This is a genomic window from Marinobacter manganoxydans MnI7-9 (assembly GCF_000235625.1).
GTDB lineage: Bacteria > Pseudomonadota > Gammaproteobacteria > Pseudomonadales > Oleiphilaceae > Marinobacter > Marinobacter manganoxydans.
Map to the genome: position 1 here is coordinate 170,766 of NZ_AGTR01000085.1, position 57,301 is coordinate 228,066.

Sequence of the window (57,301 nt, forward strand, 5' to 3'; positions counted from 1 at the left end):
GAATCCCCCGAAGATGCGTTTGGAGCCTGATTTACGTCAGGCTCCCGCATTCCCCTTCAGAATTCAGTGAGCAGTGTGCAGCAGGAGAAACCAGGCTGCCGCTGTAAGCTGACAGACCAGGACGACTGAGGTGAGGACGAGTCTCAGGCGAAGATACCAGGCTGGCCAATAGACCTTCATCCAGCGGGCGTCCACCAGATAGAGGGCGAGATAGGCACTGGTATACAACACAATCTGGCCACTGACAGGCAGAAGTAGCCCTATCCCTGCGGCCACAAAGAAGACCTGGCTGAGTAGCATAGTCATCAGTGGAGACAACGGGTAGCAGCAGTTGTCCAGCTGCATGGCAATGGGCCAATAGACGCCAGCCATAAACGCCAGAATGCCTGCGCTGTACAGATAGAAGTAGCCGAGAAGCGCCACACTGTATTGCGGCATGAAAAACAGCCCCGCCAAGAGGCCGATAAACGGGATCAACCCCGCGATGCCAACAAGGATGGCTAGTCTCGCTACAGCAATCACGGTTTCTGCCTCTGCACCCGGATTCGCATCGGTTCAACGTCGGTCGGTTCCATTCCCACCATTTCGTGGTAAGCGGAGGGGTGGACCACCTGGGTCTCCCGAATGTCGAACGACGCCAGGGTGTCCTGGATCTGCCAGGCACCCCGGAAAAGGCTGGTGGTTCCGTTCTTTTCCGAGAGGAGCAGGGTCTGGTTGTCCATACTCAGGCGGGCCATGTAGTGCTGGCCCTCAAGCGAGAGGATCTCAAGCAGGTCGATAACCGGACTCTGCAGGCTTCTGAGTTGGTCAAGAGTGATTCGCACAGTAAAGCTCCGCGGTTTCAAACACTCCAGAACTTACGACCCCCCAGCCTATTGAGATCATTGGCTTAGTAAATAGCATTCCCGGTGTTGTGGGCACTGAACCAGATGATCATTCACCATGCCGGTCGCCTGCATGAAGGCGTACACAATGGTTGGGCCGACAAAGGTGAAACCGGACCGCTTCAGAGCTTTCGACATGGCCTCGGATTCTGCGGTTGTGGTCGGCACTTCGGAGAAGGCGCGCCAATGGTTCTGGATTGGTTTATCGCCAACAAACGACCAGAGAAAATCACTGAAACCGATACCTTGTTCTCGCAGATCCAGATAGCCCCGGGCATTCTTGATGATCGATCTGACCTTTAACCGGTTGCGGATGATGCCCGGGTCTGACAGCAGTTCCTCGACCTTTGCCTCATCGTAACGGACGATCTTTTCCGGATTGAAGTCATCGTAAGCGGCTCGGTAATTGTGCTGTTTTCGCAAGATGGTGATCCAGCTCAGGCCGGCCTGTTGGCCGTCCAGGCAGAGTTTTTCGAAAAGGGCGAGATCGTCGTACTCCGGGCGGCCCCAGACGGTGTCGTGATAGTGCACGTAAAGCGGATCATTTCCACACCAGGGGCAGCGTTCAGCGGTCTCCATACAATAGCCTGTGTTATTTGTGTCTGGTTCGGGTTACGGGCTTTTTCGACGAATCGTGCGTTGGAACAGTGGCTCCCAGTAGGCCTCCATCGGCTCGGCATCCACCAGGGCGAAGTCCCGTGGCGGCGGCTCAAGTAGGGTGATTTCCGGCCATAGGGGCCGGCTTCCACGGTACACCACGGTCAACAGATAGCCTTCAATATAGCAACAGGCCGCCTGCCAGTCCTGCTCGGGCTGGTCGCCGTAGATCTCGAAATTCTTCCGCACCTCAAGCGTTTGCAGGTTGCCGGCAATGCCCCTGCCCGTGGCTTTCAGCCATGCTTCCTTCAGGGTCCAGACCTTGAGGAAGGTGTTGGAGTCGTCTTCGCGGAACAGCCACTCCTGCTCGACGGGGGAGAACCAGCGTTTTACTACTTTCTGCCATTGAGCATGGCGCTGGCAGGGTTCAAGATCCAGTCCAATGGGGGAGCCTGATAGAGTGGCGCAGGCAGACAGGCCCTGGCTGTGGCTGAGGGACAGTCGCCAGCCCTCGGGCGTGCCGGACGCATTAGGGCGCCCGGATACCGGGCAGCAGAGGTCCGGTGCCATCTGCGCTGACTTGCCGATGGCCTGACGAATCAGCCAGCGGCTGGAAAGGTATTCTCGTTCCCGGGGACCGCTGAACTTGCTCGCTGTCTGGCGTTCGTAGTCAGTCAGCCAGTGCGGGTGCGCAATTTCGGGCCCGTCGGTCTGGTGACACAGCCAGACCGACGGTCGGGATTCAGGGTTGAAGTCGCTGGATGAGCCAGCCATCGCCTTTCCTCACATATTCAAAACGGTCGTGAAGCCGGCTGGGCCTGCCCTGCCAGAATTCGATACGCTCCGGCACGATGCGATAGCCGCCCCAGAAGCTGGGAAGAGGCACTTCGCCCTCGCTGAACTTCCGCTTGATTTCGGCAACCTTCTGTTCGAGTAGGCCCCTGGACGTAATGGCCTTGCTCTGTTCGGAAACCCAGGCGCCGATCTGGCTGCCCCTGGGGCGCGATGCGAAGTACCGCAGGGATTCGGCCTTGCTGACTTTCTCAACGGCACCCTGGATCCTTACTTGTCGGTTCAATCCGATCCAGGGGAACAAAAGCGCCGCCTGCGGATTTTCCTCCATCTCCTTCGCTTTGCGACTGCCGTAGTTGGTGTAGAACACAAAGCCATGGTCGTCGAAGTACTTCAGCAATACCGTGCGTAGATCTGGCATGCCGTCCTGCCCCGTGGTCGCCAGCGACATGGCGTTGGGTTCCAGAATGCCTGCTTCCCGGGCATCCTCAAACCAGTTCTGGAACTGCTGCACCGGATTATTGTCCAGTGCATCGCGATCCAGCCCCTCGCTCTCGAAATCACGACGCATATCGCCGATGTCCATAACCTGTCCTCTTGCCTGCGCGTAAAACGCCCCGGGAGAAATACGAGCCAGAAGCATATCGGGTTCAGGGTTCACTGTCAGCGCTGCTTATGTCTGAAACGGTTACATAAACCCAACAATAAAGTGAGACCTGTATCACAGCTGGCCCGTATCTCCTTCGACGCCGATGCGGGTCTGGTTTGGGCAAACTGCCTGGCTGGCCCGCGCGCACACACAAAACAAAGGTTTGCACAAATGATGTCCGAATATGATCTGCCCCTGGTTGTCGCCTCCTTTCTGGTTGCTGTATTGGCAGCTTATGCGGCTCTGTTTTTTGGTGCCAGACTCGTTAATGCGGAGTCTGGCGAACGTCGGAAATGGCTACTGGCCGGCGCCCTGCTGATGGGCACCGGAGTCTGGACGATGCATTTCGTCGGAATGCGGGCTATGCCGATGGGTGTTCCCATGTCGTTTGATGTGATGATGACGTTGGTTTCCTGGCTCGCAGCCGTGCTCGCTTCCGGTGTGGCTCTGCACATCATCGGGCGCAAACAATTGGGAGTCCCTCTGTTCGTCAGTGCGACCCTGTCCATGGCCAGCGGTATCGTAGTGATGCACTACCTGGGCATGTATGCCATGCGCATGTCAGCGCCGCCAACGTTTAACACCGTATTTTTGCTGATTTCGATCGCGATTGCCGTTGTGGCTTCGGGAGCTGCGCTTGCCCTCTGCCGGAAACTGCAGGGCATGGACGGATCCGGCACCCTGGCGGTACAGTTCGTGGCCGCCCTGGTGATGGCCGCTGCAATCTGTGGGATGCATTACACGGGCATGATGGCGATGACCTTTCCGGAGGGCGCCGTGCCTGCAGCTGACAACGGCCTGCGGGGGAACTGGATGGGAATACCCCTGGCAGTCTTCTGCATTGCGATGCTGGCCGTGGCCCTGGTTGTGACCGTTCTGGATGTAAAACATCAGCGGGCACTTGAGGCATTCAAGGCGGAAGAGGATAAACGGGTGGCAGAGCTTGCCTTTACCGATGCCGTTACCGGCCTGCCCAACCGGTCAGCGCTGGAACAACGCCTGCTGGATATCCTTGCCCGGGACAACGACCGCGGCAACCCGTTTGCCTTGATTTACCTCGACATCGCCAACTTCCGTGAACTGTCCACCGGAATGGGTGATGAGTCGTTGAACGCGGTCGTCAGGGAAATCAGCGAGGCATTGCGTGATCAGATGTCGGATCAGGTGTTTCTCGCCCGATACTCGGCCAGCGCCTTCTTTGCCCTGGTGCCAGATCATGAAGATAGCCAGCATGCCTTCATGTACAAGCGGTTGCGGCAGATTGATCAGCGTATCGGCACGCCTTCAATGCCGGTTACCTGGCGCGCCGGCCAGGCGGCCTATCCGAAAACCGGCAATTCGACCCGCAAGTTGGTGCGGGCTGCCATGGTACCCAGAGACCTCAATGAGATCGGCGAATTTGCGAACATGGCCGCCGACCCGGAGTTAGTGATGCCGGGTCATAACCGTCACAGCTGACAAACAGCCTCTGGGACGACTATCCTTGTGAACAGGCAGGTGGGCAAGATTGCCCCGGGAATCCGCCGTTTAGAAGGAGATGTCCGTGGCCCAGAGCCGTAAACGCAGTCATATGCCCAGGAATCTGTTGATCGGATTCCTGGTGCTTTTCATCCTCTATGCCCTGGCCGGTTTCCTGCTACTTCCCTGGTGGCTGGAGCGTCTGGTACCCGAGCAGCTGGACCAGCGTATGGGCTGGCAGGCAGAAATCACTGATATCCGAACCAACCCGTTCACCCTTCGAGTCGAGGCGCTGGGTCTGTCGGCCAACGATCCCCAGGGTGAGCAGGTGGTTGCCTTTGACCGGCTCATGTTGGACATGAACTTTTTCCAGCTGGTTCGGGGTATTGCCGGGTTTGAAGCCATCCAGCTGGATGAGCCCTATGTTCGGGTGGATCTGCTGGAGGACTACAGCGTCAATTTTGCGAGAGACTGGCAGGCGGCCAACCCGGGACCTGCAGAACCAGCGCCTGAAGCGTCGCAATCGGATGACGCGGCGGCGCCACCCCGGCTGTACTTCGGGAAAATTGAACTCAACGGCGGCGAAATGTTGTTCCGGGATTTTACCCAGGCGGACATGGCCGAGTTCCGGATTACCCCGATGGATCTTACCCTGAGTGATCTGGCCACCTGGCGTCGCGAGGGGCAGGACAGCGATTACTCCCTGCTGGCGGCGCTGGGCAGTCAGACCATCGAGTGGCAGGGTGATCTGAGCGTCGCCCCGTTCTACTCGAACGGCACGCTCAAGGTGTCATCGGTGGGCTATGAAACCCTGGCTCATTTCCTGGCTCCTTTCTTTCCCTATGATCTGCGTGGTGGCAGCGTCACCCTGAGCTCCGACTATGAAATCCAGGCCGGCGACGGCTTTTTCCTGGAGACGGCCAACGGTCAGCTGCAACTCGAGAATCTGGCCGTCGCTCTGGATGAACAGAGTGAGCAGGCGAGATTGACCAACGCTGAGCTTTCTGTGGATGCTGTCGGGTTCGACTTGAATGGCCGCGAAATCCGTATCGGCCAGGTCTCTCTGGACAAGCTCGATGTGGCCGTGGCCAGGAGCGCAAACGGAGAGATTGACTGGTTGGCGCCGCTGGCCACCAACAACGGTGAGACGGAGGGCGGCGGCGAAGCGTCTACCGGCGGCCAGCCATTCCGCTGGTCAGTGGCGGGCGTCGCGCTCTCCGGTGGGCGTATTCTCTGGCAGGACAGTCAACCGGCGACAGCGACTGAAATTGCCGTAGAGCAGCTTTCCGCATCCATCGGGCCACTGAGCCATCTACTTGAAGAACCGGTCTCTTACGAAATAACCGGAAGCCTGGCCAGTGGCGGCCAACTGTCACTGAACGGCCAGCTGACACCTGCACCGTTTACCCTGGAAGCCGCCATCTCCGGAAACGGCATCGCTCTGGCCGCCTTTGAGCCCTACGTTCAGGAAGGCGCCAACCTCGCCATTACCAGCGGCACTCTGGGCGTTGACGGCAACCTTGATCTGGATGGGCAGCAGGAGCCTCTCACGGGCACCTTCAGCGGCACCGCGGAAGTGGCCGGTCTGGATCTGAAGCTGCCCGACAGTTCTGGTTCGCTGGTTTCCTGGCAAACTCTGCGCCTGGCACCTATTGAATACAACGTGTATCCGGCACGCCTGGAAATAGGAACGGTGACCCTGGCCCAGCCGGTCATCAACGTTGTCCGCAATACCGACAATATCCACAACGTCGAGCGGATCGCCAAAGCGCCAGCGGCCGGTGGTCAGCAGGAGGCGACCGCAGATGCTCAGCAGGGGGAGGATTCCGAGCCGGGGTTCATTTTCCGTATTGGCCAGCTGATGCTGGAAAATGGCGAGCTGGCGTATACCGACCGCACGTTGGCGCCGGCGTTTACCACCTGGTTTGATGAGCTGAACGGCAGCGTGACAGGCCTCAGCAACATTTCCCCACAACAGGGCAAGGTCTCTATCCGGGGCCGGGTCGGCGGCGTGGCGGACCTGGACTTTGAAGGCACCATTGGCACCCTTGGTACCGAGGATGTCAGCGATCTGAAACTGAATATGCAGGAATTGTCCCTGCCTGCGCTTTCGCCTTACTTTGGTCGTTACCTGGGTTATGGCGTGGACAGTGGCAAGCTGAACCTGAATCTTGATTATGAAATTGCCGGATCCAGGATCGATGCGTCCAATCTGGTGGTGATGGATCGTCTCGAGCTGGGTTCGGCCATCGCCAGTGATCAGGCCGTTAATGCGCCGGTAAAACTCGGCCTCGCGCTGCTTCGGGACAGTAAGGGAGTGATTGAAGTCGACTTGCCCATCAGCGGCGACCTGTCTGACCCGGACTTCAGCGTCGGAAAAGTTGTGATGCGGGCGTTCGTGAACCTTCTGGCCAAGGCAGCGGCCTCACCGTTCAGTATGCTCGGCTCGATTGCCGAGCTCGCCGGCCTGAGCGGGGAGGAGCTCGGGAAGGTGAGGTTTATCCCCGGCAGTATCCAACTGGCCGAAGGCGAGGCGGAAAAGCTGGCCGCTCTGGCAGACGCGCTGCTGGACCGGCCGGACCTGTTGCTGAACATACGTGGCAACGTTGAGTCCCAGGCAGATGGCCTTGCCCTGTTGCGTGATGAACTGACTGCAAGTGGTGAGCAGGACCTGTCGGAGGAGGCATGGCAGGAGGCCCGGGAAGCCTACCTGGCCGGTGAGCGGTCACTTGCGCCGGAGGCATTGAGAAATCTGGCATCCTCGCGAGGCCAAAGCTTGCGTAACATCATGCAGCAAACCCACGGAGTCCCTGCCGATCAATTGTTCCTTCTGAGTCCGGCCCGCAATGCGGAAGTGGGTGATGAGGGCAACGTTATCGTGGCGTTCAACCTGGACGTGCGATGAAGTCAGGGTGCCTCGAAGCTGGTCAGAAAGCCCGCTGGCAACCGCAGGCCCCAGTTTTCAACGAGTTGCCGGTAGCGGCCGTCGTCCACCAGTGGCGCCAGTAGTCGAAGCATTTCGTCCGCACTCGGGGCGCCGCCCTTTCGGGCAATGATGCTGAGCTGGTAGCGTTGATCCGGCTCGTTCGAGATCAGCAATTTGTCCCGGTCTTGCGGGTGCTGGGCAAAATGTTTCTGCAGGTAAGAACGGCTGATGATGGCAACCTCGGCAACAGAAGGCCGGTCGGCCTTGATCAGATTCATGTTGCGCGTGTGGCTGTCGGAAAACTCGATATTGAATTTTTCTTCCAGCACGGAGTTGTCAGTTTCGTACCCGGTAAAACCATAGTAATAGCCGGAAATGGCCACAATAGATCGGTTGCGCAGGTCGTTAAAGAATGAGGAGTCTCTGCCGGGTTTCTTGAGAGCGACATAAAGTTCCTCGTCGGCCAGGATCGGGCGGGTAATGTCCACATCCTTCTCTGTCCAACCCCAGTCAGGGCTTTGAAAGAAGATGACGTCGTAGAGACCGGCATCGAAATCCAGGTGGCGGCGTTTGGGGGAGGTGTGGATGATATGGAATGAGACATCCGGGTGTATCTGCTCAAGCACCTCCAGCAGTCCCCCGAGGAAGCCCTCGACTTTGCCATCGGAATTGACACTGGCGATCGGGGGAAAATGGTAAACGCCCACAGTGATTTCGGTTTCGTTTGCCCGAACCGGCGCCGTTGCCAGCATAATAGCCGCAACAAGAATGGCCATTAATCTTCGAATATGGGCTTCAGCGGACACGATATCCCCGGTTATGTAACAATTGAATACGCATTCAGAATAGCACGGGGATTTTGTGCACCTGAAGCAAAAGATTATGAACTTATGCAAAACAGGTCTGTAAGTGATGGGTAACGTTGCCAGCCATTTTTTCGCCTATGTTTCCCGCCTGCGCTGGATCAAGCGCTGGGGGCTGATGCGAAATGCCATTGAGGAAAATGTGGCCACCCATTCCTGGGAGGTGGCGACCCTCGCCCACGCCCTTGCCATCATCCGCAACCGGCATTTTGGCGGCCAGGTGAACGCCGACCGCATTGCAGCGGCAGCGCTTTACCATGATGCGACGGAAGTAATTACCGGGGATATGCCAACACCGGTGAAATACCATTCGAAGGTGATGCGTGAGGCGTTCGGGGACATCGAGCACAAGGCCGAGGCCGAGCTGCTGGCGCTGTTACCGGAGGATTTGCGGGAGGCTTTTTCGCCCTACGTTCGGGAGTCTCAGCTACCGGCCGAAGACCGGGAATTGATCAAGGCCGCCGACAGGCTCTCGGCGTGGCTCAAGTGCCAGGCGGAGATCCGGGCCGGCAACAAGGAATTCGAGCCGGCCGCCCGGCAGATCCGCCAGCGGTTGGACGCAGACGGGCTGTCAGAGGTTGCCTATTTCCTGAAGGTGTTTGCCCCCAGTTACGAGCAACCCCTGGACAACCTGCTGGGGTGAAAGCTTTCAGGGCTTAACTGTTACCGGCCGAGCCAACCAGTCCGCCACGCAAGCCATCGCGCTGCAAGTGCTGGCGAACGGTGTCTTCGGGGCTGCCGGCCAGTTCCCGGAACATGCCCATGGAACCCAGCAGCGCTGAGGATTCATAGGGCACGAACACCCGCTCTCCCTCTTTCGCCATATTTGGCAGAACCTTGATATAGCTCTGGCCCAGCAGGTAGCCAATGACGGTCTGTTTGTTTTCCTCGGAGTCACCCATGGCACTGAGTACCAGACGGATGGACTCCTGCTCGCCCTGGGCGCGGAGAATGGCTGATTCCTTGTCGCCCTGGGCGTTGAGAATGGCAGACTCCCGCTGGCCCTGGGCCATGGCGATGGCCGCCGACTTTTCACCCTCGGCCTCGGTAACCGTGGCCCGGCGTTTCCGCTCCGCAGCCATCTGCAATCGCATGGCTTCTTCCACTTCTTCCGGCATGCTGATGTCCTGAACCTCCACCCGGGTGAGTTTTACACCCCACTTGGAAGCGGCCTCTTCCATCTCGGCCTGGATCGCGTTATTCACCTCGCTGCGGGATTCAAACAGCTTGTCCAGTTCCATCTTGCCGACCACCGAGCGCAGGGTGGTCTTGGCCAGCACTTCCACCGCCTGGCTCATGTTGGCCACTTCGTACACGGCCCGGCGCGGGTCGATGATCTGGTAGTAGAGGGCGCCGTTGATCTTCACCGTCACGTTGTCGGTGGTCACGACCGGCTGGCCCGGGAAGTCCATAACCGTTTCCCGGCGGTCAATCCGGACCTCATCGCTCATCACCGGATGATAATCCTCGCCCATGCGCACGTAGCGGATCATGGTGATCGGCCGTGGCCGCTCGATGAAGGGAATGATGATGTTCACACCGCTTTCGAGGATCCGGTTGAACGAACCGAGGCGCTCAATGACCATAACCTCGGATTGGCGCACGATGACCAGACCCTTGGCGATGATGAAGATGCCAATAGCGACCAGAATCAGGCTGATGATCAGCCCGGGTGAAAGATACTGTTCCATGCTTACTGTTCCTTGTGTGTGATCGTCTCAACAACGGCGGTCGTGCCGTCAAACTGTTTGAAAATGACGTCGGTTCCTTCCGGAAGGTCGGTTTCTCCGGTGTCAGTCACTCGCAGGCGATAGAAATCGCCATTGACCTTGATGCCTGTGGCTCCATCGAAATCCCGCTTCAGGGTCTGATAACGCCGGCCTTGCTCCACGCCGGTACCGGTTGTGCCATATGCCACACCTTTGGGTGAGAAGCGCGGACGGATCCAGCGAATGGCGACAGGTACCAGAATTCCCGAGAACAGCCCCATACCGGCCAGCTGCCATTCGAATGGTGCTCCCAGAAAGGCCAGCAAGGCGGTCAGCGCGGCCGCAATGCCCAGGGCCAGAAGTAACAGGACACCTGAGGCCAGTTCAGCCAGGCCCAGCACCAGCGCCAGGATCAGCCAGAAATGCGTAAGACTCCATTCCATACAGAAAATCCACAGATTCGGGGGAGGTAGAGGGCCGGTGTCGTGCACCGGCCAACGGCAAGGGATTGTACCGGAAACCGGGTGCCGCGTCAGAGGGTGGCCGGAATGCCATGTGGCCTGGTTCACTAAAGCCATATCCCGCAAGCAGGCAATTGTTAGAGTATCTGCTTTAATTGATGTGCCTACAATTAAGAGGTCTGTGACCATGAAGAATCTGAAGAACAAAGTTGCCGTTGTTACCGGTGCCGGTTCGGGTATCGGCCGCGCGCTCGCCAAATCGCTGGCGGACCGGGGCTGCCGACTGGCGCTGTCCGACGTCAATGAGTCAGGCCTGGCCGAAACCGCTGCAGCGCTAAGCGGCGCTGATGTAAAAACCTACCGGCTGGACGTGTCTGATCGCGATGCCATCTTTGCCCATGCGGAGGAGGTTGTGAAAGATTTCGGTCAGGTCAATCTGGTCATCAACAACGCGGGCGTTGCCCTGTCTGCCACGGTCCGTGAGATGACCGACGAAGACTTCAAATGGGTCATGGACATTGATTTCTGGGGGGTTGCTCACGGTACCCGGGCCTTCCTGCCCCATCTGATTGCCTCGGGCGATGGCCATGTGGTGAACGTTTCCAGTGTATTTGGCCTGATTGGAGTGCCCAAGCAGAGCGCCTACAACGCCGCCAAGTTTGCGGTGCGAGGATTCACCGAAGCCCTGCGCCAGGAAATGAAGCTGGAGAACCAGCCGGTGGCGGTGAGTTGTGTGCATCCTGGTGGTATCCGCACCAACATTGTCAATGCAGCGCGCATGGGCAAGTCCGAGAACAACGTCGCCCAGCGTAAAGGCTTCGATAAACTCGCCATGACCACGCCCGAGAAAGCCGCAGAAATCATTGTAAAAGGCATCCTCAAGAATGAGTCCCGCATATTGGTGGGCCCGGACGCCTGGGGTATTGATGCGATCAACCGCCTGCTGGGTTCTGCTTACCAGCCGCTGGTGGAGCGTTTCTCCCGCAAGAACCTCTATATCTGAAGACTCGATGCGTGCGGCGGGCCTGAAGCTTGGGCTCGCTGTACGTTTTACAAACAGTTTTTCGGGGCTATACTCGGAAGCTGATCCAAGGAAGAGTCAGCATGAATACGCCTCACCATTCTGACCTGGGGGCCACTCTGGAACAGAGCCGCTCGGGTCTGCGCGACAGCCATCGCCGCTCACTGATGCGGCTGCTTTTTCTGATCACCGGCTCGGCTCTGGTGATTTTTGCTTGCCTGCAGTTTCTCAATGGCTACCCATGGGTGGCGGTTGCTGAGCTGTTTGCCAGCACTTTGCTTTTTTTCGGCGTCTGGCGCCTGAAATCCACTCCTCATCTGCAGCAGTGGGTCTATGCCTATCTGGTGCCTTTGTTCGCGTTCTTCCTGGTGATCATGCTGTTACCGGAAGCCTCGGTGTCCGCTTTCGTCTGGGTGCTGATGATGCCGGTTCTCGCCTACCTGTTGCTTGGCAAGAAAGAAGGCATGATTCTCAGCGCACCCTTTATGCTCGTCGGGGGCGTTATCTATTACATTCACCTTGGCCAGGTCGGCAGCCCCCACGCGATGATCGATCTGCTCAACATGGTGTTGTGCGGTGCACTGATGCTGGCCTTCATTCACCTGTATGAGGTGCGCCGCGAAGAGTCCGAGCAGCGCCTGGTGGACATGGCCCAGACTGACGCACTGACCGGCCTCGCCAATCGCAGCAACTTCCAGGGTACGTTGAATCGCACCATTGCCGAGTGCGATCGCAGTGGAGCCGGTTTTGCGCTGGTGGTGATGGATATTGACCACTTCAAGGTCGTTAACGACACTCTGGGCCATGAGGCCGGAGACTTTGTTCTGAAAAACATCAGCCGATGCATGACCGAACGGCTGAGGAGCACCGATTTTGTCGGCCGCCTGGGTGGCGAGGAGTTCGGCCTGATTCTGAGAGATGTGAAGCCGGCGGATGCCTTTGTCCTGATGGACGAGCTGCGCCAGCGGATATCTGACCTTGAACTGCCCTACGGGGAAGCCCGCATCCGGGTGACTGCCTCCTTCGGGATAGCCCAGTGGCCAGACCATGGTCGCGAGGCCGAAAGCCTGTTCCGGGTTGCCGATCGGTGGCTCTACAGTGGCAAGCGAGCGGGGCGTAACTGTGTGGTCGGCGCCGGCCACAATCCCCGCCAGCTTGAGATTCTCACTGTCGAAGCGAGTTGATTACGTTATTCTTGTGGCAGACATCCTCCGGCAAGAATGACGTAACCCATGTGCGAATTACTGGCCATGAGCGCCAACACCCCCACTGACCTGTGTTTCAGCTTTACCGGCCTGACCCGTCGGGGTGGACAGACCGGCCCGCACAAGGACGGCTGGGGCGTCGCCTTTTACGAAGGCAAAGGCGTACGGGCCTTCCACGACGCCGATGCCAGCGCCAATTCCCGAATCGCCGCAGTGGTCCAGACTCATCCAATAAAAAGCGAAGTGGCCATCTGCCACATTCGCCAGGCCAACGTCGGCGACACCTGCCTGGCCAACACCCATCCCTTCATGCGCGAACTCTGGGGTCGCTACTGGGTGTTCGCCCACAATGGCCAGCTCTCCGGCTTCGGTTCGACTCCAGGGTTCTATGAGCCGGTCGGAACCACCGACAGCGAGGCGCTGTTCTGCGATATTCTTAACCACCTTCGAACGCACTGCGATCGCAATAACGGAACCGATGAAATCATCGACCGCCTGGTCCGGTTGTCCGTCGCCTACGCCAGCCAGGGCGTTTTCAACCTCCTACTGAGTAACGGTGATTGGCTGTTCACTTACTGCACCACCAAAATGGCCAGCATCACCCGGAGAGCCCCGTTTGGTCCTGCCCGTCTGAAAGACGCCGATGTAACGGTGGATTTCGAATCGGAAACGACGCCCAACGACATCGTCAGCGTGATCGTTACTGAACCTCTGACCACAGATGAAAAGTGGGATGTTTACCAGCCAGGTGAATGGCGGTTATGGAAGAAAGGTGAGGTCATTCGATCCGGAGTGGCCAAAGCGGGCAGCTGATCTCTGCCAGATCAAGCGGATGAGTGGGTGGGGAGGTCTTTGTGCAGGGAAAAAGATGTCTGAGCGCAGCGAGTTGTTTTTCCCGGAACAAAGACCTCCCCACCTGCTTGTCCGCGTAACTCCGAAGATTACTGCAGAGTCCGGCGATTACCCTTCTGATACTGCGGTGCAATATGCGCCTGGATTTCTTCCTTGAAACGGGCAATCAGATCGCTATTGTCGTGGTCCCAGGGGTGAAAACCCGGTTTGAAGTACTCAAGCCATGTGGGAATCAGACTTGAGAAGGTGCCGTTTACGCCCCAGAGGCGCCAGAGACCCGTAGCCGTGTCTACAAGAGAGAAGTTCTTGCGGTCGTTGAGCATCATCCGGCTGGTGAAATAGGTGCTCATCACGCCCAGTGCGGCGGTGCTGAACATAAGATAAAACGCACGCTCTGCATAAGTGCCGCCAGCTGCCTGGAAAACGTCGTAGGCAACCGCCTTGTGCTCGGTTTCTTCAATGGCGTGCCAGACCCACAGCGGGCGCATGGATTCATCCATGTCCTGGCGCACATCGTCACGCTCCAGCAGCATGTCGGCCATCATGGCGGTGAGGTGCTCGAGGGCACAGGTGATGGCCAGCTGGTGACGCTTGGGCAGCTTCTTGGCAATCCCCAGAACCACCTCCAGATGCTTTTCCAGTTCTTCCACCGGCATGTCCTGGTCACGAACGTGCTGGTTCATGGCGATGTGCTCCAGGGAGTGCATGGCCTCCTGGCCGATGAACCCGCGTATCTCCTCTTTTAGTTTGGGATCGGAGATCTGGTCCCGGAACGCTCTTACCGAATCCACGAAGAACTGCTCGCCCTGCGGAAACAGGACCGAGAGGGCATTCATGATGTGGCTGATGGTGTAGCTGTTATCGACCCAGTAACGGGGCACCTGCTCACCGAACTCAAACCCCATGCGCTGGGCTGTGATGGTGACGTTGTCCGGTGTGTTGGAGGCCCGGGTAACCGGCGCCGTTTTGTTTTCTGCGGTTTTGTTGCTCAGCATGTGTGTACTCCTCACTCTGGCTGATGTCATGGCTCCAGTGTGTGGCAGTCAAGGCCGGGTAGGAAGGCGCAAAGGGGACGTCAGTCGATCAGGATGGGACACTGGCGGGAAATTGATTGGCCAGGCTGACGGCGACCCGGGTGTGCCGGGCCCCACTGTTCCGGCGGGAGGCATCTGATAGAGTCAGTTCAAGTGCTTCAGCCAACTCAATAATAAGGAATGCCAATGAGCGCAACTGGTCCGGACAAAGAACGGCAGATGCTGGGATTGTTCCTGGTGCCGGGCGCTTACCTGCGGGTTCTGGCCGAGACAGTGCGCCAGCTGGGCTATAACGACCGGTTACTCTATGAAGGCCTGGAGTTCAGCCCGGACGATCTCAAGTCCAACGACAGTCGGGTGTTTGTCACCGATGCCATCATCATGGCCAAACGGGCCGTGAACCTGGCCGGCCAGGACGGTCTCAGCTTCACGCTGGCCCGGGAGTTGCGGCTGACAATCCACGGCACCCTGGGCTTCGCGGCCCTAACCAGTCCCACCTTTGCCGATGCCCTGGATTCGGTGCGCCGTTACCTGCATTTGCGGGTGCCGTTCCTTAGCATGAGCCAGTCCGAAGCGGGCGATCAGGTGCTGGTAAAGCTGTGCACCGAATTCGAAGTGCCCGGCCTCTATCCGTTTCTGGCGGAGACCGTCAGCGCCACTCTGATCCTGCTGACCGAACAGCTCCTGGATCGGGAGGACGCGGCAAAACACGGCTTTGCCCTGGAAGACGGCAAACTGCCGGGTGTCTCCGTTCGCCTGAGCGCTCCGGAGCCGCCCTGGTACCAGCGGTTTGCCGACCAGCTTCCGGTTCGGTTCGAGTACGGCCAGGCCGACGAAATGATGGTGTTCCCCCGGGAGCTTCTCGATGTGCGTATGCGCCTGGCCGATGCGGAAGCCTCCCGAATGGCCCGGGACCAATGCGAATTCGAGCTGCAGAAGGCGCTGAAGGAACAGGGCGATATCGTCCTGGCGATCCGCAACATGCTCCGAATGATGCCCGGGCCGTTGCCGTCACTGGAAGCCATGGCCGAACGCTTCTGCGTCTCGTCGCGCACCCTGAAACGCCGGCTGGCGGACCGGGATACCAGCTATCGGGAGATCCTCGAATCGGTGCTGAAAGACCGGGCGATCCAGTTGCTCCGGTATACCAACCAGTCGGTCAGCGAGATTGCCTACGAATTGGGCTATGCGGACCTCTCCAACTTCAGCCGGGCCTTCCGGAAGTGGACCGGGAAGTCGGCCAGAGAGTTTCGCGAGGGTGGTCCGGACCCTGCGCCGGAAGTTGGGCCCTGATGTTTGGCTTGGGCGGTTGGGTTTCTCTTGCCGCTGGGTTTGGAGCGTGGTCGCAGGGAGGGGCATAATTTTTTTGGGTAAAAACAACTCGCTTCGCTCAGACATCTTTTTCCCCAAAAAAATTATGCCCCACCCCACGCCCTGCTGACAGACGAGATTGCCGTGTTATTTTTTATTGCTCTGTCTTAATTTGCTTTTCGTTTCCTATGCCACAATTGTTTGACGGACGGGGGGAAGGAATATTTTCCCGACAGGAAAAAGATGTCTGAGCGAAGCGAGTTGTTTTTCCCGAGGGAAAATATTCCTTCCCCCCGGCCAGCCCCCAAATCAACCCGGCTAGGGCCATAATTGAAACCGGACACCAACCCAAAAGGATGAAAACGAACATGACCCAAAGGCCAGACACCCACAGCAAACTGATCGGCTACCTGCTCTGGATCTTCGGATTCCTGGGCTCCCATCGGTTTTACTACGGCAAACCCGTTACCGGCACCATCTGGTTCTTTACCCTGGGGCTGCTGTTCATCGGCTGGATCATCGACCTGTTCCTGATCCCGGCCATGGACCGGGAGGCGGATCTTCGGTTCCGGGAAGGTGAGGTCAGCTACAACATAAGCTGGATCCTGCTGACCTTCCTGGGGGTGTTCGGGATTCATCGGATGTACATGGGCAAGTGGATTACCGGCATCATCTACCTGTTTACCGGCGGCCTGTTCCTGATCGGCGTGCTGTATGACTTCTGGACCCTGAACAACCAGATTTCCATCCGGAACGAAGAACGCCGGTTCGGTTGATCGGTTTTGCCTAAAGGCCGGCGGCGGTTTCCAGTTCGACCAGGGCCTCTTCCAGATAGTCGAGCATCCGCTGCAGGCTGGGTAGCGTGCGGCGGCAGCCGATAAGGCCGAATTCCACCTGGTCGCCGTAGCTGGTCAGGGTCATGTTCAGGGCCAGGCGATCCATGGCGATGGAGACCGGGTACATGCCGTCCATCGTGGCGCCGTTCCAGTAGCAAGTCTCTCGCGGGCCGGGAACGTTGGAAATCACCACGTTGAAGGTCTGCCATTTCGGTGCCATGCCGGTGAGCAGATTGAACGCCGCCGGCGCCAGGGTCAGGGCGGTGTAGTTGATGATTTCTTCCGCAGACATGTCGGCGTAGCGGTCCTTGGCGGCTTTCACGTCCTCATGGATCTGCATCAGTCGTGTCACCGGGCTGGTGACATCGGTGTGCAGTGAGGCGAGGATAACGCCGACCTGGTTGCCGCCGGAGCTGTCATCCTTGCGCAGGGACACCGGCACCATGGCGATCAGCGGCTTTTCCGGCAGGGCGTCCTGGTTCATCAGGTAGCTGCGCAGCGCGGTGGCGCACATGGCCATCACCACATCATTGACCGTGGTTCCATAGGCCTTGCACACACCCTTTATCCGGCTCAGGCAGTAAGATTGCGCGGCGAAGCGTCGGGAACCGGTGATCTTCTGGTTCAGGATGCTGCGGGGTGCGTGAAAAATGGAGGAGTAGGCCGGGTCTTTGCGGGCGTCGTTGATGGTTCGCAGCAGTTCCCGGGCCACGGTGGGCACGGTGCCCAGTTGCTTGCCGGATTCACCCAGCAGATGGCCGACACTTCGCCACAGGGAAGGACCGCTATCATCCTTTTCACGGGATGGGCGGGGTGGCATGGCCCAGATCGGCGGCATGTCCCGCTCGCCGGTATCCTGGCACAGCATCTGGGTGACCATCCGCATGGCCGATACACCGTCCACCAGGGCATGGTGGACTTTGATATACACCGCAAACTGCCGTTCCCCCAGGCCTTCAATCAGATGAAACTCCCACAGGGGACGTTCCCGGTCCATCAGGTGGGAATGTTCTGCCGAAACAAAGGACAAGAGTTCCCTGACCCGCCCCGGTGTCGGCAGTGCCTCGAAGCGGAAGTGGTGTTCCAGGTCCAGGTGCTCGTCTTCCACCCAGACCGGCTGGCCGAAACGGTAATCCAGGCGCTGATTAAACGGCGGCGTCACCTTCGTGTACTGCCTGAGTCGGTCGGCCAGCTGTGCGACGTAATCATCCGGTGCGTCGTCGGGAAAAGAAAACAGCTGAAGACCGCCCACGTGCATGGGCTGCTGCCGCTTTTCCAGCCAGAGAAAAAGCTGATCCGTAGGGCTGAGAGGTTTCACAGGGCGTCCTTGTTATCGGTGTTGTGACAATAGTAGCGCAGATAGCTGGCAACGGGATTGACCCCGGTTCGCATTCTCCCCACCGGCCAGGCCAAATGCGGGCCAAGGTCCGGACAGGGTTTTTCTTCGTAAGCCATGAACTAAGGTTAGTAATTGCATCCATCGAAATGAATCTTGGAGAAAAGGACGTGGCTACCCCCATGAAGAGCCTGCAGGGTGTTGTTCTGTTTTTGTGCAGCCTGTTTCCGGTGCTCACCGCTGCCCAGGACCTGCCTGGTGTTCAGCTGGAAACCGTCTCTTCAGAAGATATCGTTCAGGAAGTGACCCTGAATGGTACGGTGAATGCCCTTCGGGTATCTGGCATGTCGGCGGCGGTTGCGGGCCTGCTGGACGAGGTTCGGGTGGAAACCGGTGATCGTGTTGACCGGGGCGATGTGTTGGTCGAGCTGGATGACGAATTGGTTACCTGGGAGTTGGCCGCGGCAAGAGCCGAGGCAGAAGAGGCCCGCAGTCGCCTGGAGGAAGCCCGGCGTCGCCTGCGTGAGGCCAGATCCGTTGGCGCAGGCCGCAATATCGCGGCCACCGAAGTCAGTGCACGGGAAAGTGAAGTGGCCGCCAGCGAAGCGACCCTGGCTCGCCTGGAAGCCGCCCGCCGCCAGGTGGAAGTCCGGGCCGGGCGCCACCGCGTGACCGCGCCCTTCGACGGTGTGGTCAGCCAGCGCTCCCGGGATCTCGGGGAATGGGTTACCCCCGGTGACCAGCTGCTGACTCTGGTGGATACCGACAACCTTCGTCTGGATTTCCAGGTACCCCAGTCCTTCTACAAACGCATCGACGACAACAGCCGGCTGCTGGTGCAGGATGACCAGGCACTGAGCAGCGCCACCATCGATGTTCTGGTACCGGTCAACGATCCCCAGTCCAGAACCTTTCTCCTCCGCGCCATCAAGCCCGAATCCGTGAAGCTGCTCCCGGGGATGTCGGTACAGGCGGTACTGCGGGTCACTACCGGTGAACGTGGCCTGACGGTTTCCCGCGATGCCATCAACCGGTATCCCGAAGGACGAACCACCGTGTGGATCGCCGAACCGGGGGATGAAGACACCTGGACCGTGAGCGAAAAGCGGGTGCGCCTTGGCACCGGCTTCGAGGGCCGGGTAGAGGTTACCAGTGGTCTTGAGTCGGACCAGCAGGTGGTGGTCCGTGGCAACGAGTCCCTGAGCGAGGGCATCAGCGTGCGCATTGCCGAACGGGAGAGCCGCTGATGTTCGCCGGCATTATCCGTCATGGCACCCTGGTTACCGTTACCGCCCTGATCGTTGCCATTCTTGGAACCGCCGCGGCGCTCCGGATTCCGGTCCAGATGATTCCGGACCTGGAAGTGCGCACCGTCACCGTTGAAACCAGCTGGCCGGGTGCGACGCCCCAGGACATTGAGAAGGACATACTGATTGAGCAGGAACGGTTCCTGCGCAATGTTCCTAACCTGAGCCGGATGACTTCCACCGCATCCAGCGGAGCGGCGGAGATCGAGCTGGAGTTCCCGTTCGGGGTGAATATCACCGAGACCCTTATCCAGATCAACAATGCCCTGAGCCAGGTCCCTGACTACCCGAGAAACGTCGATGAGCCGCGCATAGTGGCGGCATCTTTCTCATCCAATGCGTTCATGTATTTCCGTGTCGCTACCCTGGAGGGCAATCCCCGCGAGCTGGACATCGAGCTTATGCGCGATTTCATCGAGGATCGCGTCCGGCCAAGGATGGAGAGTGTGCCGGGGGTTTCCGAGGTTACCGTTGGCGGTGGTGCCGACCGGCAGATGCAGATCATTGTGGACGAATCCGCCCTGGCCCAGCGCGGCCTGAGCCTGGTGGATCTGCGCAACGCAATCGTGGCCCGTAACCAGGACATTTCCGGCGGCGAGATCGACTCTGGCAAGCGCCGGTATCTGTTGCGCACGGTCGGGCGCTTTGACGACGTTGAATCCCTGGAACAGCTGGTGGTACGCCGGCAGGGTGACAGCGTGGTGCGCCTTGGTGAGGTGGCCCGGGTTCAGCAGGGCCATTCCCGGATCCGGGAGCTGTCCTTTATCGACGGCCAGCGGGTGATTGGCCTGCAGGTGCGCCGTGAAAGCGGCTCCAACGTCATAGATATCAAACGCGCGATGATGGACGAAGTGGCCGCCATCAACCAGGAGGTGCTGGAGCCGGCGGGCATGAGGCTGGGCCTGACCGCAGACGATGCCCGTTACGTGGAAGCCTCGGTGGCCAATGTCTGGACCAACCTGGGGATTGGTGCCGCCTTCGCAACCCTGGTGATGTTCCTGTTTCTGAGATCCGGCCGGGCCACGTTTGCCGGGGTGGTGGGCATACCGCTGTGTGCCATAGCCGCGTTTATCGGGTTGCTGATCACCGGCCGCACCATCAACGTGATCTCTCTGGCCGGTATCGCCTTTGCCATCGGCATGACGGTGGACAACAGCATCGTGGTGCTGGAGAACATCGAGCGACACCGGCGTTTGGGGCTGGACCGTTTCGAATCGGCCCTCAAGGGCGTGCGTGAAGTCTGGCCGGCGGTGCTGGCGTCCACCACCACAACCATTCTGGTGTTCTTGCCGATCCTGTTTATCGAGGAAGAGGCGGGCCAGTTGTATTCCGACGTAGCCATTGCCATCTCTGCCGCCATTCTCGCCTCCATGTTGGTGGCAATCACCATCATACCCACCCTCTGCGCCCGGCTGGATTTCGGCCGCCGGGGCGTGACCACCGATGAATACGGCAACGAAACCTCGGGTCGCTGGAGCGGGGCCGCCATGGGGGCGGTGCGATGGCTGGTGAATGGCACGGTGCGCCGGCTTCTGGTGATGGCAGCCACCGTCGGCTTCAGCCTGTGGGTGATTTTTGTGCTGACCCCACCCGCCGAATACCTGCCGGAAGGCGAGGAGCCCAAGACCTTTGCCGCCATGTCGGCGCCGCCGGGTTACAACCTGCAGGAGATGGAAGCCATTGCCCGCCAGGTGGAAGACTACTTCCTGCCCCACGTGAACGCGGACGGCCAGGCCTACGCCGCGGGCGAAACCAGCGTGCCGCCCATGGCCTATCTCAACATGCAGGTAACGCCCACCAGGATCCGGATCATCGCCGAGACCCTGAATCCAAGGCACATCGAAGCCCTGATGGACGAGATCACCCGGTTCTATGAACAGTTCCCGGGCATGCGCGCCTTCGCGGCCAAGGGCTCCATCATTTCCAGCAACGACGGCGGCACCCGCAGCATCAACCTGGACATCTCCGGCCCGGACCTGGTGTCGGTCTACAGCGCCGCCAATGCCGCTTACCAGCGGGCCGAGGAGATCTTCGACAACCCCCGCATCCAGAGCCAGCCCTCCACGCTGTCCCTGGCGCAACCGCTGATCCAGATTATGCCCGACTGGGATCGCGCGGCTGAACTGGGTCTGGGAGCAGAAAGCATTGGCTTCACCGTAGCCTCTCTAACCGAGGGCAGCTACGTCGACGATTTCTTCCTGGACGACGAAAAGATCGATATCTACGTCTACGGCAGCGAGGGTCGCAACCCGTCACTGGACAGCCTGCCGGATGTCATGGTGCACACCCCCCAGGGTGCTACCCTGCCGCTCTCCAGCCTGGCTACCATCGAGGAAACCGTCGATACCAGCACGGTCCGCCGGGTGGACGGTCGCCGCACGGTGACTCTGAACGTGATTCCCCCGGACGATGTGCCGCTCGAAGCCGGCGTTGAGAGGGTACGCACGGAACTGTTGCAGTTCATGCGGGACAGCGGCGCATTGCCCGCGAATGTGAACGTGGATATTTCCGGCGCCAGCGATCAGCTTAATGCCACACGGGAGGCTCTGACCGGCAATTTCATCATTGCCATTGCCATTGTCTACCTGCTGCTGGTGGCCATCTTCGCGCACTGGGGATTCCCGCTGCTGATCATGACCGCAATACCGCTTGGCGTGGCCGGTGGCATTGTGGGCCTGGCCCTGATGAACCTGGTCGGTGGCCTGCTGCCCATGATCGGCCTCCAGCCTCTGAGGCAGCCCTTTGACATGATTACCATGCTGGGCTTCCTGATACTGATGGGAACCGTGGTGAACAACCCGATCCTGGTGGTGGACCAGGCCCGGCAGAACCTGCGCCAGAAAGGCGTTACCGTAGTACAGGCCGTCACCGCCGCCGTCCAGACCCGCCTGCGCCCCATCGCCATGACCACCCTGACCACCATCTGCGGCCTCTCGCCCCTGGTGTTCCTGCCCGGCGAAGGCACCGAGCTGTATCGGGGCGTGGGCGCCATCGTTCTGTTTGGCCTGCTTGGGGCAGCGATCGTAACCGTGACTTTTCTGCCGTCACTGACCATCTTTGTTCTTGGCTGGCGGGAGCGTTGGCGTCGCTCCAGAGAGGTTTAGCCTCGGAGTATCGCCGTCACGCGCCATGGGAAGTCTTTCTTCCGGGGAAAAGCAACTCGCTTCGCTCAGACATCTTTTCCCCTGCACAAAGACTTCCCATACCACGCGCCGGCTTTCGCCGGCATTGTTAAGGGCCTAGGCCGCGATGGATTCTCGCTGGTTGGCCCGTACTTCCAAGCGGATCTGGTTGCCGTCCAGCAGGACAGGGTAGGTTTTGACCCGCACGGTATCGTCTTCCAGACAGACACCCGTAAGCAGACTGAAATGTTGCTTGTACAACGGCGACGCCACCACCGGCTCCCCTTTCAGATCCCCGGTAATCCCCCGGGCCAGCACATTGGCGCCGCTGAACGGGTCCGTATGGCTGATGGCAAACAACGCCGGCAGCCGATGCGGCAGATAAAACACCGCCACCGGACCTTCTTCGGTCCATACCGCGATGCCAGATTCCGGCACCAGGTCGTCTACGGTGCAAACGGCTTCCCAACGAGTGCGTGGTTTCATTGTGTTTCTCCTATTCCTTGTGCGTTTATTTCAACTGTGCGTTACAAGCGATACCACGGAAGCTTGGTGAGCGAGGTGGTATGGGGGTGCTTTTCTGTCGGGAAAAAGATGTCTGAGCGAAGCGAGTTGTTTTTCCCAGAAGAAAAGCACCCCCATGGCGCCTTGCTCTTCACCAGAACCTAAAGGCTACGCAGACTCCAAAACAGGCCGACGCTGCCCCCGCTCAACCGTCCACTCCTGAACCGGATCGCACTGCGAAGGCGCATTAACAAACTCCCGGAACCGCTTCCGCTTCTCCGGATCCTCGACGGCCGTCTTCCACTCGCACTGGTAGGTCCCAACAATCCCCTCCATGTGCTCCTCCAGCTCAGCGCCGATCCCCAGACTGTCCTCAAGAACCACCTGCTTCAGGTACTCCAGGCCGCCCTCCAGATTTTCCATCCAGACACTGGTACGCTGCAGCCGGTCGGCCGTGCGCACATAGAACATCACCACCCGGTCAATGGTCCGGATCAGCTCCTCGTCAGACAGATCCGTGGCAAACAGATCGGCGTGGCGGGGCCGCATGCCACCGTTGCCGCAGACATACAGGTTCCAGCCGTTCTCCGTGGCAATCACACCAAAGTCCTTGCTCTGGGCTTCCGCGCATTCCCGGGTACAGCCCGAGACCGCCATCTTCACCTTGTGGGGCGCCCGCAGCCCTTTGTAGCGGTCCTCCAGGCGAATCGCCATGCCTACGCTGTCCTGAACGCCGTAGCGACACCAGGTATTGCCAACGCAGGACTTCACGGTACGCAGTGACTTGCCATAGGCATGGCCGGTCTCGAACCCGGCGGCAATCAGCTTTTCCCAGATATCCGGCAGTTGGCTCAGGGTGGCGCCGAACAGGTCCACGCGCTGGCCGCCGGTGATCTTGGTGTAAAGATCGTATTCCTTCGCCACCTCACCCAGCACAATCAACTTGTCCGGGGTGATCTCGCCGCCGGGAATGCGCGGCACGATCGAGTAGGTGCCGTTCTTCTGCATGTTGGCCATGAAGGTGTCGTTGGTGTCCTGAAGCGGCACGTGGTCGGTGGCCAGGATGTGCTCGTTCCAGCAGGTGGCGAGAATCGACGCCACCGCCGGTTTGCAGATGTCGCAGCCGTGCCCCTTGCCGTGCTGACTGATCAGGGTGCGGAAGGTGCGGATGCCGTTCACCTTCACCAAGTGGAACAGCTCCTGGCGACTGTACGGGAAGTGCTCGCACAGATCCTTGCTGACCTCCACGCCGCGTTTTTCCAGCTCGCTGTCCACTACGTTCTTGAGCAGGGCGGTGCAGCCGCCACAGCCGGTGCTGGCCTTGGTTTCGGCCTTGACGCTGCCAAGGTCCGAGCAGCCGGCATCAATGGCGCCGCAGATATCGCCCTTGGTGACGTTGTGGCAGGAGCAAATGGAGGCAGTTTCCGGCAGGGCATCCGGGCCCAGGGCCGGCGCTCCGCCCTGGCTCTCCGGCAGGATCAGCGTTTCCGGATTCTCCGGCAGGGTGATGCCATTGAGGGCATATTGCAGAAGGGTGTCGTAGTGGCTGTTGTCGCCCACCAGAATTGCGCCCAGCAGGGTCTTGCCATCCTCGCTGATCACCATTCGTCGATAGTGGCCGGCCCGCTCATCGTTGAAGCGGATGTTGCGGGCGCCCGGGGTCTGGGCATGGGCGTCGCCGATGGAACCCACGTCCACGCCCAGCAATTTGAGCTTGGTGCTCATGTCGGCGCCGGTGAAAGCAGTCTCCCGATCACCGTTCAGGGCGGAAGACAAAGTGCGGGCCATGGTGTAGCCGGGGGCCACTAGGCCGAATATCTTCTGTTCCCAGAGCGCGCACTCGCCAATGGCGTGCACATGGGGGTCCGAAGTGGTGCAGTGGTTGTCGATGGCGATGCCGCCGCGCTCGCCGATCTCCAGTCCACTGGCCCGGGCCAGGGCGTCCTGGGGCCGAATGCCTGCGGAGAAGACGATCAGGTCTGTCTCGAGGAAGGATTCGTCGCTGAAATTCATGCGCAGACGGGCATCCTCGCCCTCGGTAATCGCTGTGGTGGCCTTCTCGGTGTGCACCTGAACGCCAAGCTCCTCAATCTTGTGGCGCAGCAGGGCGCCGCCATCGGCATCCAGCTGAACCGGCATCAGCCGGGGTGCAAATTCCACAACGTGGGCTTCCAGTCCCAGGCTCTTGAGCGCATTGGCAGCTTCAAGACCCAGCAGGCCGCCGCCTACCACCACGCCTGTGCGGGCACCTTCCGAGCTGGCGTGAATGGCATCCAGGTCATCCAGGGTCCGGTAAACCAGGCAGTGCGGGCGGTCATTGCCCTTGATAGGGGGTACAAACGGATAGGAGCCGGTGGACAGCACCAGTTCGTCGTACCGGTAGCTGCCACGGGGCGTTTCCAGAGTGCGATTTTCCCGGTTGATGCCGGTTACCTGTTCGTTCAGGTGCAGTTGAATGCCCTGCTCGGTGTACCACTCCAGCGTGCCCATGGCGAGATCGGCATGGCTGGAGCCGCCGAAATACTCGGACAGGTGGACCCGGTCATAGGCCAGCTGTTTTTCCTCGCCGAACACGATGATCTCGAAATCGGCAGCGGCCGGGCTGGCGCAGAATTGTTCCAGGAAATGATGGCCGACCATGCCGTTGCCGACGACTATCAGGGTTTTCTTGCTCATGGGTCTGTCCTCTTTCCGGAGCGGCTCATGCCGCCGCCTCGCAGTAGTTCTTGCCGAATGCAATGAAGTCCCGGTAGCGGGAAATATCGTCCTGCTGCTGAATGCGCTGGCTGTACCAGGGGCCGTCCCGGGTGTCGCCCAGCAGTACGGCGCCGGTCAGGCGCTGATTGCGGATCAGCAGCCGGCAATAGTGATTCTGTTCGTGGTCCTGCCAGACCACGGATTCGGTGTCCCCGTCGGGGCTGATCTGTCCGCAGGAGAAAATCGGAACGCCGCTGATCTTCAGGCGGGTCGGTGTGTCCACCGGCCGATACTCGGCGTCTGGAGTGTTTCCGTTGAGCACGCCTGCAAGCACCTCGGCCTGCTGGTACCCGGGTTCCACCAGTCCGAAGGTGGTGTTTCCACGCTGACAACACTCACCCAGCGCAGAGATTGCCGGATCGCTGGTGCTTAGCTGCCCGTCCACGAGAATGCCGCGATCGCATTCCAGGCCGGCAGTCCGGGCAAGCTCGGTAGCAGGCGTGATACCGGTGGCGAATAGCACCAGATCCGTGCTGACGAGAGTTTCGTCATCCAGCTGGACGGCCCGGACCATGGAACGCCCGAGCAGGGCTTTGGGAGCCGTTCCGGTGCGAATATTTACGCCCCGCTCTTCCATGTGCTGTTGCAGGAGCTGACCCCCGATTCTGTCCAACTGACGGTTCAGAAGATGGCCGCTGCGGTGCAGCAGGGTGACGGCCATACCACGCTGGCGGAGACCTTCAGCGGCTTCCAGGCCAAGAAAGCCTCCGCCGACGACCACCGCCCGCCGATGGCGGCCAGCAGACTCAATCAGGGTCCTGGTGTCTTCCAGGTCCCGGAAGGTCATGACACCCGGAAGGTCTGCGCCCGGTAGCCCCGGTTTTGCGGGCCTCGATCCGGTGGCCAGCACCAGATGGGTGTAGGGCTGTACCCGACCGGATCCGGTGGTCACCGTCTGATCTTCCCGATTGATGGTGACTACCGGTTCTCCGTTGCAGACTTCAATACCGCTGTTCCGAAACCACTCGTCCTGCTGCAAGGCCAGCGAAGCTTCGTTTGTTTCACCGGCGAGCAGCAGCGAGAGTTGTATCCGGTTGTAGGCAGCGGATGCTTCGCCGTTGAACACGATGATGCGGGTAAACGGTCTGACTCGCCCACGGCAGAGAGCTTCCAGCAGGCGTTGCGAAACCATGCCGTGCCCGCAGATCACCAGTGTCGATTCAGTGTTTCCTGTCATTTCGCTCGAACCCGTACTTTTCGACCAAACAAAAAAAGCCGGAGCATCTATTCCCGAGGGGAAGTCGATGGTCCGGCGCCAATGCCAACAACAATGATCTGATGGTCCGGCCTGATCCTTGGCCGAGACGTTCGTCCTTACCAATTGCAAAGCGATCTTCGTGCCAGTTCTACGAACCTTTAAAAATCAGATAATTAGAATTTTATAAGGCTGCTATCACCAGTACGAACACTTGAAAACTGCCCTGCGACGGGGCGGATTGCACGGTTTTGGGCCAGATGCGGTGGCGCGGTAATTGCTGCGCACTGGCAGGAGGTTGGTTACGCGAGTGACTGATCTGACCGTGATTGTCGCATTTGAGGCTGTCTGCCTCCGGAGTCTGTTATGAACACCAAACGTGCCCCCGCCTATAAATCGCCATCCGCGGGCGACTACCTGATTGCCTCGAAAAGCTGCGAGTTGATGAACCTCCAGTACTTCTTGCAGATGGGCAAACTGGTCCAGTGCATCAGCAATCTGGTACATGCACTGCAGTGCGAGCGGGGTGCGTCTAACGTGTTTCTTGGTTCTTCCGGCGAAAAGTTTGCCCAGGAGCGAAAACACCTGGTTGCGACGTCGGATCAGCTCCGTTCTGAGTTTGAGCAGGCCCTTGCCGAGATTCACCAGGAACTGACGGCGCATCCTGTCAGTAGCCGCCTGCTTAACCAGCTTGCGAGCGCCCTTCACGGCCTTGAGGGCTTGCCCGAACTGCGACGGTGTGTGGTGGCCCGGAAAGTAACTGCGGCCTCTGCCACCGAGGATTACAGTACCCTGATCCACAACCTGATTGCGGTTGTGTTTGAAGCTGCCGATACCGCGGTTGACCCCACCATAGCGGGGCTTCTGGTGGCCATGGTGCACCTGATGAACGGCAAAGAATTCTGTGGACAGGAGCGGGCTGTCGGTTCGGCGGGGTTTTCCAGTGGCCGGTTTGATCGTGCACTGTCAGAGCGCATGGCGCACCTGATTGAGGCGCAGGAGCGCTGTTTCGAGGTGTTTAACAGCTTTGCCGATGAGGGTTCCCTGGACCTGTGGGAAAAACTGCGCGAAAACCCCCGTGAGTCCGAAATTGAAAAACTTCGCCAGCGGGGCACTGCCATCGGTCGTTATAAAGACCTGGATCCGGCCCTGGCCGATGAATGGTTCAGGCTCATGTCTGAGCGGATGGACGAACTCAAAAAGATAGAGGATTCCGTGGAGGGCTGTTTTCATGCCCGTTGCACCGAGCGTTTTGCCGATGCCAGAAACTCGCTGGCCCACCAGGAAACCCTGATTACTTCCCTGGATGCCCAGGAACCGGCTTCTCAACCCATGTTGGTGCTGTGCGATTCCGGAAACGAACAACAGGCCGGTGAGTCCTGGGCCAGCGATGGTATTGGTCAGCAGTTTGGCCGCTCCATCTTCGATCTGGTCCAGGAGCAGACCCGGCGCCTGCAACAGATGACCGATGAACTGCAGAGTGCCAGGGAGGCTCTGGAAGACCGCAAAACCCAGGAAAAAGCCGTGCTACTGCTGATGGAGCATCGCAGGATCAGCAACGACGAAGCTCACCGGGTATTAAGGAAACTGGCCATGGACCAGGGCCGGAAGTTGCCCGAGGTAGCCCGGGCCCTGGTGTCCATGGCGGATGTGCTGAAGTAACCGAAACGTATCACGCCCTGGCGGCCCGGGCCTTCGGTTGCTCACCCTCGGAGGCTTCCGGCTTTCCCGAACGACGTGGCGAGATGTGCTCCAGCTTGCGCTGTTTCTCGTACAGGAAGCGCAAGACCTCCTGCCGGTAATGCACGTATTCCGGGTTATCGGCCAGAGTCACCCGGTTGCGCGGCCGGGGCAGGTCAATGTAGAGATCCTCGCCCACGGTGGCCTCGGGCCCGTTGGTCATCATGATGATCCGGTCTGACAGCAACACCGCCTCGTCCACATCGTGGGTGATCATGATTACCGTGTTGTTCAACTCCTGCTGAATCTCCATCAACGAGTCCTGTAAGTGGGCCCGCGTCAGTGCATCCAGCGCGCCGAACGGTTCGTCCATCAGCAGCACGCTGGGCTTCATGGCCAGGGCACGGGCAATCCCCACCCGCTGGGCCATACCACCCGATACCTCACCCGGTCGCTTGTCCGCCGCATGGGCCATATTCACCAGTTCCAGATTGTGATGAATCCAGTCGCGCCGCTCCTGCTTGCCCATCGATTTTCGAAACACCTGCTGCACTGCCAGCTCGACATTTTCGTACACCGTCAGCCAGGGCATCAGCGCATGGTTCTGAAACACCACCGCACGCTCCGGCCCCGGCGAATTCACCTCATGGCCATCCAGCACACAGCCACCCTTGGTGGCCTGAAGCAGGCCAGCCACAATGTTCAGGACTGTGGACTTGCCACAGCCGGAGTGGCCAATCAGGGAAACAAACTCGCCCTTCTGTATCTTCAGATTAATGTTGTCCAGGGCCACAAATGGCCCCTTCGGCGTATCAAACGCCATCTCGACACCAGTCAGTTCCAAATGTGTTTTACTCATGGAAGTCACCTCTCAATCATGCGGAGCTCCGGGCAGGGGATGCCTCCCGGGACCCTCAAAAACATGGATGTTTTTGCGGAGCGTACATGGATGTATTCACCGCGTGTCCCGGGAGGCATCCCCTGCCCGGTGCGGCATACTCCAAACCAGGGCTCATTCGTTCCAGGCAACCCGGCGCTGAATCAAAAGCATCACCCGATCCAGCACAAACCCGATAAACCCGATAGCCAGAACCGCCACCATGATCCTGCTCAGGGACTGGCTGCTGCCGTTCTGGAATTCATCCCAGACGAATTTGCCCAACCCCGGGCTCTGGGCCAGCATCTCGGCCGCGATCAGCACCATCCAGGCAATGCCCAGCGACACCCGAAGGCCGGTGAAAATCATCGGCACCGAAGAAGGCAACACCACCTTGCGGACATGGGTCCAGAACGACAGCCGCAGCACCCGGGAGACATTCAGCAGATCCGGATTGACCGCGGCCACACCGACGCTGGTATTGATCAACGTGGGCCAGAGACTGCACAGGGTGACCGTGATCATGGAGGTCAGGAACGACTTCTCGAACATCGGGTCGTCGCTCACGTAGGTTGCTGAGACCACCATGGTCACCAGCGGCAACCAGGCCAGCGGTGACACCGGCTTGAACACCTGGATCAGCGGGTTGACCGCCGCCTGGAAATGCCGGTTCAGGCCAACCACGATGCCCAGGGGCACGGCGATAGCGGTCGCCACGATGAATCCGGCCAGGACCGTAACCAGACTGGTCAGGATCTGGTCGGGAAAGGTGGGGGCACCGGGGTAATTCCGAATCCTGACCTCAGCCTCGGGGTTGTCCGCCAGAATCCGGGCGTTCCGCTCTTCCTGCATGGCAATGAACTTGTCGGCCCGCTCGCGCTGGTTGACGTGCTCCTGCCAGAGTTGCCCCGATTGTTCCCAGACCTGTGCCGGGCCCGGGAAGCTGCCCAGTGAGGTATCCACCTGCGGTGCCGCCAGATGCCAGAAACCGACGAATACCAGAATACCTATCAGTGGCAGCAACATCTGGCGCCCGGTGGCGGCGAGCTGGCCGGGTGTCAGCGACTCACCGAGGGACCTGAATCTCTGGCCCAGCCAGCGCGGCGGCTGGGAGGGTTTTTTGGCCGAAGTAATCGTAGTCATGGTTATCAAACCTCCTTGCAAACCCGGTTACGGGGTTTGCGTACCTTTCAGGCCGATCTCGAAACTGTCGATATAGGCGTTGGGTGTTCGGGGGGTGAAGGCGATACCGTCAATCAGCTCGCCCTGTTGCGGGCGCTGAAAGTTCTCGGCATCGAAGTCCGGAAAATCCTTGGCCTTCAGCGTGCCGTCGGCAATCAGTGAACGAGCTGCCTGCTGGTAGATGTCGGCCCGGTAAACCCGGGCTGCGGTTTCCATATACCAGTCGTCCGGCTTGGCCTCGGGTATCTGGCCCCAGCGGCGCATCTGGGTGAGATACCAGATGGCATCGGACGGATACGGGTAGGTGGCGTGATACCGGAAGAAGACATTGAAATCCGGGACTTCGCGAACGTCGCCTTTTTCATACTCGAAGGTGCCGGTCATGGAGTTGGCAATCACCGCCTCATCGGCACCTACATAGCTGGGCCGGGCCAGGATTTTCACGGCCTCGTCCCGGTTGGCATTGTTGTTCTCATCGAGCCAGTGGGCGGCGCGAATCATGGCGCGCAGCAGGCGCAGATGGGTGTTCGGGTAGTCCTCGGCCCACTGACGGGTTACGCCGAAGACCTTTTCCGGGTTATTCGGCCAGATCTCATAGTCAGTAATCACCGGAACGCCGATGCCCATGAACACGGCCTGCTGGTTCCAGGGCTCACCTACGCAGTAGCCCTGGATGGTGCCCGCCTCCATGGTGGCGGGCATCTGCGGCGGCGGAGTTACGGACAGATGCACGTCGGCTTCCAGGGTGCCGCTGGTGTCGCCGCGCTGGGGCGCGTAGTAGCCGGGATTCAGGCCACCGGCCGCCAGCCAGTAGCGAAGCTCGTAATTATGGGTGGACACGGGAAACACCATGCCCATCCGGAACCGTTCGCCCCGATCCCGGGCTGCTTCCACGACCGGCCGCAGCGCGCTGGCGCTAATGGGATGTTCGGGCCTGCCGTCGGCATTGTCGGGGATGTGCTGGCTCATGGTGTCCCAGACATCGTTTGAAACCGTAATGCCATTGCCGTTCAGGTCCATGCTGAAGGCCGTGATGATATCGGCCCGGGTGCCGTAGCCAATGGAGGCGCCGAGAGGCTGGCCGGCGAGCATATGGGCGCCATCCAGTTCTCCGGTAATCACCCGGTCCAGCAGGACCTTCCAGTTCGCTTGCGCTTCCAGTTCAACAAACAGGCCTTCGTCCATAAAGAAGCCCTGTTCCCAGGCAATCGCCAGGGGCGCCATATCGGTCAGCTTGATAAAGCCGAGCTTGAGGTCCGGCTTCTCGGCCGGACCGATCTCCGCGTGAGCCCCCGTGCTGACTGTCCAGACGGTGGCTGTAAGCAGAATTCGAGTGAGCCAGCGGGCGGTTCTTCGTGTGAGCGTGTACATGGATATACCTCATTCTGTGTGGCCCAAACGCAAAAACGCCCGCTCTCCGTTGCCGGAAAGCAGGCGCCTGTGCCTGGGGATCAGTTTTCTGTTGAGTCGTAACGCGCGTCTCTGTTTATAGTCTTGCACGGGCCGTGCCATCTCGGCTGGTCTCAATAAAACAACGAGTTAGGAGAGTTCTTCGAGGAGGCGGCAGGTATGGTGAGCGGGCATTCGTCTGGTTTTAGTGCGTGGTAGGCCAGGTTTGCACCACTTTGATACCGGATTTGATGGTTGGCCCGGAGCCTTGGCGCATTGATGCGGGGCTGAAATCCTCGAGAGCCGCCATAGTCGGTGTCTGGCAGAGCCCGGAGCCGCCCTTGATCGGAATGGCCCTGTTATTGCAGCCGGTAATGCGACTGTTCAAGACAACCTGATTCCATTGGCAAAGAAGCCCGCCCCTGATGCGCCTCCAAGGCATCCGGATTGGCGGGCTTTTTTTATGAAACCCGAGGAGGTGCTGTGACCGGTACCAACAAAAAACCGGCGACGGTTCAAACCACCTGCCCGTATTGCGGTGTGGGTTGTGGAGTGAGCGCAACGCCATCTGCGACCCGCGGGGATGAGGCACATCCGGCGAATCTGGGGCGCCTTTGCGTGAAGGGCTCTGCCTTACACGAAACGCTGACTCCTGATGGACGACTGTTGCGGCCTGTTGTTCACGGTCGTGAAAGTGCCTGGCCGCAGGCAGTGGCGGAAGTGGCCCGACGGATTCGTGAATCAGTGGCGCTTCATGGGCCCCGGTCTGTGGCCTTCTATCTCTCCGGTCAGTTATTGACGGAAGATTATTACGTGGCCAACAAACTCGCCAAGGGGTTTATCCGCACACCCAACGTGGATACCAATTCCCGCCTGTGCATGTCGTCTGCCGTTGCAGCCCATAAAAGGGCCTTTGGCGGGGATCTGGTTCCCGGCTGTTATGAAGACCTGGAGTTGGCCAACCTGTTGGTGCTGGCCGGCAGCAATGCGGCCTGGGCGCATCCGGTGCTCTATCAGAGAATGCAGGCTTCGGCGCGACCCGGTCGCCGGGTCGTAGTGATTGATCCCCGTAAAACCGCGACCAGCGATCTGGCGGATTTGCATCTGGCCATCCGCCCCGGGACCGATACGGTGCTGTTCAATGGCTTACTGGTCTGGCTGGCCGACCAGCAGGCTGTTGATAATGGCTATCTGGAGGACCATTGTGAGGGTTTCGACGCCAGCCTCAGCGCTGCCAGAATCGCGGCACCCTCTTCCGAAGCGGTGTCCAGGATCTGTGAACTGCCGGTAGAAGATGTCATTGCCTTTTACCGATGGTTCGCAGAAGAACAGCGCACGGTGACGGCGTTCTCCCAGGGCATCAACCAGTCCTCAGCCGGCACCGATAAAGGCAACGCCATTATCAACTGCCATCTGGCCACAGGCCGGGTGGGAAAGCCCGGCGCCAGCCCCTTTTCCCTGACCGGCCAACCCAATGCCATGGGTGGCCGGGAAGTGGGTGGGCTGGCCAATACCCTTGCCGCTCATATGGATTACGACAGACCGGATGCCCGGGCCCGCGTGGCCCGGTTCTGGGAGACCGAGGCGGTCGCGGATGGACCGGGAATGAAAGCCGTCGACCTGTTCGATGCGGTTGAGCGGGGTGACATCAAGGTGTTGTGGATCATGGCCACCAACCCTGCGGTCAGTTTGCCGGAGACCCATCGTATCCGGCGGGCTCTGGACCTGTGCCCGACTGTCATTGTGTCTGATTGTGTCAGGGACACAGACACCGCTCGCCATGCGGACATCCTGTTGCCGGCGGCAGGTTGGGGTGAGAAAGACGGCACGGTTACCAATTCCGAACGCTGTATTTCCCGTCAGCGGCGCTTTCTGCCATTGCCCGGAGAGGCCCGGCCGGACTGGTGGATCGTCAGTGCGGTGGCCCGCGCCCTGGGACACCAGGCGGGTTTTGACTATGAGAAGCCCGCGGACATTTTCCGGGAACATGCCCGGTTGTCGGGGTTCGAGAACGCCGGTCAGCGTTTCTTCGATATTTCCGGGCTGGCGGAGTTGAGCAATGAACAATACGAGTTGCTTGAGCCTGTCCAATGGCCGGTTACCGTGGCGGCGTCTGATTCCAGGCGACTGTTCACTGACGGTCGGTTTGCGACCGCCAACGGGCGCGCCCGCCTGATACCGATTGCCTCTCGATTACCGGCCAGGAATCCGAATGAAGCGTTTCCGTTGATCGTGAATACGGGCCGTATCCGGGACCAGTGGCACACCATGACCCGGACAGCCCGGTCCAGCCGGTTGCTGGCCCATCGCCCCGAGCCGTTCATTGAGGTGCATCCCGAGGATATCCGGGCGCTTTCCCTCAGCCCGGGGGCATTGGCAACACTGAAGAGTGCCCATGGGCACTTTGTCGGCCGGGTGCGCAGTGCGCCGGAGCAGCGGCGTGGTGAGGTGTTTGTGCCGATCCACTGGAACGATCAGTTCACCGGGCAGGGTCTGGCGACAGCGCTGACTGACAGCCTGGTGGACCCCATATCCGGGCAACCGGAGGCCAAGTATGGCCGTGCGACCCTCACCCACTGGCCTGCCCGTTGGTATGGACGTTTGCTGGTGCGACGGGATCGTCCAAAACGCTGGAAGGCAGACTACTGGGCCCAACAGGTTCTGCCCGATTGCGATAGCTGGATCGTGGCGGGGCAGTGCAAAATGGATTGGAAAAGTGCTGTGCCAGACTGGCTCGGCGGCCAGCCGCAGCTGGTGATGGAAGATGTCCGCGAAGGCCGCTTCCGGGCGGCGCGGTTGCGCAATGGTCAGTTGGAGGCGGTACTCATGGTGGATCGTGACGCGGCTGCCCTGCCATCCGTGGACTGGCTGGTCAGCTGCTTTAGTCAGCCAGAGCTCGACGAGGCGAGCCGGCGCGGCCTGCTGGCGGCAAAGGCCGTCGATGGGGATGATGCCGGCAACCTGGTTTGCAGCTGCTTCCAGGTTGGGGACCGACAGATTCAGCAGGCGATTGGGCGGGGTGCCAACAGCCTCGATGCCCTCGGCCGTGAGCTCAAATGCGGCACCAACTGTGGGTCCTGTCTGCCGGAGATACGGAGCCTTCTGGTTGCCGCTACCGAGGTGGTGTAAGCGGGCTTAGCATCTGCACAGGCACTCTGTATCGCACCCCTTTCGAGTGCCCGATGCCGTCCACGGTGCAGGTCTTTCGATTGACCCGAATGATCTGCCCGTGCAGTTCCCGCCGGCCGGCACCAAAACGCACGGTATCGCCCACCTGCCAGTGGGCCATCTGTTGCCTTGTGTCCACAGGCTCGAAGGGCGTATCCGGTAGCGCCAGACCCTGTTCCCTCGCCTCATCTGCCAGGGCCTTACGGGTCGCTTGCGCCGCCCCGTTCTCGTGCAACTCATCCAGAATGGTATAGAAATGGCGGTTGTGCACAGAGCCCCGATATCGCTGGCCGGCACTTTGCTGCAGGAGATGGGCAAACTCGTGGCAGCAGGTGTGTGCCAACAGATTCAGAGTGCTCAGTTCCCCGCCAAAGTACCCCCGTTTCCGGATCTCTCGGCCTGACAGCCAGCCGCTCGCCGTCTCCGGCTGGTGCTTGGCGGCAATCATGCGGGCACCGTAGGTGATCAGGTGTTGCCCGTCTCGAGAATCGTAACGGTGATAGGTGGCCTGGCCGGACCCAACCCGGCAATGCAGGACGCTGCCCGGATTGCGTTCCCGGACCCATTGCTCCGCCGGTTGCCAGAGCCAGTCCCGGGTGACGGCGCACATGAGTTCGCCAAGGCTGATGGCGGTCTGGGTTGGTAGGGGCGTTTTCTGCAAACTTGGGTACCTGGCTACTTCACGGATGCGTAATACCAAACAAGCTTAACGTTCGAATTTACGGTTTGCTATGGTCTGGCTCGGCAATATTATGCGGTGGTACTGATTATCGACCTTGGGAAAGGTCCAGCAAAGCCGACACTTGAATGACCTATGCCATTCAGACAAACTGTCACCATATATAAATAAGTGGTGACGATTTGTCTGGCTCCGACTCCGCCCGATCTTCCAGGGCAAAACTCCAAACCATGTTCCGTCAACGCGGCGGTCAGCTCCGCCTGACAGAAGCGCTGGCTCGGGGCTTTAGCCGGTACCAGTTCTATCAGCTTCGGGACGAGGGGCTGATTGAGCCGGTCAGCCGTGGCATTTACCGGCTGGCGGACCTGCCCTCAATAGAGAACCCGGATCTGGTGGCTGCCGCTACCCGTTTTCCCAATGCGGTGCTTTGCCTGATTTCCGCGCTGGCCTGGCACGACATTACTACACAGATTCCCCATCAGGTGCATCTGGCGGTGGAGCGGGATGCCCGTTTGCCGGTGCTGGATTATCCGCCGGTAGCCGGGTACCGGTTCTCCGGGCGGGCCTTTAGTGAAGGCATTGAACAGGTTGACGTGGATGCCATCACCCTGAACGTCTACAACCCGGAGAAAACCCTGGCCGACTGTTTCAAGTTCCGGAATCGAATCGGCATGGATGTGGTTCTGGAGGCGTTGGATCTATACCGCACCCGCAAAAACTTCCGTCCAGGAAAACTGATGGAATATGCCAGAATCTGCAGGGTCGCCAATGTCATGGCACCCTACTTGGAAGCCAAGCTGTGAACAGAATCATCCTGGCGATGGAATAAAAAGAGTGAAAGGAGATCACGGTGGCACAAAACACTGCTGCGTCCGTTCGGCAGAGATTGCTGAATAAGTCCCGGGAAGAAAAGCGTCGCTTTGATGAACTGCTGCAGTATTACGCCATGGAGCGGTTTCTTTACCGGTTGAGTCAGTCGCCCCATAACCGCTGCTTTACCCTCAAAGGTGCGCTGATGTTCTGGGCAATGCAGGGGCCGAACAGCAGACCGACACGGGATATCGATATGTCGGGCCAGACCAGCAATGATCCAGAGGCTATTCTGGCCCAGGTGGGCGAGATTATTGCGACTGAGGTGCCGGATGATGGCTTGCGATTTGATCCGGATACCCTGAAGGCGGAGACCATTACCGAAGATGCAGACTATCAGGGGCTAAGGGTGACCTTCAGCGGTTTTCTCGACAACGCCAGGATTCCAATGCAACTGGACATTGGCTTTGGCGATCCCATATTTCCGTTCCCATCCTGGCTGGAGTTCCCGGGCTTGCTGGATTTTCCAACTGCACGGATTAAGTGCTACACCCCGGAATCGTCGATTGCTGAGAAGTTCCAGGCGATGGTCAACCTTGGCGAACTGAACAGCCGGATGAAGGACTTTTACGATATCTGGCTGCTTTCGCGTCAGCACGAGTTCCGGTTGGAAAATCTCGAGGGGGCGGTTGAGGGCACCTTCCGAAAGCGTGGGACAGCAATCCCTGAAACCAGTCCCTTTTCTGCCGCTTTTATGGACAGCAAGCAACCACAGTGGCGGGCTTTCCGTAAGCGCCTTGGCCAAGAACATGTGCCAGAGGCTTTTTCGGAGGTAGTAGAGGCGGTGGTTGAGTTCCTCGGCCCTTTGATGCTGAGCAGAGACGTGGACGCGCCCAAGGAAATTTGGTGCCCACCCGGTCCATGGAGTCGGCAGGCTTATGGCTAGTCTTATTTCGGAAGACAGTATCAAGCAAGAACTTTTGCAGCGCTTGCAGCATATTTACGGCTCCAATGGGCTGGACCGTCATACCGAAAAGCTGGAAAACCTGACATAGACAGCATAGATCATTCGCGTGTTTTACTGACAGACAAAGAAGATAGAACTTCGCCGAACACGTCATCCTGAGTACTAATGGTAATCCATGAAGAAGGGTGTTCCGAGGTCGCGATAAATGCAGTGGTGTAGCCTTTGACGGTGACCGAGAAGCCGTAGGCGCTGCCACCCAAATCCAACTTTTTGACCTTACCAGAGTATTGTTGCGTTTCGTTAGATCCTTGCCGAACTTCGTCAACGGCCGTTTCAAAATCTGGGCTGGTTTCCATAGTCCTCAACGAACCAACGATTGCTGAATCAAGCCAAAGTTGTGTTTCGAAAGGCTGCACTTCGATAGCATCAAACCGACTCTTACTGAGTTCGAACGTCAGATCGTTGGAGGTGCGAAACTCAATGGATGCCTGGTCAGTTACAGCACAACCTGAGACCAGGCTGGCCAAAACAATCCTTAAAATTATGAATCTTCTCATTACCGGTTGTATTTCGACGTAAAGCTGCTGGAAGGCTGCTGAATTCGGGACTCGGGTGAGTGGTAGCTATGCATTATTCTGAAATCTTCGCGCCATTTATCCGCAATGACGTTGAGCTTTCAACTGGGCCCTGGAAGGTAATAAGCGATTGAGCTTGGCCGTTCGGTACAATAAATACGGTTCTAAAGTCCCCCTGAACTACTCCAAATACCTGAGCTTCGGGAATTTGCTCCATCCAAATTGGTTTACTTGAACCCTGATTGGCACTCTCAAAAAGCGTCGTTGAGGTGTCAATCGCTGAACTTGAGCTTACTGTACTTGGAATCTCCTCCGATCTGACAAAACCTACGACCCGGTTGTTTCTCAAAAATACAAGCTCGCCATCCCTCATCTTCACAGAGGAGAACATCTTTTCTGGTACTTCTATAGCTAGTTCGCTGTATGGTTGAATGACCAATGAAGATTGGGATGCGCAGCCGGAGAGAAGAAGTAAAAATGATAAAGCTAGGGCTATCCTTGCCATGGTGGGAGTCTCATCTCAATGTCGTTTCGATAGAGGATCTGAACTGGCCAGAACGAACAGTTCGGCAAATCCAGCTTACCTTCACTTCGTTCTGCAAAAAAGGTTTCCCTGCCTCGCGAATCAGGCGTAAAGCCCATTTTGTGATCCTGCGTGTTGGTCGTAGTAGGTCCTGTGGAGAAGGAACAGCATCAACCCATCTACTACAATCGACGGTTTCCACGAGCATATGGGCGATAGCGCGCACGGTTTCTTCGGTTACGCTGCTTTCAGTGAATCCTGAAGCAACAGAATGGCCGTAGAACGCCTTCATGATGGCTCTGATTTTATCAATGTCTTCGGCCGACAATTGACTATCCATTTTTTTCATCCCTGCAAAGGCAGAAGGACCCCTGCGGGGCCCTTCTGGCGTGATTACGCCTCGATCGGCGAACGCCAGTCGTCAGCACCGGAAGTACCGGCAACGGCGTGCTCCCAGGTTACCTTGCGGTAGGACAGGGAAACGGTGACCAGCTGGGTGAAGTCGGCGTTGCCGGCGTCCTGGCAGTGGGGCATGTTGCAGTTGATGTCGATAATGGTCGCATCTTCGAGGATGGTGGAGAAAAAGTGCTCCTGCTTGCCCTCAACAGAGGTGCGGTACCACTTCAGCTCGACCTTGGGCAGCATCTCGCCGGAGGCGAGGGCGTTGTACATCAGCGGGGTGGCCTTGTTCAGGGCGGAGGTGAACTTGAACGGCTTGTGCACGCGCTGACCGGATGGCTGACCGGACTGGGGATCGGTCGGTACGGTAACAACGTGGCTGAATTCCTGCACCAGCACTTCGTCTTCGTGGCCTTCCACGTAGATGTTACCGACAGAATCGGACGTGAATGCGCCGGCGGTGATGTTGCCCTGGGTCTGGCCTTCGATGCTGATATAACAAGGAGTTGGCATAGTCTGCTCCATGACTTGTGAATGAATAGTGTCCCCGGGTGTTCCCTGGACGCGGACTTTCATTACAAAGCCTGTGCCAGAAGAGGAAATAGTTTTTAAAACAGTGGGTTATCTTTTTTCTCGGAGATGTCCCCGGCGGGCCAGGCAACCGCGCGCCCGAACGCCGGGCGAAGGATTGCTGGTGGGGCAAAAACTTGCTCGGGCAATACCCGCTTCAGCCCAGGCCGAGGGCTGCCAGCAACGCCAGGAGCAATAACGCGGATACACCCTGCCAGAAGGCCACGGGATTGCGCTCCATTAACGGCGGCCGATGACGCTTGTGCCAGTCGACGGATGGGTGTCGCAGCTTGTACAGGTATTCCGAGAGCGCCGGGTAACGTCTGTGGGCCTGAGGGTGAACCGCTTTTTCAATTGTATCGTCGACCCAGGCGGGAAGATTCTCACGTAAGTGTCTCGCGGGCCGGTAGTTCAGCCCGCGAAGCTGGTTCCGGCTATGGATTTTCGGTACTTCCGCGCCATAGGGAAGCTGGCCGGTGAGCAACTGGTAGGTAATCACGCCCAGGGAGAACTGGTCTGATAGCCAGCTGCCGGGCTCGCCGAGAAAGGTCTCAGGGGCACTGTAAAGGGCGGCCCCCCGAGGAACCGCCTGTTCGCCGATCTCAGAGTCCTCAAGGCCGGCGACCCGGGTGGCACCGAAATCAATCAGCGTGACAGTGCCATGGGGATCCACCAGCACGTTTTCCGGCTTCAGGTCCTGGTGCACCATTTCAAGCCGGTGGAATGCCCTCAAGCCTTTACCAATCTGCTCAACGAGATCACGCACGGTATCAAGTGTCGGAGCCGGGTTGTCCAGCATCCATTGCCGCAAGGTACAGCCTTCCACGAACTCTGTGGCCTGGTAGAGAAAGCTGGGTCGTTGGCTGGACTGGAACGGTCTTGCGACATGAGCGCTGCTGATTCGCCTGGCAATCCACTGCTCGGTGGAAAACTGTTCCAGGTAGACCGGATCGTGTCTCTGTTCCAGTGAGGGCATCTTCAGCACCACCCGGGTATCGGTTTCCTCATCCACCGCCAGGTAGACATGGCTGCGGCTGCTGGCGTGAATCTGTCTCAGAATCCGGTAACCGTCCAGATGTTGGCCCGGCTGAAGTTCCGGCGCAAAGGGCAGCTGGGCCAGCTGGTGAAACAGCTCGCTGCTTTCCGGAACCGCGGGGACCGAGTTCACCCGGATGATCTGGGCGGTCAGGTTGTCATCACTGCCCTGTTCGAGGGCCTGGGCTGCCAACCGGCGGGCGGCAGCGTCCAGATCATCGCCAGATTCCCGGATGATACCGGCCATGGTTCGCTCATCCAGGTGCTCATGGATGCCGTCGGTCGCCAGCAAAAAGGTATCGCCGGGCTGGATCGGCAGGCTTCGATAATCGATATCCAGTTGATGGCCAATGCCCATGGCCCGGGTCAGGCAGCTCTCTTCCGGGGAGAGCCAGAGCCGGTGATCGGTGCTGAGCTGTTCAAGTTGGTCGTGGTGAACCCGGTAGATGCGGGTGTCGCCGATATGAAACAGATGTGCGGTGGCGGACCTGAGCACCATCACGCTCAGGGTACAGACATAGCCTCGGTCGCGGTCATAGCGGTATTGGCTTTGCCGGGTCTGGGCATGAAGCCAGGCATTGGTTGCGAGCAGCACCCGTTGGGCGGACTGTTTCACCGACCAGCTTTCCGGAGTGGAAAAGTAGTCGCTGAGGAAACCCGCGACGGCGGACTCGCTGGCAATCTGGCTGACATTGCTGGAGCTGATGCCGTCGGCGATGGCAACGGCGATGCCTTTGGTGATCAGCTGGTGGCCCTTTGGCACCAGTAAACCGTGGAAGTCCTGGTTGACTGGTTTGACGCCAGCGTCGGAGTACTGGCCGGCGGAAACGGAAAGGGAGCTGGTCATTGGGAAACGGCATTTCCTCGATCAAGGAAAACGCAACTCCGGCGGGTGCGGCAGCCGGAGTTGCAGGACGCCCCGACTCAGTTGGTACGGGCCAGGGCAGCGTCGTTGTAGGTTTCCGCAACCTTGCGCTTGGGCGCGGTGCGCACATGGGTGGTGTAGAGGGTCAGGCCGGTAAAGGCGAGGCCGCCAACCAGGTTACCCAGAACGGTGGGAATCTCGTTCCACCACAGGTAGTCCATCACCGAGAACTCGCCGCCCATGATGATGGCAGACGGGAACAGGAACATGTTCACGATGGAGTGCTCGAAACCCATGAAGAAGAACAGCATGATGGGCATCCACATAGCCAGTACCTTGCCACTGACGCTGGTGGAAATCATGGCGCCAACCACGCCCATGGAGACCATCCAGTTGCACAGCATGCCGCGAATGAAAATGGTGGCCCAGCCGGCAGCACCGAACTCCGCGTAGCCAAGCGTGCGCGCTTCACCAACACTGGCAATCTTCGCGCCAACGGCACCGGGATCGGTATTGAAACCGTAGGTGAAGATAAACGCCATCATGAAGGCGACGGTCAGTGCGCCGCCCAGGTTGCCAAGGAATACCCAACCCCAGTTGCGCAGTATGGCTGCCGGGGTCACTCCGGGGCGTTTATCAAGCAATGCAAGGGGCGTGAGCATGAACACGCCGGTCAGCAGGTCGAAGCCCATCAGGTAAAGCATGCAAAAGCCGATCGGGAACAGGATGGCGCCGATCAGGAACACGCCGGTCTCGACCGCTACGGTAATGGCAAACGCGGCAGCCAGCGCCAGAATGGCGCCCGCCATAAAGGCCCGAATCAGTGTGTCCCGCGTTGACATGTAGATCTTGGATTCGCCGGCGTCGACCATTTTGGTGACGAACTCCGAAGGCACGATGTAAGACATAATGTTTCCCCTGACTTCTCTCGGATGGCCGGACTTTTCAAGCGGCCAAAAAAAACGGCGGTACCCGGTGCCTGCAATTTGCAGGTGCGAGTAGACGCCGTCGTCTGAATGAATCTGTCGCTGTGAGCAGAACCGACATTGGTTCCGCTAACCGAGTGGGTGCAGAGACTGTGCCAGCTTGGCGGTCTGCCGGGGAAAACGGATATAAATCAAAAGGGTAACGTTCTGAGAGGGATGTCGCGCGAAGCGGGTGAAGACGCGATTGCTGATCCGACGCACCCGATCGGTGCGTGAATGGTTAAGGCTGCTGCAACCTGGCGCAGCCATGGCGAGGCTCAGCGAAGGCTGAAGCGCACTGGCAAGGCGTAGCGGAATTTTTGTCCGGCAATCTCGTCGGGTACCTCAGGCAGAGGTGCTGCCTGCTCCAGCATGGCCAGTGCCGACTCGTCCAGAAGCTGGTGTCCGGAGCTGGTTCTCAGGCTGTGGGCGATCAGCGAGCCATCCCTCTGGAATTCGAACACAATGACAGGAGTGCCTTCCTGGCCCAGGCGCCTTGCCCGGCGGGGATATTCATAATACCGGGCAAGGTGGCGGCTGAGTCTGGACAGGTAATTGTCCACTTCTGATTTGACGCCAGCGTTCTGCAATGGAACGGTCGCCTGTGATTGTTGCTCCGTTGCAGTTTCTGCCGGCTCACCGCTTGGTGCTTGCGCTTCGGCGGTCTTTGGCTCGGGCGTGGGTTCCGCTACCGGCTGAGGTTCAGGCGCTGGCTCAGGTTTCGGCTCAGGCTCAGGTTCAGGCTCCGGCTCCGGCTCCGGCTCCGGCTCTGGCTCTGGCTCTGGCTCTGGTTTGGGTTCCGGTTGGGGTTCGGGTTCTGACTTTGGCGCAGCTTCGGGTTTCGGCGCGGGTTCACCGGCCAGCTTTATGCGAATAGCGGGCGCCGTATTGACCGCGGATTCGCCCAAAGTGTTGAGCTCCACCGTCTTTTCGGGAGACGCGAACACCAGGGCGACAAGAGTGATCATGAATGCCAGCAGCAAGAGTGCCCACCGGAAGGGCGGTTGTTGCGGCATCATTGGCCAGGCTCCGTCAACAACAGAATATCCTTGTATCCGGCTTCCTCAAGCAACCGGAACAGTGTCTCCAGGTCCGCCATGGTGATTCGTTCTGCAGCGGCGATTTTCAGGGGCTGCTCTTCGCCAGGTTCTGGCAGTCTGGCAACCAGGGAGTCCCTGTCGAGTAGCTCGCCGTTCACTTTCCACTCGCCCTCGGCACTGACAATCATGTCCGCGTGCGGCGACTGCCGGTCCTCCGCCTGCTGCGTGGCAGGCAATTCCGGAAGTGGGTCATCGGTCAGTTGGCCGGCAACAATGAAAAACATGAGCAGCAGAAACACAAGGTTGATCAACGGCAGAAGTGCATCTTCCACACGTTCCATCAAGGTTTTGCCGGAGGTAAACGGAGGTGGAACCAGATCGCTCATGGTGTTGTCGCGTTCGTCCGCTTCCAGTGGCTGTCGATACCCTGGTCAACCAGGCTGCTGAGCACCCGGGTGAAGGCTCCCAGCGGTGTGTCGCCGGTTGTTGCGAGGTTTACTTCGGTAATACCGGCGTTGCCCAGCTCGGTCATGAGCTGGTCGAGGGCCATGGCCTGTCCCTGCCACTGCACCTTGCCATTGGCAGTCACTGTCAGCTCGGGCAGCGGCTCGCCAGTGATCGGGCTGCGGTTCGAGGTGTTGTTGGCCAGCTCCAGGTAATCCACGGGCAGTAGCCGGGTGGTCAGCATAAAGAACACCAGAAGTATGAACACCACATCAATCAGAGGCGTAATCCGGATCGGAATCGGACGACTTGGTCTCGGTTCAACCAGTTGCATGGGCGAATCGCTGACCCCGGACGGTTGAATAGCGATCAGGCTCCTCGCTGGCTGTCTCTGTATCAAGCTGTTGCGCCGGAGACTGGTACGACGTGTCCGCGGCCTCCAGAGTCTGCTCCGGCACGATATGCAGAACTGAAACCAGGGTGCTGTTGATGGTCTTGTGGATGCGGCGCAGACGGAACTCGATCCAGGCAGCCAGGGCGGCAAAGGGTATGGCGACAACCAGGCCCGCCGCCGTGGTGGTCAGCGCCTCATAGATGCCGCCACTGAGTTGAGTGGCGTTGGCCCGGCCTTCGGTAGCCGCCATGGCGCTGAAAGCTTCCATCATGCCGAGCACGGTTCCCAGCAGACCGAGCAGTGGCGCCAGGGCTGCGATGACTTCAATAATCTTGAGGGGTGCCTCGAACGGCTCGAGAGAATGTTGCGCATCCCGCGCGGCGGTTTCCCGAATCTGGCGATCATCCTGGCCGTTCTGAATGGCCTCAATCGTATCGGTGACAAGCCGCTGCAGCGGATTCATCTGCCCCCATCGTCCGGCCTGATGTCGAACCTCGGACGGTCGGACTGACGCCGGATCCTTCTGCCAGTTCATTACGGTTTGTTTAAGCCGGCCAGACAAACGCGGTGCATAGAGGGCCCCGAGAAGCATCAGATACACGAAGGTAACGAAGCCAATGACGGCAAGCACCACCAGAACAATCATGACAGGGCCACCCATATCAATAAGTTGGGTGATCGGGCCGGCATTCAGGGGCAGAGTTAGGTCCGTCATGCGAAGAGTTCTCAATGTGCAAAAATGGAACTAAATAATAACGATTATCATTGAATTTGCAAGCGTGTAACCTGACTTCACAAAGCCCTCTGTTAGAATTGAGTTAAATGTAAGAGTTGCAAAAAGAAAGAAAAAACGGAGGTCAGATCATTACCGGTTGTCGAACCCGCTGCGGAGTCTGGATGTCATGCTGATCAAGCGATGGTTGGGCAGCCTGGCGAATCGGGCCGTTGCGCTGGTGGTTGTCGCGATCATCCTGACAGCCTTGCTGGTAACCGTCGCCGGTTTCCTGCTTAGCCGTTCTGAGCTGGAACAGCAGGCCCGTAACCAGGTGGAAACGATTGCCACCCTGATTGCCGGGGAGCTGGACGACAAGCTCGCCCTGCGTCTTGAAGCACTCAATCACGTGGCCCAGAACCTGACCATGTCCAGCGATGTTCTGGACGCAAGAGCCCGGGTTCTGATCCGCCGGCAAACAGCCCTGGGTCACCTGTTCGATGCGGTCTACCTGATGGATGAAAAGGGCCTGGTTATTGCCGAGCATCCAGAGGATTACCACCAGGCGGGGTTGAATGTCAGTGACCGGGAGTATTTTCGCCGGATTTCCTCCACGCTCACACCAGTGATCAGCGAGCCCTACATCTCCAACTATCAGGACAAGCCGGCCATCATGGTGGCCGCGCCGATCTTCGACCACCGCCAGCGTTTCATTGGTGTGATTGGTGGCGCCATCGCCCTGGATGGCAACAATTTTCTTGATCAGTTTATCAATATCCGCATAGGAACTTCCGGTTATCTGGGAGTGGCAACCCGGAGTGGTTTTGTGGTCGTCAATCAGCGGGGTGACGAAGCCATGACGCCGGTGCGGGTAGCGAATCCTGTGCTCCGGGATGCCATGGAGGGCTTTGAAGGCACGCTGGAGACTCGCAGCAGCGACGGGGAAAGAACCATCATGTCGGTACAGCAGCTGACCCAGGTGCCCTGGTTTGTTTCCGCCTCCTGGCCTGCCCGGGAAGCCCTTGCACCAATTACACGCACGGTGGATGCCTTCGTTTGGATCCTGCTGCTGGTCATCCTCTTGATTGCGCCCGTGGCACTGTGGCGTTTCCGGCGGCTGATGGCGCCGCTCAAGACATTGGGCATCCAGATCCGTGAGCGCCACCTGGGTATGCGTTCCGATCCGGTGGATGTCGCCGGGGGTAAGGAAATCCGCCAGGTTGCCGAGATCTTTAACACGGTGACCGATGAGCGTGATGAAGTTCTGGTGTCTCTGGCAGAAAGAGAGGCATTTTTCCGTTCCCTTACCCAGAGTGCGCCCATCGGTATTGTCCAGACCGACGTCCTGGGCCGTATCGAGTTTGCCAACCCGGCTTTCGAGGCGATCGTCGGCAAACCGGCGGAAGATCTCACATACAGTTACCTGGCCGATCGTGTGGACAATGCCGACCGGCAGGAGGCGATTGCCGGTTGGAAGAATGCGATCAGGAGCCAGAGCGTTTTCCGGGGCCGGTTGAGACTGGCGGCTCCGGATCGGGTGATCTGGGCCGATGTGATGACGGCGGCAATCCAGACGCCTGAAAAGGCTCTCGGCACCATCACGGTCGTTCGCGATATATCCCATGAGCTGGAAGTGGAAGAGGCACTCAAGACCGAGCAGCAGCGCGCGGAAACCATACTCCGCGTTCTTCAGGAAGGCGTCCTGATGGTCGATGTCGAGGGGGTTATCCGGTTTGCCAACGATGCTGCCTGCCGCCTGCTGGGCATTGAGGGCGAGTGCGTGCTTAGAAACTTCTTCCAGTTGGTTACCATCGAGACGGAAGAGCGGGAACTGACGGCACAGGAGTTCCTGTCCGGGGATGACCTGGACAGCCTTTACGTCACCTTGCGGAACTCATTGGGCGTTCCCTTCCCCATAGACCTCACCATGCTGCACATTCGCCAGGGGCGAGAGGATGAGCGTCTGGTTTTCGTGCTGAGGGACGACAGCGATCGCCGTCGTCAGGAAGAACGGCTGTCCTGGGAAGCGACCCACGACAGCTTGACCCAGTTGCTGAATCGTCGGGCGTTCAATGCGTCGCTGGTCCGGTGCCTGGGAGAGGCCGGTCGCCAGGAAGTCCGTTCGGTACTGATGCTCATCGATCTCGACTATTTCAAACCGGTAAACGATGAAGGCGGTCACCTGCTTGGCGACGACCTGCTCAAACGGCTGGCGGATCTGTTCAAGGACTCGGTTCGTCAGTCCGATACGGTGGCCAGGCTGGGCGGTGATGAGTTCGGCATTATTCTGCCTGCCTGCGGCATAAAAAGGGCCCAGGCGCTGGCGGAGCGGATCCGCGCCGATGTTGAGGCGCTTCGCATTGAACATGACGGCCGCTCATTCGGTGTAACCACGAGTATTGGCCTGACAGAACTGACACCGCAGGACAGCGGCCCCAGAGAGGTTATGGCCCGGGCGGATGAGGGTAGCTATATCGCCAAGTCCCGGGGTCGCAATACGGTTGTTGTGGTTCCTTCACCACCAGCCGGCTGAGAGACTGGCCTGCCATAGCAGGCGAATCGCAAGCGCGGTCAGCACGATATTGAAGATCAGTGTGAACTTCCGGTTGCTCAGGGAGCTAAGCACATGGAGGCCCAGCCAGGTGCCGGCAAAGCCACAGCCAATCATGGCAAGGATGAACGGCAGCCACTCAAAGAACATGAACCCGGCCGCTCCGAACACCAGAGCCTTGGGTGCATGCTGGAGCGTCATGGCGGTGGCGAAGGTGGCCACGGTTTTGAACCTGTCGGTGTGAATCTGCTTGATGAACGCCGCAACCAGCGGCCCGGTGGCGCCCACGAACAGGCTGACAAAACTGGTCAGGGCCGAGGCCAGAAACACCCCGGGGGCACCGAAGGCACCCTTTGGTAGTGCCGGCCCCCAGCAAAGATAGAGAACGAACAGGGCGATGGTCAGCTGCCAGATGTGGGCCGGAAGATTCACCAGTAGCCAGGCGCCCAGCGCCGCCCCTGCGATCACACCGGGCAGGAACGCGGCAATCACCCGCCAGTCTACGTGCCGCCAGGTCAGTGCCGCCCGGCCAACATTGGAGCCCAACTGGATCATGCCATGAACCGGGATGATGGCCGCAGGCGGCATCCAGCTGGCCATCAGTACCAGCAGCAGAACGCCGCCACCGGCGCCTAGGCTGGCGGTGATCATCGAAGTTATGGTGGAGCTGGCAAGCAGGAAAACGGCGACCGGGAGGCTCAGGCTTTCGGGTATCAGTTGGTTGAGTACTTCCATTCACAGAATTCCGTTGATTTGAGTTTGGCCGTGCGACACAGGGCCTCGGTTGCCAGCTGAACGTCGGCCACATAGTAGAGCGATGCAAGACCGAGGCGGTCCCGCCCCAGGTTGTGAAAAATCAGGCCGAAGGCAATATCGCCGGCGGTAAAGCGTTCATGGTTGGCGGCAAAATACTCGGCTGGCTGTGCCAGCACCGGGTCGTCCAGCAGCGCCTGGACCCGTCCGGCGCCGCCATGATAGGCCTGAACCAGTAAAAGGGTGAACAATCGGTCCCTTTTGGCCTCCGGCAAATGGCCGAACCGTTGCTGGAACACCGGTGCCAGATTGCGGGCATTCTGGTTCATCAAACGCAGGGCGCAATCGATCTGTGCCAGCCGGTGCCAGTAATTGTCGGGGGCGATCTCGCAGTCGGACAGGGCGGCGGGTGAAAGCTGCAGGATGCCCCTGGCGTTTGCCCGGGAATGGGCTCTTGCCTGGGCTCCACTTTCAATCAGGATCTGGCCGGCCAGATATCGGGGCAAGGCTTGCGGCAGGGTCAGGCGGTTCTGGTTGCTGCGGTGTTCGTATACGTAGATCAGAGCATCATGCAGGCTTTCCGGAGCACTACTGTCGGCAAAGTTGAGGTCGTCCCAGGCGCCCCAGATCCGGTCTGCCGGCAGGGTGCCAAGATAGCGGGCAACGGCTTCATCGACGTTTACATGGGGCTGGTCGCAGGAAAGGGCGAACGGATAGCCTGTCTGGCCGGTCTCTCCGGCAACCCAGTCTTCCACCTTGCCATTCTCATACAATGATTTCCGGGTTGCGTTCAGCAGTCGCTGGGTGGTGTCGCGGTCGTCACCGTCACTGATCCAGGCCAGAAACCGGCCGCGCATGTCGTATAGAACGTGGCGATCGGCACTGGCGCAATAGCCGGATTCCTTCAATACCCAGCGTCTGATGGTGAGAATGTTTTCAAACACCCCCTGGCTGACCCAATAGGGCGAGGAACGGACGACGCGGGTCCAGTCGCTGTCGTCACTGGTGGCTGGCGGCGTTTCCTGGGCGGCAACGGTCACCGATGCCGCCAGGATGAAAATCACGGCAAGCTGGCGTAAGCTCTTGAGAATTCTGACCATAGACGTTATACCCGTGACCTTCCTCAAAACAGAATAACAAATGGAACCTGCCATGAAGCAATCTGAATACCTACGTTACGATGCTACTGCACTCGCTGATCTTGTCCGTCGGGGCGAGGTCACTTCAAGGGAAGTATGCGAGGCGGCCGTGGAACGGGCAACCCGAGTGAACGGCACGCTGAACGCGATCTGCTATCCCCAGTTCTCCGAAGCGCCAGCCCAGCGTTTCCCCGAGCAGGCCGTTTTTGCCGGCGTCCCTCTGCTGCTGAAGGACCTTGCCCAGGAACAGGCTGGGCACCCGTGTACCTATGGCAGTCGCGGGATGACAAAGAATATTGCGCCCCAGGACTCGGAATTCGTCCGTCGGGCCCGGGACGGCGGTCTGGTTTTCCTGGGGCGAACCGCCACGCCGGAGTTTGGTCTGAAAGCGGTGACCGAGTCTGAGCTCTGGGGGCCAACCCGCAACCCCTGGAACACGGAGCTGACCCCGGGTGGCTCAAGTGGCGGCTCCGGCGCGGCGGTGGCGGCCGGCATTGTACCCATGGCCGGCGCCAACGATGGCGGCGGCTCCATCCGCATTCCAGCTGCCTACAATGGCCTGTTTGGCCTCAAGCCGTCCCGGGGACGCATTTCCTCGGGTCCCTTTATGGGTGAAGCCTGGACCGGTGCGTCTACCGACCATGTGGTCAGCCGGACGGTGAGAGACAGTGCGGCGATGCTGGATGTGCTCAGTGGGCCGGCTCCGGGCGACCCGTTCGAGATTCCCGGGCCGTCTGCGGCCTACTCCGAGCTCATGCAGCGGTCTCCGGGCAAGCTAAGAATCGGCGTGTTCACGTCTTCACCCTACAATACGGAGGTAGCACCGGAGTGCGTTGCAGCCGTGGAGGAAACGGCCCGGGTTCTCGAGAATCTGGGTCACAGGGTTGAGTACGCTGCGCCGGAATTCGACGGAATGGCTCTTGCCCGCTGCTACCTGGGCCTGTATTTCGGCGAAGTGTCGGCGCTGATGGCGAAGGCGAAAGAGCAGTTCGGCGCTATCGACAGCGATTTCGAGCTGGATACCCGGCTGATCGGCATGCTTGGAGAGACCATGCCGCTCTCCGATTATGTCCGCCGCCGCCAGCAGTGGAACGATTTTGCCAGGGCGCTGGGCGCGTTCTTCGGGAGTTACGATCTATACCTCAGCCCTGCGACCGGGCAATTGCCGGCGGCCATCGGTGAACTGGAAACGCCGGCCCATCTCAAGTTTGCAGCACGCCTGATGCTGAAATTGAAGGCCGGTAAACTGGTGCATCGTTCTGGACAGGTGGACCAGATGGCCCTGGAAAGCCTGGCGCGAACGCCGTTTACCCAGCTGGCCAACCTCACCGGGACACCTGCCATGTCTGTGCCGATGCACTGGACTGCCGAAGGTTTGCCGGTGGGGGTGCAGTTCGGCGGGCCCCACGGCGCCGAAGCGACCCTGCTTCAGTTGGCGGGCCAACTGGAAGAGGCAAACCCCTGGTTCGGCAATTATGAAAAACTTGAGGACGCGTTTTGAGTTATCCGGGGTTGTGATCCGGCTGGGGAAACTCCACGTTTATCTTTGTAGCCGGAACAGGCTATGCTGTTAGTCAGGAAGACCCCTTCTTCCTGAACGACCCTGATGGCATCGAGGAGGCGAGCGTATTATGAACCAACCGATGGCAATCGATGAACTGGTATCAGTAGCACAGGCCGAGGCCATGGGGGAGTTAGACGCCCCGATGATGGCCATCGTTCTGTCCAGCGAGCAAAGCTACGACTTGCCCATCAATTCCCTTGAAACCGATGCCGACAAGGCCCGCTGGGGGTTGATCCTCCGCGCCGCCCGCGAGCATGTTGAAGCGGATGCCGTGGCTGTGCTGTACCCGGCCTGGACCACCATCCGTCACAAGAAACCTGAAGTGGAAGCCGAAGCGGCCCCAGAAGCCGTTGAGGAAGAAGCGGAGGGTGCAGACGATTCAGACGGACCTATAGACACCCTGTTCGTGCAGCTGCACACCAGGGACCATGTTTACTGGCGGGGTTTTGAACAGATTCGGGACCCCAAGCACCAGCGCATCATCGGCTTCCGCCGCATCAAGGCGCTGTCCACCGATTACAAACGCGACGAAGCGCCCTCCGTTGCCTCCTGGCTGAGCACCCTGTTCGAGCCGTTGCCCGAAGAAGGTGAAGAGACCACGGTAGACCGCGAACTGGCCGACCTGCTGGAAGAGCCGGAAGTCAGTGCAGCGCTCTATCCGCGTCAGATGCGAGCTCTCCACTGAAAGGTAACTGACAGCCGGAACCTTTCGCTCCGGCTGTCAGTGTGTGGATAGCAACGTCAGACAGAGTTGTGCGTTTTGGATAAAGTGGCCGAAGGCTGATAGCTGCTCTCTTGAGGGCAGGTAAGCACCGGATGCATTGTCGGCATAGAACAGACCGACCAGCCTTCCATTTGCCTTGATCGGGCCAATCAACGCCGGCACTTTGCCCAGCCAGCGATCATACGCCACGCCTTCGGCGTTTGGTTTTGGTTCGTAGATGCTGCAATGGGCGTGAGGCAGAAGCGGGCCCAGTGGCCCGGTGCCGTCCTTGGGAATCACGAAATGTTCGCGCCATTCCTCGGTGCCACGGCCGCCGAGTTTTCGGGGCACCAGTTCGTTGCCGGTGCGGTCACTCATCAACAGGGCGACTCGCTGCATACCAATAGCACGGTGTATGCCTTCAATTACCAGCTGACAGACTTCGTTGATATCCGGTTTCTCGGCGAGGCAATGGCTTAATTCGCGCAGGATTTCAAGCTGCAGCTCTGCATCCATGTCCGGCGCCCTTGCGCCGGTGTCGCCTGATTTGCCCTCGGCGCCGGGCATCATGGCAGTGACTTGCGGAATGCCCAGGGAAACGGCCACGCGGGTGGCCTCCGATGCGTTCACCTTGAGCTGGTCGCGAACCACCGCCGGGGGCTCACCAATATCCCTGCCCAGGCGTTCCAATACCTTGTCCATGTCCGGACCGCTCCAGCCCTGTTCTGACAGTCGGGCCATTTCCACGGAATTCCGCACCAGGCTCGAAGCCATGGAATTGGCCTGACCCGGAGACACAACATCCCTGATAAATGGCCCGAGGGACCAGGCCTCCACAAGACCGCGGGTGATTTCGGTAAACGTTGAGTGCAGAACGGCTTTCTGGGCCTCAACCGGCGGTTCCTCAAGCCGCAGTCGTTCCTCGAGTTCCGTCGCCTGTTCTGTCTCGCAGGACCAGAACGCCAGCTCGCCGATGTTCATCAGCAAGGCCCCGATAAAAACCTCTTCCAGGGCCGTTTCATTCCGTTTGGGCATCAGACACCGGGCCTGAACCGCGGCGTGAATGGCTCGTGCCAGGCAGCGCAGGAGGTGCGGGCGGTCGTTGCGTTTCAGGAGCGCATCGACGATCAGCGAGGAAATGGCCATGGATTTCACGGCATCGAAGCCGATCAGGGTAATGGCCCGGCTGACCGTGCTGACCTGCGTCCGCGTCTGGTTGTAGAACACGGTGTTGGACAGTCTCAGCACCTGGGAGGTGAGCTGGGCATCGTTGAGGATGACATTGGCCAGTTCGTTAACCGTGCTGTTCCCGCTGTCAGTCAACTCATTGATACGCTTGAGAGTGTTGGCCAGAACCGGCAGCTCGACCTTGCTGAGATAAGTGACCCATGCCTGGGTAGAGTTCATCCGTGAGGGCGTTGGCTGTTTTTCAATGGTCACGTTTTGGCATCTCTGGGTCGCGCTGCTCTCGAAACGGAGGGAAATTAAGGTTCTTATGACATCCAAGTTTAGTTCAGGGCTGTGGCGGATGTCAGGTAACCGTTTGTGTAGGGACATCTACCCACACTGAGAATCATTCCGGAATTCGGGTTTGCCAACCGAATGGGCTATAATCGCCGGTTTTTAACGCTGCACCCACAAGGCGCTGACCGTGATTGTATTTGACCAGGTACAGAAGTCGTATCAGGTAGGCGGCCGGGCGATCCCCGCGCTTCATCCCACCGATATGACCATTGAAACCGGCGAGGTATTCGGCATCGTTGGCCATTCCGGCGCCGGTAAATCGACGCTGGTGCGTCTGATCAACCTGCTGGAACCACCCACCGGCGGTCGTATTCTGATCGACGACGAGAACATTACCGACTACGACGCTGCCGAACTCCGTGCCTTTCGCCGCAAGGTGGGAATGATCTTCCAGCACTTCAACCTGCTGTCGTCGAAAACCGTGGCGGACAACATTGCCTTCCCGATGAAGCTGGCGGGCATCTACTCGAAGACCGAGATCCGTGACCGGGTTGAGGAACTGCTGGCCCGGGTCAGCCTCACCGACCACGCCAACAAATACCCATCGCAGCTCTCCGGCGGGCAGAAACAGCGAGTGGGCATTGCCCGTGCCCTGGCCTGCCGGCCCACGATCCTGCTGTGCGACGAAGCCACCAGCGCCCTTGACCCGCAAACGACCCAGTCGGTGCTGAAGCTGCTGGCCGACATCAACCGGGAACTGGGCCTGACCATCGTACTGATCACCCATGAAATGGACGTGGTGCGCCGGGTCTGCGATCGCGTAGCTGTGATGGATGCTGGTGAAGTGGTCGAAATGGGCCCGGTCAGCGAGGTGTTCCTGCACCCGAAGCACCCGACCACACGAGACTTTGTCTTCGAGAGCGAAAGCATTGACCGGGACGAACTCCAGGAAGACCTGAGCAAGGCCAGCGGCCGGATCCTCCGCCTGACCTTCAAGGGCGAATCCACTTATAAACCGCTGCTGGGCAGCGTTGCCCGGGAGTCCGGCGTGGATTTCAGCATTCTTTCCGGCCGAATCGACCACATCAAGGACACACCCTACGGCCAACTGACCCTGTCACTGGTGGGCGGTGATCTCGAGGTGGCCATGCAGGCGCTCAAGGCCGCCGACGTTCACGTGGAGGTGCTGCGCTGATGGAAGACCTGTTAAGCAATGTAGACTGGACCGAAATTGGCTGGGCCAGCTGGGATACCCTGGTGATGGTGGGTATGTCCCTGCTGTTCAGCGTCCTGATCGGCCTGCCCATCGGCGTTCTTCTGTTCCTGTTCGGCAAACGCCAGCTGCTGGAACAGCCGGTGGCCTATGCGGTGCTGTCGTTCGTGGTGAACGTGCTCCGTTCCGTGCCGTTCATCATCCTGCTGATCGTTATGATCCCCTTCACCGTAATGCTGATCGGCACGTCGCTGGGCGTGGCCGGAGCAATCCCGCCGCTGGTGGCTGGCGGTGCGCCGTTCTTTGCACGGTTGGTGGAAACTTCCCTGCGAGAAGTGGACCGCGGCATCATCGAGGCCACCCAGGCCATGGGCGCTAGCGTTAAACAGATCATCTTCGGTGCTCTGTTACCGGAAGCGCTGCCAGGCATCATTGCTGGTATCACCGTTACTGCGATCACTCTGGTTTCCTACGCGGCCATGTCCGGAGTCATAGGTGGCGGCGGTCTTGGCGATCTGGCGATCCGCTTCGGCTATCAACGATTCCAGACCGACGTAATGGTCATTACAGTCGCGCTACTGGTTATTTTCGTACAGGTGCTGCAGATGGTCGGCGACCGTCTGGTTCTGTACTTCAGCAGAAAGTAGAAAAGCTGGATATAGGCCGGTGGGCGGTCGGAGTACCCTTCCGAAAACGTGGAGCGCCAGGGATGGCGCGACCGAGCCCTACACGGACGTATTCACGGGCGTTTTTCGGAAGGGTACTCCGACCGACCGCCGGCCGTACTCCGAACCCGAACTCATTTGTTCAAGATGCTCAACAGGAGAATCGATCTATGAATCTGAAGAAAACACTCGCAGCACTGGCTGCCGCAGCTACGTTCTCCGGCGCCGTTGCTGCCGAAGAACTCTCCGTAGCTGCCACCCCGGTTCCCCATGCCGAGATCCTGGAATTCGTGAAGCCCCAGCTGGCCGAGCAGGGCGTGGAACTGGACGTGAAGGTATTCACTGATTACATCCAGCCGAATATCCAGGTGGACCAGAAGCGGATGGACGCCAACTTCTTCCAGCACCAGCCGTACCTGGATGAATTCAACGAAGGCCGTGGTACCAATCTGGTAACCGTGACCGGCGTTCACGTTGAGCCGTTTGGCGCCTACTCCAGCAAGATTGATTCGCTGGACGAGCTCAAAGAAGGTGCGGTGGTTGCCATTCCGAACGACCCGACCAACGGTGGCCGTGCGCTGCTGCTCCTGCAGAAGGCGGGCCTGATCACCCTGAAAGACGAGAGCAAGATCACTGCAACACCCCGTGATATCGCCGATAACCCGAAAGATCTCGACTTCAAGGAACTGGAAGCTGCCACCCTGCCCCGTATCCTGAACCAGGTCGACCTGGCGCTGATCAATACCAACTATGCGCTGGAAGCCGGTCTGAACCCGTCTGAAGACGCGCTGGTGATCGAGGGCTCCGAGTCACCTTATGTGAACATCCTGGTCGCCCGTCCGGACAACAAGGACAGCGAGGCTATGCAGAAACTGGCTGCGGCTCTGAAGTCTGATGCGGTTCGCGACTTCATCATGGAAAAGTATGAGGGTGCAGTGGTTCCGGCATTCTGATTGCCTGATCCACGACCATGAAAAAGGCCGGACAGCGAATGCTGCCCGGCCTTTTTTATAGGCTTAAGAGGCTAGTGATCAGTCACCGCTCCAGTTGGCTTTCGGGTCTGGTGTCATCCGCAGGTAGGATTTCACAGCCTTGTAGCCTTTCGGGAAGCGTTGCTTGATTTCTTCCTCGTCCTGAAGGGACGGAACGATAACGACATCGCCACCACGCTCCCAGTTGCCCGGGGTCGCGACCTTGTGCTCGTCGGTCAGCTGCAGCGAATCGATCACCCGCAGAACCTCGTTGAAGTTACGACCGGTGCTGGCCGGGTAGCTAATCATCAAGCGAACCTTCTTGTTCGGGTCGATCACGAACAGCGAGCGCACGGTAAGGCTGCTGTCGGCATTCGGGTGAATCATGTCGTACAGCTGGGACACCTTGCGATCATGGTCTGCAATGATCGGGAAGTTTACCGCGCAGCCCTGGGTTTCATTGATGTCCTTGATCCACTCGTGGTGGGAATCGACCGGATCAACGCTCAGTGCGATGGCCTTGACGCCGCGCTTGGCGAACTCGTCCTTCAGTTTGGCGGTCAGGCCCAGCTCGGTCGTGCAGACCGGGGTGAAATCCGCCGGGTGCGAGAACAGCACGCCCCAGCTGTCGCCCAGCCAGTCGTAAAACGAAATCTTCCCTTCACTGGAGTCCTGTTCAAAATCAGGGGCGGTATCTCCGAGACGTAAAGTCATGTGTACTCTCCTTTGATCATGTTAGTGACAATTTCGTTTGTTATTCCGGCCCTGAAACGGCCGGGTTGTGTTCTGAGTGTATACGACAAACCTTGGTGCCAGATGAGGCAATTACAAGGGCCTCACACCCCCAATGCCTTCTCTTTCTCAAAGTGCTCCCGGGTGAGCTTGAACACAACCGGGCTCAGCATCAGCAGGGCAATCAGGTTTGGCAGCGCCATCATGGCATTCAGGGTGTCTGCCACCAGCCAGACAAAGCCCAGGTTCAGGGTGGCACCCACCGGGATAGCCAGAATCCATGCAATGCGGTACGGCACGATGGCCTTTACGCCGAACAGGAACTCGATGCAGCGCTCACCATAGAACGACCAGCCCAAAATGGTTGTGAACGCAAAAACTGCGAGGGCAATGGCTACAAGATAGTTGCCAACGCCGGGCAGCGCCTCCTGGAATGCCATGGAGGTCAGTGCC

At 59.1% G+C, this 57,301-nt stretch carries 54 protein-coding genes (2 of these 54 only partly in view); 21 read left to right on the forward strand and 33 right to left on the reverse strand.

Annotated features, from left to right (window positions below; translation table 11 throughout):
- Positions 1-30: the final stretch of an RNA polymerase sigma factor RpoD/SigA gene (locus tag KYE_RS19390; RefSeq protein ID WP_008176892.1), read on the forward strand. It extends 969 nt beyond the left edge of the window; 30 of the gene's 999 nt are visible here — the last part of the coding sequence; its start codon lies beyond the left edge, outside the window; the stop codon is at positions 28-30.
- Between the two features lie 33 nt (positions 31-63).
- On the opposite strand, the gene KYE_RS19395 is transcribed toward KYE_RS19390, so the two are convergent.
- From KYE_RS19395 to pdxH, 5 genes are read right to left on the reverse strand one after another with little or no spacing between them, the layout of a single operon-like run.
- Positions 64-522, reverse strand: coding sequence for a DUF3429 domain-containing protein (locus KYE_RS19395; protein ID WP_008176894.1), 459 nt, complete (start codon positions 520-522; stop codon positions 64-66).
- A complete protein-coding gene (locus tag KYE_RS19400; protein ID WP_008176895.1) occupies positions 519-824 on the reverse strand; it encodes a DUF6482 family protein in 306 nt (101 codons plus the stop codon). Before KYE_RS19400 ends, KYE_RS19395 begins: the two co-directional genes overlap by 4 nt.
- Positions 825-881: 57 nt before the next feature.
- Positions 882-1,463: a DNA-3-methyladenine glycosylase I gene (locus KYE_RS19405; RefSeq protein ID WP_008176897.1), complete on the reverse strand. Its 582-nt coding sequence runs from the start codon at positions 1,461-1,463 to the stop codon at positions 882-884.
- 33 nt (positions 1,464-1,496) lie between these two features.
- On the reverse strand, positions 1,497-2,255 hold the full coding sequence (locus tag KYE_RS19410) for a 4'-phosphopantetheinyl transferase family protein (protein ID WP_008176898.1): 759 nt from the start codon (positions 2,253-2,255) through the stop codon (positions 1,497-1,499).
- A complete protein-coding gene (pdxH, locus tag KYE_RS19415; RefSeq protein WP_008176900.1) occupies positions 2,224-2,859 on the reverse strand; it encodes a pyridoxamine 5'-phosphate oxidase in 636 nt (211 codons plus the stop codon). The genes KYE_RS19410 and pdxH overlap by 32 nt, the downstream gene beginning before the upstream one ends.
- A gap of 234 nt (positions 2,860-3,093) precedes the next feature.
- Here pdxH and KYE_RS19420 point away from each other — a divergent pair, with 234 nt between their 5' ends.
- Positions 3,094-4,380, forward strand: a complete 1,287-nt coding sequence (locus KYE_RS19420) for an MHYT domain-containing protein (protein WP_008176902.1) — start codon at positions 3,094-3,096, stop codon at positions 4,378-4,380.
- 79 nt (positions 4,381-4,459) lie between these two features.
- A complete protein-coding gene (locus KYE_RS19425) occupies positions 4,460-7,285 on the forward strand; it encodes a DUF748 domain-containing protein (protein ID WP_039882155.1) in 2,826 nt (941 codons plus the stop codon).
- Between the two features lie 2 nt (positions 7,286-7,287).
- On the opposite strand, the gene KYE_RS19430 is transcribed toward KYE_RS19425, so the two are convergent.
- The gene (locus KYE_RS19430) at positions 7,288-8,112 is read right to left on the reverse strand and encodes a substrate-binding periplasmic protein (RefSeq protein WP_227497887.1); all 825 of its coding nucleotides are present in this window, start codon (positions 8,110-8,112) and stop codon (positions 7,288-7,290) included.
- 106 nt (positions 8,113-8,218) lie between these two features.
- On the opposite strand from KYE_RS19430, the gene yfbR reads away from it, so the two are divergent.
- Complete coding sequence (yfbR, locus tag KYE_RS19435; RefSeq protein WP_008176907.1) at positions 8,219-8,812, forward strand: 5'-deoxynucleotidase; 594 nt, start codon at positions 8,219-8,221, stop codon at positions 8,810-8,812.
- A gap of 13 nt (positions 8,813-8,825) precedes the next feature.
- On the opposite strand, the gene KYE_RS19440 is transcribed toward yfbR, so the two are convergent.
- Positions 8,826-9,860: an SPFH domain-containing protein gene (locus tag KYE_RS19440; protein WP_008176910.1), complete on the reverse strand. Its 1,035-nt coding sequence runs from the start codon at positions 9,858-9,860 to the stop codon at positions 8,826-8,828.
- Between the two features lie 2 nt (positions 9,861-9,862).
- Positions 9,863-10,321: an NfeD family protein gene (locus KYE_RS19445; RefSeq protein ID WP_008176913.1), complete on the reverse strand. Its 459-nt coding sequence runs from the start codon at positions 10,319-10,321 to the stop codon at positions 9,863-9,865.
- A gap of 205 nt (positions 10,322-10,526) precedes the next feature.
- Between KYE_RS19445 and KYE_RS19450 the strand changes: the two genes are divergently transcribed.
- The 3 genes from KYE_RS19450 (at position 10,527) to KYE_RS19460 (ending at position 13,378) form a co-directional block, all read left to right on the forward strand.
- Positions 10,527-11,342 carry an SDR family NAD(P)-dependent oxidoreductase gene (locus KYE_RS19450; protein ID WP_008176914.1) on the forward strand — a complete coding sequence of 272 codons (816 nt, stop codon included), beginning with the start codon at positions 10,527-10,529 and terminating at the stop codon, positions 11,340-11,342.
- Positions 11,343-11,443: 101 nt separating this feature from the next.
- Positions 11,444-12,544: a GGDEF domain-containing protein gene (locus tag KYE_RS19455; protein ID WP_008176916.1), complete on the forward strand. Its 1,101-nt coding sequence runs from the start codon at positions 11,444-11,446 to the stop codon at positions 12,542-12,544.
- 48 nt (positions 12,545-12,592) lie between these two features.
- A complete protein-coding gene (locus KYE_RS19460; protein ID WP_008176917.1) occupies positions 12,593-13,378 on the forward strand; it encodes a class II glutamine amidotransferase in 786 nt (261 codons plus the stop codon).
- 128 nt (positions 13,379-13,506) lie between these two features.
- Here KYE_RS19460 and KYE_RS19465 read toward each other — a convergent pair whose 3' ends face one another.
- Complete coding sequence (locus tag KYE_RS19465) at positions 13,507-14,412, reverse strand: metal-dependent hydrolase (RefSeq protein WP_008176918.1); 906 nt, start codon at positions 14,410-14,412, stop codon at positions 13,507-13,509.
- Between the two features lie 225 nt (positions 14,413-14,637).
- On the opposite strand from KYE_RS19465, the gene KYE_RS19470 reads away from it, so the two are divergent.
- Both KYE_RS19470 and KYE_RS19475 read left to right on the forward strand, forming a co-directional pair.
- On the forward strand, positions 14,638-15,744 hold the full coding sequence (locus tag KYE_RS19470) for a helix-turn-helix domain-containing protein (protein WP_008176919.1): 1,107 nt from the start codon (positions 14,638-14,640) through the stop codon (positions 15,742-15,744).
- 386 nt (positions 15,745-16,130) lie between these two features.
- Positions 16,131-16,538: an NINE protein gene (locus KYE_RS19475; protein ID WP_008176920.1), complete on the forward strand. Its 408-nt coding sequence runs from the start codon at positions 16,131-16,133 to the stop codon at positions 16,536-16,538.
- 10 nt (positions 16,539-16,548) lie between these two features.
- On the opposite strand, the gene KYE_RS19480 is transcribed toward KYE_RS19475, so the two are convergent.
- Positions 16,549-17,916: a WS/DGAT/MGAT family O-acyltransferase gene (locus KYE_RS19480; protein ID WP_008176921.1), complete on the reverse strand. Its 1,368-nt coding sequence runs from the start codon at positions 17,914-17,916 to the stop codon at positions 16,549-16,551.
- Between the two features lie 188 nt (positions 17,917-18,104).
- Here KYE_RS19480 and KYE_RS19485 point away from each other — a divergent pair, with 188 nt between their 5' ends.
- Entirely contained in the window at positions 18,105-19,181 is a 1,077-nt protein-coding gene (locus KYE_RS19485; RefSeq protein WP_227497888.1) for an efflux RND transporter periplasmic adaptor subunit, read from the forward strand.
- Positions 19,181-22,345, forward strand: coding sequence for an efflux RND transporter permease subunit (locus KYE_RS19490; protein WP_008176925.1), 3,165 nt, complete (start codon positions 19,181-19,183; stop codon positions 22,343-22,345). The genes KYE_RS19485 and KYE_RS19490 overlap by 1 nt, the downstream gene beginning before the upstream one ends.
- 135 nt (positions 22,346-22,480) lie before the next feature.
- Here the strand turns inward: KYE_RS19490 and nirD are convergent, their stop codons facing one another.
- The 3 genes from nirD to KYE_RS19505 form a co-directional block, all read right to left on the reverse strand.
- On the reverse strand, positions 22,481-22,849 hold the full coding sequence (nirD, locus tag KYE_RS19495; RefSeq protein WP_008176927.1) for a nitrite reductase small subunit NirD: 369 nt from the start codon (positions 22,847-22,849) through the stop codon (positions 22,481-22,483).
- 186 nt (positions 22,850-23,035) lie between these two features.
- Positions 23,036-25,543, reverse strand: coding sequence for a nitrite reductase large subunit NirB (nirB, locus tag KYE_RS19500; protein WP_008176929.1), 2,508 nt, complete (start codon positions 25,541-25,543; stop codon positions 23,036-23,038).
- A 25-nt stretch (positions 25,544-25,568) separates the two neighbouring features.
- Positions 25,569-26,801, reverse strand: coding sequence for an NAD(P)/FAD-dependent oxidoreductase (locus tag KYE_RS19505; protein ID WP_039882156.1), 1,233 nt, complete (start codon positions 26,799-26,801; stop codon positions 25,569-25,571).
- A gap of 384 nt (positions 26,802-27,185) precedes the next feature.
- On the opposite strand from KYE_RS19505, the gene KYE_RS19510 reads away from it, so the two are divergent.
- Positions 27,186-28,481, forward strand: coding sequence for a nitrate- and nitrite sensing domain-containing protein (locus KYE_RS19510; protein ID WP_008176932.1), 1,296 nt, complete (start codon positions 27,186-27,188; stop codon positions 28,479-28,481).
- A 10-nt stretch (positions 28,482-28,491) separates the two neighbouring features.
- Here KYE_RS19510 and KYE_RS19515 read toward each other — a convergent pair whose 3' ends face one another.
- The 4 genes from KYE_RS19515 to KYE_RS21490 all read right to left on the reverse strand — a co-directional run bounded on the left by KYE_RS19515 (position 28,492) and on the right by KYE_RS21490 (position 32,335).
- The gene (locus tag KYE_RS19515) at positions 28,492-29,358 is read right to left on the reverse strand and encodes an ABC transporter ATP-binding protein (RefSeq protein ID WP_008176934.1); all 867 of its coding nucleotides are present in this window, start codon (positions 29,356-29,358) and stop codon (positions 28,492-28,494) included.
- A gap of 153 nt (positions 29,359-29,511) precedes the next feature.
- Entirely contained in the window at positions 29,512-30,519 is a 1,008-nt protein-coding gene (locus KYE_RS19520; protein WP_008176936.1) for an ABC transporter permease, read from the reverse strand.
- 27 nt (positions 30,520-30,546) lie between these two features.
- Entirely contained in the window at positions 30,547-31,929 is a 1,383-nt protein-coding gene (locus tag KYE_RS19525; protein ID WP_008176939.1) for a CmpA/NrtA family ABC transporter substrate-binding protein, read from the reverse strand.
- A gap of 223 nt (positions 31,930-32,152) precedes the next feature.
- Complete coding sequence (locus KYE_RS21490) at positions 32,153-32,335, reverse strand: hypothetical protein (protein WP_139043687.1); 183 nt, start codon at positions 32,333-32,335, stop codon at positions 32,153-32,155.
- 95 nt (positions 32,336-32,430) lie between these two features.
- Here KYE_RS21490 and KYE_RS19530 point away from each other — a divergent pair, with 95 nt between their 5' ends.
- A complete protein-coding gene (locus tag KYE_RS19530) occupies positions 32,431-35,076 on the forward strand; it encodes a nitrate reductase (RefSeq protein WP_039882179.1) in 2,646 nt (881 codons plus the stop codon).
- Here KYE_RS19530 and KYE_RS19535 read toward each other — a convergent pair.
- On the reverse strand, positions 35,060-35,725 hold the full coding sequence (locus KYE_RS19535) for a hypothetical protein (RefSeq protein WP_050898367.1): 666 nt from the start codon (positions 35,723-35,725) through the stop codon (positions 35,060-35,062). The two genes, KYE_RS19530 and KYE_RS19535, sit on opposite strands and share 17 nt — an antisense overlap.
- A gap of 299 nt (positions 35,726-36,024) precedes the next feature.
- On the opposite strand from KYE_RS19535, the gene KYE_RS19540 reads away from it, so the two are divergent.
- On the forward strand, positions 36,025-36,597 hold the full coding sequence (locus KYE_RS19540) for a type IV toxin-antitoxin system AbiEi family antitoxin domain-containing protein (protein ID WP_008176946.1): 573 nt from the start codon (positions 36,025-36,027) through the stop codon (positions 36,595-36,597).
- A gap of 47 nt (positions 36,598-36,644) precedes the next feature.
- Positions 36,645-37,550, forward strand: coding sequence for a nucleotidyl transferase AbiEii/AbiGii toxin family protein (locus tag KYE_RS19545; protein WP_008176949.1), 906 nt, complete (start codon positions 36,645-36,647; stop codon positions 37,548-37,550).
- A gap of 119 nt (positions 37,551-37,669) precedes the next feature.
- Here the strand turns inward: KYE_RS19545 and KYE_RS19550 are convergent, their stop codons facing one another.
- The 10 genes from KYE_RS19550 to KYE_RS19585 all read right to left on the reverse strand — a co-directional run bounded on the left by KYE_RS19550 (position 37,670) and on the right by KYE_RS19585 (position 45,096).
- Positions 37,670-38,098, reverse strand: coding sequence for a hypothetical protein (locus KYE_RS19550; RefSeq protein WP_008176952.1), 429 nt, complete (start codon positions 38,096-38,098; stop codon positions 37,670-37,672).
- 103 nt (positions 38,099-38,201) lie between these two features.
- Positions 38,202-38,651 carry a hypothetical protein gene (locus KYE_RS21495; protein ID WP_139043688.1) on the reverse strand — a complete coding sequence of 150 codons (450 nt, stop codon included), beginning with the start codon at positions 38,649-38,651 and terminating at the stop codon, positions 38,202-38,204.
- A gap of 10 nt (positions 38,652-38,661) precedes the next feature.
- Positions 38,662-39,009 carry a hypothetical protein gene (locus KYE_RS21500; protein WP_139043689.1) on the reverse strand — a complete coding sequence of 116 codons (348 nt, stop codon included), beginning with the start codon at positions 39,007-39,009 and terminating at the stop codon, positions 38,662-38,664.
- A gap of 53 nt (positions 39,010-39,062) precedes the next feature.
- Positions 39,063-39,581, reverse strand: a complete 519-nt coding sequence (locus KYE_RS19555; RefSeq protein ID WP_008176957.1) for an Hcp family type VI secretion system effector — start codon at positions 39,579-39,581, stop codon at positions 39,063-39,065.
- 214 nt (positions 39,582-39,795) lie between these two features.
- A complete protein-coding gene (locus KYE_RS19560) occupies positions 39,796-41,520 on the reverse strand; it encodes a bifunctional protein-serine/threonine kinase/phosphatase (protein WP_008176960.1) in 1,725 nt (574 codons plus the stop codon).
- Between the two features lie 77 nt (positions 41,521-41,597).
- The gene (locus tag KYE_RS19565) at positions 41,598-42,446 is read right to left on the reverse strand and encodes a formate/nitrite transporter family protein (protein WP_008176963.1); all 849 of its coding nucleotides are present in this window, start codon (positions 42,444-42,446) and stop codon (positions 41,598-41,600) included.
- A 335-nt stretch (positions 42,447-42,781) separates the two neighbouring features.
- The gene (locus KYE_RS19570) at positions 42,782-43,522 is read right to left on the reverse strand and encodes an energy transducer TonB (protein ID WP_008176966.1); all 741 of its coding nucleotides are present in this window, start codon (positions 43,520-43,522) and stop codon (positions 42,782-42,784) included.
- Positions 43,519-43,929, reverse strand: a complete 411-nt coding sequence (locus KYE_RS19575; protein ID WP_008176968.1) for an ExbD/TolR family protein — start codon at positions 43,927-43,929, stop codon at positions 43,519-43,521. The genes KYE_RS19570 and KYE_RS19575 overlap by 4 nt, the downstream gene beginning before the upstream one ends.
- Positions 43,926-44,321, reverse strand: coding sequence for an ExbD/TolR family protein (locus KYE_RS19580; protein WP_008176970.1), 396 nt, complete (start codon positions 44,319-44,321; stop codon positions 43,926-43,928). Before KYE_RS19580 ends, KYE_RS19575 begins: the two co-directional genes overlap by 4 nt.
- A complete protein-coding gene (locus tag KYE_RS19585) occupies positions 44,308-45,096 on the reverse strand; it encodes a MotA/TolQ/ExbB proton channel family protein (protein ID WP_008176973.1) in 789 nt (262 codons plus the stop codon). The genes KYE_RS19580 and KYE_RS19585 overlap by 14 nt, the downstream gene beginning before the upstream one ends.
- A 187-nt stretch (positions 45,097-45,283) precedes the next feature.
- Here KYE_RS19585 and KYE_RS19590 point away from each other — a divergent pair, with 187 nt between their 5' ends.
- Complete coding sequence (locus KYE_RS19590; RefSeq protein ID WP_008176975.1) at positions 45,284-47,626, forward strand: diguanylate cyclase domain-containing protein; 2,343 nt, start codon at positions 45,284-45,286, stop codon at positions 47,624-47,626.
- Here the strand turns inward: KYE_RS19590 and KYE_RS19595 are convergent.
- Together KYE_RS19595 and KYE_RS19600 are read right to left on the reverse strand one after the other, a co-directional pair.
- Positions 47,609-48,379 (reverse strand): sulfite exporter TauE/SafE family protein, encoded by a 771-nt coding sequence (locus KYE_RS19595; RefSeq protein ID WP_008176978.1) that lies wholly within the window; start codon positions 48,377-48,379, stop codon positions 47,609-47,611. The two genes, KYE_RS19590 and KYE_RS19595, sit on opposite strands and share 18 nt — an antisense overlap.
- A complete protein-coding gene (locus tag KYE_RS19600) occupies positions 48,358-49,497 on the reverse strand; it encodes a hypothetical protein (protein ID WP_008176979.1) in 1,140 nt (379 codons plus the stop codon). The genes KYE_RS19595 and KYE_RS19600 overlap by 22 nt, the downstream gene beginning before the upstream one ends.
- Positions 49,498-49,549: 52 nt before the next feature.
- Here KYE_RS19600 and KYE_RS19605 point away from each other — a divergent pair, with 52 nt between their 5' ends.
- The gene (locus KYE_RS19605; protein WP_227497889.1) at positions 49,550-51,037 is read left to right on the forward strand and encodes an amidase; all 1,488 of its coding nucleotides are present in this window, start codon (positions 49,550-49,552) and stop codon (positions 51,035-51,037) included.
- Between the two features lie 130 nt (positions 51,038-51,167).
- Positions 51,168-51,785 carry a hypothetical protein gene (locus KYE_RS19610; RefSeq protein WP_008176983.1) on the forward strand — a complete coding sequence of 206 codons (618 nt, stop codon included), beginning with the start codon at positions 51,168-51,170 and terminating at the stop codon, positions 51,783-51,785.
- 36 nt (positions 51,786-51,821) lie between these two features.
- On the opposite strand, the gene KYE_RS19615 is transcribed toward KYE_RS19610, so the two are convergent.
- A complete protein-coding gene (locus tag KYE_RS19615; protein ID WP_008176985.1) occupies positions 51,822-53,243 on the reverse strand; it encodes an HDOD domain-containing protein in 1,422 nt (473 codons plus the stop codon).
- Positions 53,244-53,454: 211 nt separating this feature from the next.
- Between KYE_RS19615 and KYE_RS19620 the strand changes: the two genes are divergently transcribed.
- From KYE_RS19620 to KYE_RS19630, 3 genes are all read left to right on the forward strand, one after another.
- Entirely contained in the window at positions 53,455-54,462 is a 1,008-nt protein-coding gene (locus KYE_RS19620; protein WP_008176987.1) for a methionine ABC transporter ATP-binding protein, read from the forward strand.
- The gene (locus KYE_RS19625) at positions 54,462-55,127 is read left to right on the forward strand and encodes a methionine ABC transporter permease (RefSeq protein ID WP_008176989.1); all 666 of its coding nucleotides are present in this window, start codon (positions 54,462-54,464) and stop codon (positions 55,125-55,127) included. The genes KYE_RS19620 and KYE_RS19625 overlap by 1 nt, the downstream gene beginning before the upstream one ends.
- Positions 55,128-55,315: 188 nt before the next feature.
- On the forward strand, positions 55,316-56,098 hold the full coding sequence (locus tag KYE_RS19630; protein WP_008176992.1) for a MetQ/NlpA family ABC transporter substrate-binding protein: 783 nt from the start codon (positions 55,316-55,318) through the stop codon (positions 56,096-56,098).
- A gap of 78 nt (positions 56,099-56,176) precedes the next feature.
- On the opposite strand, the gene KYE_RS19635 is transcribed toward KYE_RS19630, so the two are convergent.
- Positions 56,177-56,830 (reverse strand): peroxiredoxin, encoded by a 654-nt coding sequence (locus KYE_RS19635; protein ID WP_008176994.1) that lies wholly within the window; start codon positions 56,828-56,830, stop codon positions 56,177-56,179.
- Between the two features lie 122 nt (positions 56,831-56,952).
- Positions 56,953-57,301, reverse strand: the 3' portion of a protein-coding gene (locus KYE_RS19640; protein ID WP_008176996.1) for an alanine/glycine:cation symporter family protein. It continues 1,013 nt past the right edge of the window; 349 of the gene's 1,362 nt are visible here — the last part of the coding sequence; its start codon lies beyond the right edge, outside the window; its stop codon occupies positions 56,953-56,955.

Excerpts from the sequence above, each read along its gene's own strand:
- KYE_RS19405 (WP_008176897.1), bottom strand. The coding sequence starts at position 1,463 with ATGGAGACCGCTGAACGCTGCCCCTGGTGTGGAAATGATCCGCTTTAC.
- KYE_RS19410 (WP_008176898.1), bottom strand. The coding sequence starts at position 2,255 with ATGGCTGGCTCATCCAGCGACTTCAACCCTGAATCCCGACCGTCGGTC.
- pdxH (WP_008176900.1), bottom strand. The coding sequence starts at position 2,859 with ATGGACATCGGCGATATGCGTCGTGATTTCGAGAGCGAGGGGCTGGAT.
- KYE_RS19420 (WP_008176902.1), top strand. The coding sequence starts at position 3,094 with ATGATGTCCGAATATGATCTGCCCCTGGTTGTCGCCTCCTTTCTGGTT.
- KYE_RS19425 (WP_039882155.1), top strand. The coding sequence starts at position 4,460 with ATGTCCGTGGCCCAGAGCCGTAAACGCAGTCATATGCCCAGGAATCTG.
- yfbR (WP_008176907.1), top strand. The coding sequence starts at position 8,219 with ATGGGTAACGTTGCCAGCCATTTTTTCGCCTATGTTTCCCGCCTGCGC.
- KYE_RS19440 (WP_008176910.1), bottom strand. The coding sequence starts at position 9,860 with ATGGAACAGTATCTTTCACCCGGGCTGATCATCAGCCTGATTCTGGTC.
- KYE_RS19445 (WP_008176913.1), bottom strand. The coding sequence starts at position 10,321 with ATGGAATGGAGTCTTACGCATTTCTGGCTGATCCTGGCGCTGGTGCTG.
- KYE_RS19450 (WP_008176914.1), top strand. The coding sequence starts at position 10,527 with ATGAAGAATCTGAAGAACAAAGTTGCCGTTGTTACCGGTGCCGGTTCG.
- KYE_RS19455 (WP_008176916.1), top strand. The coding sequence starts at position 11,444 with ATGAATACGCCTCACCATTCTGACCTGGGGGCCACTCTGGAACAGAGC.
- KYE_RS19460 (WP_008176917.1), top strand. The coding sequence starts at position 12,593 with ATGTGCGAATTACTGGCCATGAGCGCCAACACCCCCACTGACCTGTGT.
- KYE_RS19465 (WP_008176918.1), bottom strand. The coding sequence starts at position 14,412 with ATGCTGAGCAACAAAACCGCAGAAAACAAAACGGCGCCGGTTACCCGG.
- KYE_RS19470 (WP_008176919.1), top strand. The coding sequence starts at position 14,638 with ATGAGCGCAACTGGTCCGGACAAAGAACGGCAGATGCTGGGATTGTTC.
- KYE_RS19475 (WP_008176920.1), top strand. The coding sequence starts at position 16,131 with ATGACCCAAAGGCCAGACACCCACAGCAAACTGATCGGCTACCTGCTC.
- KYE_RS19490 (WP_008176925.1), top strand. The coding sequence starts at position 19,181 with ATGTTCGCCGGCATTATCCGTCATGGCACCCTGGTTACCGTTACCGCC.
- nirD (WP_008176927.1), bottom strand. The coding sequence starts at position 22,849 with ATGAAACCACGCACTCGTTGGGAAGCCGTTTGCACCGTAGACGACCTG.
- nirB (WP_008176929.1), bottom strand. The coding sequence starts at position 25,543 with ATGAGCAAGAAAACCCTGATAGTCGTCGGCAACGGCATGGTCGGCCAT.
- KYE_RS19505 (WP_039882156.1), bottom strand. The coding sequence starts at position 26,801 with ATGACAGGAAACACTGAATCGACACTGGTGATCTGCGGGCACGGCATG.
- KYE_RS19510 (WP_008176932.1), top strand. The coding sequence starts at position 27,186 with ATGAACACCAAACGTGCCCCCGCCTATAAATCGCCATCCGCGGGCGAC.
- KYE_RS19515 (WP_008176934.1), bottom strand. The coding sequence starts at position 29,358 with ATGAGTAAAACACATTTGGAACTGACTGGTGTCGAGATGGCGTTTGAT.
- KYE_RS19520 (WP_008176936.1), bottom strand. The coding sequence starts at position 30,519 with ATGACTACGATTACTTCGGCCAAAAAACCCTCCCAGCCGCCGCGCTGG.
- KYE_RS19525 (WP_008176939.1), bottom strand. The coding sequence starts at position 31,929 with ATGTACACGCTCACACGAAGAACCGCCCGCTGGCTCACTCGAATTCTG.
- KYE_RS19535 (WP_050898367.1), bottom strand. The coding sequence starts at position 35,725 with ATGTGCGCCGTCACCCGGGACTGGCTCTGGCAACCGGCGGAGCAATGG.
- KYE_RS19540 (WP_008176946.1), top strand. The coding sequence starts at position 36,025 with ATGTTCCGTCAACGCGGCGGTCAGCTCCGCCTGACAGAAGCGCTGGCT.
- KYE_RS21495 (WP_139043688.1), bottom strand. The coding sequence starts at position 38,651 with ATGGCAAGGATAGCCCTAGCTTTATCATTTTTACTTCTTCTCTCCGGC.
- KYE_RS21500 (WP_139043689.1), bottom strand. The coding sequence starts at position 39,009 with ATGGATAGTCAATTGTCGGCCGAAGACATTGATAAAATCAGAGCCATC.
- KYE_RS19555 (WP_008176957.1), bottom strand. The coding sequence starts at position 39,581 with ATGCCAACTCCTTGTTATATCAGCATCGAAGGCCAGACCCAGGGCAAC.
- KYE_RS19560 (WP_008176960.1), bottom strand. The coding sequence starts at position 41,520 with ATGACCAGCTCCCTTTCCGTTTCCGCCGGCCAGTACTCCGACGCTGGC.
- KYE_RS19565 (WP_008176963.1), bottom strand. The coding sequence starts at position 42,446 with ATGTCTTACATCGTGCCTTCGGAGTTCGTCACCAAAATGGTCGACGCC.
- KYE_RS19570 (WP_008176966.1), bottom strand. The coding sequence starts at position 43,522 with ATGATGCCGCAACAACCGCCCTTCCGGTGGGCACTCTTGCTGCTGGCA.
- KYE_RS19575 (WP_008176968.1), bottom strand. The coding sequence starts at position 43,929 with ATGAGCGATCTGGTTCCACCTCCGTTTACCTCCGGCAAAACCTTGATG.
- KYE_RS19580 (WP_008176970.1), bottom strand. The coding sequence starts at position 44,321 with ATGCAACTGGTTGAACCGAGACCAAGTCGTCCGATTCCGATCCGGATT.
- KYE_RS19585 (WP_008176973.1), bottom strand. The coding sequence starts at position 45,096 with ATGACGGACCTAACTCTGCCCCTGAATGCCGGCCCGATCACCCAACTT.
- KYE_RS19590 (WP_008176975.1), top strand. The coding sequence starts at position 45,284 with ATGCTGATCAAGCGATGGTTGGGCAGCCTGGCGAATCGGGCCGTTGCG.
- KYE_RS19595 (WP_008176978.1), bottom strand. The coding sequence starts at position 48,379 with ATGGAAGTACTCAACCAACTGATACCCGAAAGCCTGAGCCTCCCGGTC.
- KYE_RS19600 (WP_008176979.1), bottom strand. The coding sequence starts at position 49,497 with ATGGTCAGAATTCTCAAGAGCTTACGCCAGCTTGCCGTGATTTTCATC.
- KYE_RS19605 (WP_227497889.1), top strand. The coding sequence starts at position 49,550 with ATGAAGCAATCTGAATACCTACGTTACGATGCTACTGCACTCGCTGAT.
- KYE_RS19610 (WP_008176983.1), top strand. The coding sequence starts at position 51,168 with ATGAACCAACCGATGGCAATCGATGAACTGGTATCAGTAGCACAGGCC.
- KYE_RS19625 (WP_008176989.1), top strand. The coding sequence starts at position 54,462 with ATGGAAGACCTGTTAAGCAATGTAGACTGGACCGAAATTGGCTGGGCC.
- KYE_RS19630 (WP_008176992.1), top strand. The coding sequence starts at position 55,316 with ATGAATCTGAAGAAAACACTCGCAGCACTGGCTGCCGCAGCTACGTTC.
- KYE_RS19635 (WP_008176994.1), bottom strand. The coding sequence starts at position 56,830 with ATGACTTTACGTCTCGGAGATACCGCCCCTGATTTTGAACAGGACTCC.